The following is a 57,671-nucleotide window of genomic DNA, read 5'->3' as shown; positions in this document are numbered from 1 at the left end:
CTCGTCGACGTGATGCGCGATGTCGTCGATTACGGCACCGGCGCCGACATCCGCTCGCGCTACGGAATCCGCGTCGACGTCGCCGGCAAGACGGGCACGACGCAGGACAACGCGGACGGCTGGTTCATCCTGATGCATCCGCAACTGGTGGCCGGCGCATGGGTCGGCTTCGACGACGGCAGCGTGACGCTGCGCAGCGACTACTGGGGTGCGGGCGCGCACAGCGCGCTGCCGATCGTCGGCGGTTTCTACGATGCGGCGCTGCGTTCGCGGGCGATCGATCCGCGTGCGCAGTTCTCGCCCGACTTCCGGCCGCGCAGCGCGCCGGCGCCCACGCCGAGGCACCGCCCGCATCCCGGCCTGTTCGACTGGCTGAGGTTCTTCCGCTAAGCGTGATGCCGGCGGGCGCGACGGCTGCGCGTGTTACCGAAGTGTCGTCGTCGCCGCTCAACGCGGCGCGACGACGACCCGCCCCGTCACATCGACGAGACCGACCTTCCCGTCACGGCTGAACACGCGCCAGTTCGCATGTTGGCCATCTTCAACGCGTGAAATCGCGAGTGTCCACATCTCGAGCGAAACGTCGCGCGTACTCGTTGGGACTCACGCCCATACGTCTTATGAACGCCTTTCGCAGCACATCGACGCTGCGATAACCGCATTGACGTGCGATCTCCTCGATGGATTTCCCTCCCAACTCAAGTGCCCGGCAGGCAGCTTCAAGCCGCATGTCTTCGACATACTTGGCGGGGGTGACATTCAATTCCCGTTTGAACGTGCGGATCAGTGTCCTGACACTGGTCGATAGTCTGTCTGCCAGCATCTCTACCGTAAGATCCGCATGCAGATGCTCGCCGATCCAAAGACACAACTCGTCCATGCTCGAGCTCGATGACCGCTGCGATCGAAGCGCAACGCTGAACTGCGCCTGCCCGCCTGGCCGCCGAAGGAACAGGACCAAAGTCTTCGCGATCTCCAGCGCAACGTCATCTCCCAAGTCTTCGGCTACAAGCGCGAGCGCAAGATCCATCCCCGCAGATGTACCTGCCGACGTATACACGTTGCCATCTTTCACCCAGATAGGCGTCGGATCGACCGCGACTTCGGGGTAACGCTCAGCCAATTGGGCTGCCATACACCAATGCGTTGTGGCTCTACGACCGTCCAATAGTCCCGCATCCGCCAATGCGAATGCGCCGACACAGATTGAGCATACTCGGCGCACCGAAGGTGACTTGGTTCGGATCCACTCGATCGCTGCCGGATCAATGCGCTCGATCGCCCTGAAGCCCGAAGCGACGATCAAGGTGTCGACTGGTTCGTCGGCGCACCGCTCCTGTTCAAGCGTCCTGTGCCCACGTAGTCCGATGCCGCCCTCGCTGTCCAGATACACATCCGCGCTGCAACATACCAACTCGATCGTGTAGGGAGCGGGCCCATCCACCAGCCGGTTCGCAAAGGAAAACACCTCGGCCGGCCCGATGACATCAATCGCCTCCACCGGCGGCAAGCCCAAAAGCACGATTCGCCGGTGCCGTCCCGCCTTAGGCCGCTCATTTGGCTTCGTCCGCTTCCCCATTTTCGCCTCGTCCATGTGCCAGATCGGATCTTGGCACAAATCGACCGAAAATAGTCATTTGCGCCAAATCGGAGGGTCCTAGACTGAAGTCCTCGTCAACGTCACCTTTGCGGAGGACACGTGCACACACCGGTCACTATCGGGGGCGTTACCCCCCCGGATTCAGCCCTCACCCGGAAAGCGGTATCGCTCGTCGAACGGGTCCATTCAACAGTACTGCTTAATCACTTGCACAGGACATGGTGGTTTGCGGAACTCATCGCCAAACGGCGGGGCCTGTCGTACGACCGCGAGCTTGTCTATCTCGCCGCAATTCTGCACGACCTCAGCCTCTCCGACGAGTTCGCCGCAGATCAGCGCTTCGAGGTTGATAGCGCAGACGCTGCCAACCGGTTCCTGCTCGACAACGACTACCCGAAATCCAAGGCCGAGCTTGTCTGGGATGCAATCGCGCTTCACACGTCCTCAGGAATCGTCGATCGCAAGCAGCCCGAGATCGCACTGATCAACGTCGGCGCCTATGCCGACCTGTTCGGGCTTCGACTGGATGAAATCACGCCATCCCTGATTGATGACGTGCTCGCGCTCTACCCCAGGATCGGACTGAAGGCCGCGTTTACGGAAGCGCTCGCTGAAGTCGTCAGGAAAAAGCCTCATACCGCTATCAACACCGGATTGGTCGATATTGGACATCGCCATGTTCATGGCTTCAACTGCACGAACCTCTGCGACCTCATCGACAACGCTCCATTCGAAAGCTAAGAGACGCTGGCGTCGTTTCATTCGGCACACCAGGAGGCCGTCCGTGCAACAGATATTTGTCGAGCTCTACAACTACGGCCCGGCCTGGGCCCAATGCGCCGCCAATGAGCGGGCGGACTACATTAAAAAAATCATCGACTCGGTGAGCGAAATGAAGGCATCCGGCATCGATGTCATCGCCTATGGCAAGAATGCCCGCGAGACGGATCGTCGTGCGCCGTACGATTTCTTTTGTGTCTATCGCGTGCCGAGTGTCGAGTTTCAACGCGAAGTCGAGCGCCGAATTGCTGCCTCCGGCTGGTACGACTTCTTCGAGCAGGTGAATGTCAGCGGGCCCGCAGAGGATTATTCGGAGGTGCTGCTGGACAACGCCAGGTTGGTTCGTCCGGAATAGCACCTCGACGTCGAGGTGTGGCTGACAGCGCGGTTCAAACGGCATGCAAGCCAAATCGGACCGCATCCACAAGCAAACCAGGCAGCGAGATGACAATGGATATTCAATCAAACGGCATCCGAATTCGCATCAGCGACAAGGGACACGGCGACCTCGCGCTGGTGTTTCTGCATTACTACGGTGGATCGTCGCGTACCTGGCAGTTCGTCACGAACGAACTGTCGGACAGTTTTCGAACGGTGGCGACCGATCACCGCGGCTGGGGGTATTCCGACGCCCCGGAAACGGGCTATACGATTGGCGACCTGGCGGACGATGCGCAAGGCGTGATCGAAGCGCTGGATTTGAAACGCTACGTACTGGTCGGTCATTCGATGGGCGGCAAGACTGCGCAGCTGTTGGCCTCGCGTCAGTTGCCGGGCCTGGAGGGTGTGGTGCTCGTGGCACCGTCGCCGCCATCGCCGATGCCGGTGCCCGATGAGCAACGTGCCGCCATGGTGGGCGCTTATGCGTCGCGTGAATCGATCGGCTGGGTGCTGGATAACGTCCTGACCGCCGTATCACTGCCACCGGAGCGTCGCGAGCAAGTGATTGAAGACAGTCTGCGCGGCGCGCCGCAAGCCAAGGCCGCATGGCCCAATGTGGCCATGCGCGAGGACATTAGCGCTGATGTGGTTGCCATCGACGTACCGGTGCTGGTGGTCTCCGGCGAGCTGGACAAGGTCGATCCAGTGGAAACACTCCGCGCTGAACTGCTTCCGAGAATTGTCGGTGCGCACCTCGAGGTGCTGCCGGGCATCGGCCACTTGTCACCGCTGGAGGCACCGTCTGCCGTTGCAGCGGCCATTCGGCGGTTTGCCGCTGCACTATGACGCGGTGTCCTCGAACCCCATTCGCCCGGGGTCTGCGATGAAACACTCAACGCGCGCTGCGCATCACCACTTGCACGCGGCCAAGCGACAACACATGGCGCGAGGCGGCGACACCACCACACGCCGCCCTAGATTGCCTGGTAGCCGCCTCGAATCCACTCGAGGATCGCCGCTGCGTATTCGTCCGCACGGTCCTCCCAGGTGAAGTGACCGCAGTCGAGCAGCAGCGAGCGCGTTCGGGGCAATGCCCGGTTCAAGACTTCGGCGTTTTCAGGCGGCACCAGTGGATCGTGTGCACCCCAAATGCTTAGAACAGGGGTGCGAATGCCGGGAAGCGCGGATCGCAGGATTGGAAGATCGGCCGGATACGCACGGACATAGGCCATCGCCTCGACGAACCGACGTCCGGCCGACGATGCCTGATAATCCTTCAGTATCTGAGGTTCCGGTTTCACCTTCATCAACTGGTCGATCGCACCGAGCGCAATCACATCACCGCTGCTCGCTTCGAAAGGGGCTGTCGATGGCGCGTCGATCAAATCCTTCAACGTACCCTCTGCGAGTGCGGCGTCGGTAGCACCGCTCCCCACCACCAGGCTCTCGAACAAGTCGGGGTGCGCGTTCGCCGCGAAGAGAAGCGCGGAGGTACCCACATCGGGGCCGATGGCATGAACACGGTCGAGGCCCAGCGCGGACAGAAATTTCGGAATGAACGTCCCCATTGCGCGAGGCGACATCAACTGCGGTCGGCCTTCCGATTGCCCGAAGCCAGGGAGGTCAACGGCAATGAGGGAAGCCTCGGATTCGAGGATCGGCCAAACCCGGTCGAAGGCATGGAGACTTTCCGGCCAGGGGCTCGTAAGCACCAACGGAATTCCGTCGCTGACTCGGTGCCGTCGAAAGCGGATCTTCAGGCCATCGACTTCGATGAACTCCACGCTACCCATAGCAATCGATTTCGTCATGTCAATATCCGGCCGTCGACTTGAAGCCCAATGCTTCCGGGTTGGAAACGGCAGCGCTCACTCGGTCGCCGCAGCCCGATGCAAACTCTCGCGCACACCAAAGTCTTGTCCGTCCGCTCAGAACATCGTGTTCGCGTTGTTCGCGCTCTCCGGTACCGGCTGCAGCACGTCCCAGTGCTCGACAATCTTGCCGTCTGCATTGAAGCGGAAGATGTCGACACCCGCGGTTTCCTTTCCGCCCCAGTCCAGATACCGCACATGAACAAAAGCGAGGTCGCCATCGATCGCGATGCGTTTGACCTCGCACGGCACCTTGCCGACCTGCTTGATGTAGCCGGCAATAAAGTCGGTGCCATCCGGAAACAGGGGGTTGTGCTGGATGTACGGACCGGCGACCAAGCCGGGCAACAGCTCCGACTCGCCTTGATTGAAGATTCGTTCGTAGACGGTGCTGATGGCTGCTGCCATGCGTTCTCGATTCATGATCTCGCCTTTCGGTTTTGGGTGCCTCGTATTGAAGCAGCTGACGGCAAGACCATCCATATCGATACATCACCATTTCATACCATTTCGTCTCACCTGCTATGATGAGTTCATGGAAGCTTTGAATGGTTGGTTGAAGGCGATCCGCGCGGATGGCATGGTGCTGGTGCGTACGCGCGTGGCAGGGCCATGGGGGTTCGCGGTGCCTCGTCGCAACGCCGCGGTGTTTCATTTCGCAGCGGAAGGACATGCGTTCGTGCGTCAACCTGGGGCGGAGACCCTGGAATTGCAAACGGGTGAATTGATGCTATTTCCGCTCGGTGGCGCGCATGAAGTCGTCCATTCGAAGCGAGGCAAGGCCATTCCGCTCGATACATTTCTTGCCAGACGCGACGGTGTCGTTGACCCCGATCCCAAGGCCACCACGCTCATTTGCGGCCAGTTCAATATCGATCAGCACCTTGCGCTCCCTGCGTTGCGGGCACTACCCGACGCCGTGCTCCTGCGCGCCGGGATGGAACCGGGAAGTTCTCCTCTGAGCGATACATTGCGCCTGCTTCGCAACGAAGTCGAGACACCCAACTTTGGCAACCACATCGTGGTGCGGAATCTTCTTTCGTCCTTGTTCGTTTACCTGATGCGCGAATGGGTTGAAACGGCCTCGCCGACAGATAACGCCTGGTTTTCGGCTCTGCGTTCTCCGCAAATGGCCCGGGTCCTTGCACGGATGCATGAAGCACCGGAGCGCGCCTGGACTCTCGCTGAACTGGCCAAAGAAGCCAGCTTGTCGCGAGCGGCGTTCGCCCGCAACTTCTGCGCGTTGGTGGGCGAACCACCCCATCAGTATCTGACGCGTTGGCGCATGGGCATTGCCGCGCAACTGCTGGAGGAAACCGAGATGCGCCTCGGAGAGATTGCGGCGCGGGTCGGCTATGGATCGGAATTTTCATTCAGCCGTGCCTTCAAGTCGGCACGCGGCGTCTCTCCGACTCAGTACCGGCGCTCGCCGCAAGGATAAATGCCCTCTGGGCAGCATGACCCTCGGACACCCGCGTTCCAGGCGCACTGCGTGCTCCCGGACTTCCGGGGAAACGTTCCAGAACATCGACAGGCCGCTGTCGCGCACCGGCCTGTTCGACTGGTTGAGGCTCTTCCGCTAAGCGTGCCGCCGGCGTGCGCGCCGGCCGCCCGTGTTACCGAAACGTTGCCGCCGCTCAACGCGGCGCGACGACGACCCGCCCCGTCACATCGACGAGACCGACCTTCCCGTCACGTTGCGCGAGAAACGCGTCGCGCTCGGGCGACCAGTCGAGCGACGTCCATTCGGGCCACGCGCGCCACTGCCCGTCGCGGCCGAGCAGGCCCCAGTGCTCGCCCTCGCATACGGCCACGGCCTCGCCCCGCACGAACTCCTGCGCGTCGTCGAAGCGCGGCGCGATGATCCACGCGCCGTTCGTGTCGACGAAGCCCCAGCGGCCGCCCACGCTCGCGGACGCCAGCCCGTCGACGAATTCGCCGAAATCGTCGAGCGACGGTTCGAGCACCCACGCGCCGTCCGCGCGCACGAGCCCGAAGCGCTCGCCGACGCGCACGCATGCAATGTCGTCCGTGAAATCCCACACCGCGTCGAACGCCGGTTCGCGCACGATCCGCTCGCCGGCATCGTCGGCGAGCAGCAAGCCGACCCGCCCGTCGCGCGCAACCCAGAACAACCGGTCATCGCGCGCGCCGCTGGCCCACAGGCTCGTCCATTCGGGCGGCACGATCACCTCCCACGCGTCGTCGTTTTCGCGCCGAACGCCCCACAGGCCGTTGCGCCCGCGAAAGCTGAACGTGTCGAAGCCGAGCCAGTTGCCGTGCCGCTCGCCGGCGTCGAACATCGCGGCGAACGTCACGCCGCGCGGCGGGTCCTGGCGAGCGAAGTAGTGATGCGACATGCAGCCGAAACCGAAACCCCACGCCCAGTCGCGCCAGTCGGCCGGCGTGTCGATCTCGAGCGCATCCCGCACGCCGCGCACGTCGCGGAAGTCCATGCAGTTCGCGACACGCCACCACAGGCGCGTGCAGGTCTCACGCTCCTGATCGATGTAGGCGTCCGGATCGCTGTCGTCGAGCCACGACAGCTCGTCGAGATTCGCGGAAAACCGCGGCGCGCCATGCGCATCGCCGAGCGCGTCGATCGACTCGCCGAGATGGCGCACGAGCGCATCGAACTGGCGCGCGAGCGCCGGATCGTCATCGGGCAGCGGATGCGCGACGACGAACGACGCGAGCCGGCCGATGCGCGCCTGCGCCGCGCGCGCGTCGCTGGCGAGATTCGGCGTGCCCGCGTCGCCGAATACACGCTGATCGGCAATCGCGTCGCCCGCGCCGCCGTCGGCGAGCAACACGCGCCACAGCAGCGGGAAGTGGTTCTTGGTCTCCGCGAACTCGATCGTCCACGCGTCGTCTCCGTCGCCGGCCTGGAGATAGAGCCATGCTCGATTGCCCATCGGAAGGATCGCCCTTGTCGTTGTGTTGCCGTGTCGTGTCGATTCGATTTGTCTTCTGGATGTCCGGCGCGACAGCGCACGGCGGGCAGCGACACGACCGGTCGCCACCGGACGCCAATATAGCGAACGCGGGCGGCGCGTGCCAGCGGGCACGGGCGTATGCGACGTGCAGGGAAACGGAAAGATAGTGAAATCGCGGCGTGCCGAACTAGTCCACCCGGACGAAGCCGGCCCGCCACGCGCCGCGCACCATCGTCGTCATCGCCCAACGATGACGGAACCCGCATGACCCACAGCGCAGTCGACATCGCGAACCTGCTGTACCGCTACGCGGAGCGGCTCGACGCCGGCGACCTGCCGGGCGTCGCCGAACTGTTCCGGCACGCGCGCATCAAGACGCAGGAAGACGCGCCGACGATCGGCGCGGATGAACTGCTCGCGCTGTTCGACGCGAGCGTGAAGCGCTACCCGTGCGGCACGCCGCGCACGAAGCATGTCGTCACCAATCCGATCATCGAGATCGATGAAGCCGCGCATCGCGCGACGGCACGTTCGTACTACACGGTGCTGCAAGCCATCGACGGGCTCGCGCTGCAGCCGATCGCCGCGGGCCGCTATCACGACGCGTTCGAACGCGTCGACGGCGTGTGGCGCTTTGCGTTCCGCGACTACACGCTGTTCGATTTCGCGGGCGACCTGAGCCATCACTTGAACATTCCGGCGCCCGGCTGACGACGAAAACGCGTTCAGCCCGCGGCGAGCGTGCCGGCCAGCACGTCGAACTCCGGCGCCCACGCGGCGCGCCACGCGGCCTTCGTCGTGTCGTCCACCCACGCGCCGTCGATCCCGTTCAGCATGAACTGCTTCAGCTCGGCGACCGTGAAGCCGAAATGGCTGAACATCAACTCCCACGCTTCGCTCGGATTGACCTTGTGCAGCGTCGGATCGTCGGTGTTCGGATGAATCTTCAGCCCGAGGCCCGGCATCTTGCGCATCGGGTGCAGCTCGGCCCATTGCTCCGGCGGCAGCGTGCGCAGATAGTACGAATTCGTCGGCACGACGGTGAAGACGATCCCGCGTTCCGCATAGCGTGCACACAGCTCCGGGTTGTCGACGATCGTATAACCGTGATCAATGCGATCGATCTGCAGCAGGTCGACGGCCGTCTCGACGTTGCGCCACGGCATCCCGAACTCGCCCGCATGCGCGGTCGTGCGGAAGCCGGCCGCCCGCGCATCGCGGTAAGCCTTCCAGAACAGTTCCGGCGGCCGGTCGTTCTCGCGATAGTCGATCCCGAGCCCCGCCACTTCGTCCGCGCGATGCGCCTTCATCCATTCGACGATCGCGACCGCCTCGTCGGGATCCTGTTCGCGGTCGATGCTCGGGATCAGGCGAGCGCCGATCCCGAAGTCGCGCGCGGCGTCGCGAATTGCCGTCACGATCGCGGCCTGCGCATCCGCATACGCGATGCCCGATACGCGCACCGTGCCGGTCGGATTCCAGAAGAACTCCGCATGCCGTACGTTGTGCGCGGCCGCGTCCTCCAGATACTCGTATGCGATCCGCCGCAGGTCGTCGGGCTGCGTGAGCAGATACTTGTCGAGCGCGCGCAGCACGTGCAGCACGCCGACCGGCTTCTCGCCGCGCGCATAGAACGCATCGATCTCCGCGCGCTCGATCGGCGCGCCACTGCGTTCCGCAAGCGCGACGAACGTGTCGTGCCGCACCGCGCCGAGCAGGTGGCAATGCAGCTCGACCTTCGGCAGCGCGTGGAAAAATGCCCGGTGGGCCGGCGTGATGTCGATGCCCGTGCGCGCGGCCGGGACGTTACCTGGTGTTCCCTTCATGTCTGTCTCTTTGGGTAGTGCAGTTGCGTCGCGAAAGCCGTCTCTCAGTGCGGCTTCACGACGGTCCAGAAGTAATAGCCGAGCGGAATCGCGAGCACGACGAGCCCCCACGACACGTCGCGCCAGCGGCCGGCCAGCAGCTTGACGAGCACGTAGCACAGCAGCCCGCCCGCAATGCCGGTGCCGAAGCTGTTCGACATCAGCGTGAGCAGCACCATCGACATCACGGGCAGCGCATCGGTGAAGTCGTCGAAATGCGTATGACGGATCGTCGCGAACATCGACAGCCCGATCAGGATCAGTGCCGGCGCGGTGGCCTCCTTCGGGATCGCGAGCGCGACCGGCACGAACAGCAGCATCGCGGCGAACAGCACGGCCGCCGCCAGCGACGACAGCCCGCTGCGGCCGCCGGCCTCGACGCCCGCCGCCGATTCGATCAGCGCGGTCAGCGCGGGGATGCCGAGCACGGGCCCGAGCGTCGCAGCCAGCGAATCGACGAGGAACGGCCGGTTGATGTTCGGCAAGTTCCCCTGTTCGTCGAGCAGGTTCGCCTTCGCGCCGACCGCCAGTGCGGTGCCGAGCGTCGAGAAGAATTCCGCCGCGAAGAATGCGAACAGGTACGGCGCGGCCGCCAGGCTCAACGCGCTGCGCAGGTCGAGCTTGAACGCGATCGGCGCGATGCTGTGCGGCAGCGACACGAACGACGCGGGCAGGTGCGTGACGCCGAGCGGCACGCCGGCCGCGGCCGCGACGAGAATCGCGATCAGGATCGCGCCAGGCACCTTGCGCGCCTGCAGCACGATCGCGACCGCCAGGCCGATCAGCGCGACGAGTGCGCCCGGTCGCGAGAAGTCGCCGAGCGCGAACGCGTTGGTCTTCGCGTTCGCGACGACCATCCCCGCGTTGCGCAGCCCGAGCATCGTCACGAACAGCCCGATCGACGCGCCGAGCCCGAGCTTGATCTGCACCGGAATCAGCCGCACCACGACGCCGCGCGCACCGAGGATCGTCAGCAGGAAGAACAGCACGCCCGACACGCACGCGATGCCGAGGCCCGTCTGCCAGCCGACGTGTTCCGTCGTCGCAAGCGTCACGCCGATGATCACCGAACCGCCGATGCCGGGGCCGACGAGGAACGGCAGGTTCGCATAGAGCCCCATCAGCGTCGTGAACAGCACGAACACGATGATCGTCGCGGTCGTCGCCGCGCCGCGCTCCATGCCGCCCGTCGCGAGCAGCGACGGGATCACGACGAGCAGGTACGCGGCCGCGAGAAACGACGTGACGCCCGCGATCGTCTCGGTGCGCACGCTCGTGCCGCGCGCGGCGAGCGCGAAGCGGCGTTCGAGCCAGTTGGCCGGCGCTCGCGCCGGCATCGTGTCAGTCGCTGACATGGTGGTTCTCCTGTGATTCCGAATATTGTCCTGTGTCGGTTCGCGCAGCGCGGTCTTATACTGCCGCGTACCGCTTCCCGACCGTTATTGCCCGATGTCGTCAGACCGCTCGTCGCTGCTGCCCGCGCTCACGCTGCGGCAGGTCCAGCACTTCGTCGTGCTCGCGCATGCACGCAGCTTCACGCAGGCCGCGCAGGCGCTGTCGCTCACGCAGCCCGCGCTCACCGCGTCGATCCGCCAGATCGAATTCCTGCTCGGCGGGCGCCTGTTCGCGCGTTCCGCGCACCGGCTCACGCTGACGACCGCCGGCGAAGCCGTGCTGCCGCTCGCCGAACGGCTGCTCAACCAGGCGCGCGGCACCTTCGACGACATGACGCGGCTGATCGGCGAACGCATCCAGACCGTGCGGATCGCGTTCATCCCGTCGGTCGCGGGCCGCCTCTTGCCCGCGCTCAACGCGCTGCGCGGCGCACACCCGACGCTGCGCTTCACGCTTACCGACCTGCCGAACAGCGCGCTCGTCGAAGCGGTGCGCGACAGCGTCGCGGATCTCGGCATCGGCGTGCGCGAACCGGACAGCGACGACGGCACGCTGCGCTACCGGCAGCTCTTCGAGGACGAGATCGTGATCGTCGTGCGGCACGACGATCCGCTCGCCCGCGCGAAGAGCGTCACGTGGGCGAAGCTCGTCGATCGCGAACTGGCCGTGTTCGTGCGCGGCAGCGTCAGCGAATCGCTGCATCGCACCGGCGGCGCCGAGAAGCTGCGCCTGAACGTCACGTACCGGATGGAATACACCGAGCCGCTCTACGCGCTCGCACGCAACGGCCTCGCGACCGCCGTGCTGCCGAGCCTCTACACGATGCATCTGCACGATCCCGAACTCGTCGCGCTGCGCGTCGACAAACCGCGCGTCACGCGCGCGATCTCGCTGATCTCGCTCGCCGGCGACGATCGCGGCCCGCACGTGCGCGCGTGCCGCGAGTGGATCGCGAAGCACATCTGATTCCGTTCGCCGCGCGACGTCGCGCTCAGGGCAGCTTCGCGATGCGCTCGACGAGCGTCGCGTAGAAGCGGTCCGCATCAACCTCGTTGATCCACGTGGCATTCGCCGCGCGGCCGCTGCGGCCGTTCCAGTCGACGATCGTCTCGCCGAGCGTCCACTGCCCGCTCGTCTCGACCACCACGTTCACCTTGCGTCCGCCGAACATCGTCGGATCGACGAGATAACCGACCGCGGTCGGGTCGTACATCGGCCCGTCGTCGACGCCGCGCCGCTTCTTGTTGTATGCCAGCTCGGCCGTCATGATGTCCGCGACGATCGCGCCGCAGCGGTTGCCGAGCGCGCGGAACGGCGCGACGCGCGCCGGCGTGATCTGCGCCTTCACCGCGACGTCGCGTGGCAGCACGACGATCGGCACGCCGCTGCCGAACACCACGTCGGCCGCCTGCGGATCGACGTAGATGTTGAACTCGGCGGCCGGCGTGATGTTGCCGCGCTCGAAGAACGCGCCGCCCATCAGCACGATTTCGCGCAGCGCGCCGCGAATCTGCGGCGCTTCGATCAGCGCGGTCGCGATGTTCGTCAGCGGGCCGAGCGCGCACAGCGTCACGCTGTTCGGCGCGGCGCGGCTCAGCGTATCGACGAGGTACGACACCGCGTGACCGGTCGCGAGCGGCGCGCGCGGCTCATGCAGTTCGACGCCTTCGAGCCCGGTCTTGCCGTGCACGTTCGCCGCCGTCACGAGTTCACGCGCGAGCGGGCGCGGGCAGCCCGCATAAACGGGCAGCGTTTTCGTGCGGCCGGCCCAGTCGCGGATGATCCGCGCATTGCGCTCGGTCAGGTCGAGCGGCACGTTGCCCGCGACGGCGGTCAGCGCGCGGACGTCGAGCCGGTCCTGCGCGCCGAGTGCGAACAGGATCGCGATAGCGTCGTCCTGCCCCGGGTCGGTATCGATGATCACCGTGCGGCGCGCGGTGTCGCCGCCGGCCGCGAACGCGCCCGTTTCGGGCAGCAGTGCGGTGCCGGCCAGCGCGGCGGACAGTTTCAGGAAGGTGCGGCGGGATGCGATCGGGTGGGTCATTGTCGGGTTCAGAAAACGTGCCGGACGCCGAGCGTCGCCATCATCTGGCGCGTGCTGGTCGAGCGCGCGTACGCGAAGATCTGCGCATGGTCCGCGTCGCCGGCCGCCTGCTGCGCGATCACCGTCAGCGCGACGTCGGTGCGTTTCGACAGGAAGTAATCGGCCTGCAGGTTCACCTGGTGCCATTTCGGACGCTTGTCGATCACGTCGTACTTGCCGTTCGTGAACGCATACGCGGCGCCGAGAAAGAGCTGCGGCGTCATCGTGTAGACGACGTTCACGCCGAGGTTCTGCAGGTGCAGGTGCGAATTGTCGAGGTAATCGTAGCGTACGTCGGTAAACATCGCCGCGAACTGCGCGCGGCCGATCGTGTAGAAGCCGCCGTTGCCCGCGATCCGCTGCCGGCTCGCGTACGCCGCCGGCGACATCGCGCTCTTGCTGAAGATCAGCAGCGGCGACGCATAGTCGTTCGCGATCGCGCCGTCCTGGTTCGTGCCGCTGTACGGATGGTTGTACTGCGCATAGACCGCGCTCCAGCGCAGCGGGCCCTGCTCGTAGCCGAGCCCGAAGCTGTATGCGCTGTTGTTCGCGAAGCCCGTCGCGTTGCTGAAGCCGTACAGCGCGGTGAACTTCAGGCCGTAATAGACGGGGCTCACGTACTTCACCGAGTTCTGCACGCGGATGTCGTTGTAGCCGTTGTCGTTGTCGCCGATGTTCACGCCGTTGCTCGCGATGATCACGGGCCCGATGTAGTCGTGGATCGCGTCGTACTGGCGGCCGAACGTCAGCGAGCCGTAGGTGCGGTCGGCGAGGCCGACGTAGGCCATGCGCCCGAATTCGCGGCCGTTCTGCGCGGCCGTGCCCGTCATCACGTTGAAGCCGTTCTCGAGCTGGAAGATCGCGGACAGCCCCTGCCCGAGATCCTCCTTGCCCTTCAGCCCCCAGCGCGGGTTCTGGTTCGTGCCGGACAGCGCCTGCCAGGCATTCTTGCCGCCCTGGTTGGTCGCGAACCCGACGCCGGCCGAGATGAGCCCGTACAGCGTGATGCTGCTTTGCGCACAGGCATGGGTCGCGAAGGCGCCGAGCATCGCGAGCGGGGCGAGCTTGTAGAGAGTGTTCATGCGGGTCGTGTGATCGGTGGTGGTCCAGGCGCGGCAGGGTTCCGCGAAACTGGACTCGACTATACGAACCCGGCTCGGATAATAAAAGTTTGCTTTTCTTATGTATCAATAAAACGGATTTATTCTCATCCTTGCACCTCCCGCCCCCGGCGGACCAGCCGTCAGTCCGCCGTATCGCCGCCCCTCGGCAGCTTCGACCACGCCTTGCGTCCCGGCATCGGCGACCAGGCCGGGCGGGTCTTGCGTGCGCTGTCGATCACGACCAGATAGCGACCCGCGATCGGCGTGATGTCGCGATCGCGACGCAGCACCCACAGCGACTTGCCGGCTTCGACGCGCGCCTGGTAGTCGTCGTCGAGCAGCCCGTGCCGGTCGAAGAACGTGTTCAGCGACGCAGGAATCCGCACGCACCCCTTCGAGTGCCGGATGCCGAGCAGCGATTCGAGGCGGTCGGGGTCGGTCGCATGCATCTGGAAGCGCATCGGCGACACGCCGCCCTTGCCCCAGCCACGTTCGCCGTCTTCCCAGCCGAAGTCGTAGATGCGCATGTCGCGGTGGCCGTAGCCGCGAATGCCGTTCTCGTTCGTCGTGCCTTCCGCGCGGAAATCCATGTTGTCGGGCGAGTGATGGAACACCCCGAGCGGCGTCAGGAAATGGTCGTACTTGCCCGGCAGCCCGGTGCCGACCGGCGATGCGCCGATCATCAGCCACGCATTGGCCGGCGTCGCGCGGAAGTAGATGAAAAGCGCCTGCACGTTCGACGAGCGGTCGACCATCGCGACGTATTCGCCGGCCAGGTCGCCGAGATCCGCGTCGGCGAGCGCCTTCTGGAGCCGTGCGCCGTATGCGCGCTGCTCGCTCATGGGCACGTTCAGGCGCCGCGTGACTTCCTGCGTGAAGCGCTTGCGCATGTCGATCGCGCGTGCTGTCGCGTTTTTCGCTTCCTCGGCCGACAGCGGCGGATGCCGGCGTGGCGGGGTTGGCGCGGGTGCCTCGGCCTCGCTGGCCGGTACGGCGGACGCGGCCGACGCAGGCTCTGCGGCGGATGCGGCAGAAGCCGCCGACTCAGGCGCTGCGGTGGACGCGGCAGAAGCCACCGACGCGCCCGATGCCGCGCTGGCGGGCCCCGCATGATGCGCATGCGATGCCGCGGGCGCGGGCTGCGCGGCCGATGCGGCCGACGATGCATGCGCGGGTGACGCCGGATGCACACGGGAAGCTGCAGGCGCGGACGGCGCGACTGCTGAGGATGACGTAGCAGCGGACGACGGTACGTCGGACGCGGCAAGGGCAGGCCGCCCAGCGAGAACGGAGATTGGCAGTGCGACAGCGAGCCAAACATACATGGCGACTGCGCGGGTCAGGCAACGCGGCTTCGCAAATTGCCGCGTCAGATTGGAAAGCATCATACGTTCGAAGCCATCGGCCGATCCGGCCGTCGCATGTTGCTGTTGCGAACGGCGCATCTTCCGCGCGAGCCATCGACACGTCCGGCGCATCGCGTGCGCCCGGCGCCGACGCCTCTTCGCGGCGGAGCCGTTCGCTGATGCAACGCGTGCGGTCCAATGGCGGCTAATGAGTCGTCAGGCCTTTCATTTTACGCGTCCGGGCAATAATCTGCAGCGGTGAAAGCCGTGGCTTTCCGGTGGATTTGCGCTTCGTCACGCTTTGTTTCAACTCGTTGCCGCTCGCTTTGTCGTTGCGTGGCAATCTTGTTTGTTGGGCGCTTCTGGCGTGTGACGGGATGCGAGCCGTGGACTTGTATGTTTCATGACGAAGCGATGTTCTCACCGAATCGATTCGCATCCCAAATCATTTTCGATGCAGCTTTTGCTCCGTGCGATCGCATCGCACGCGTGCCGCACGAACCCTGCGACACGCGTGTACAGCCATCGACTACCTGGAGATGGTTTCGAGCGCGATGCCCTTCGTGCGCGGCCCCATGAGCCCGATCGCGGCCATCACGATCGCCATCGCGCCTGCGATGAACGCGAACACGCCGAAGGTGCCGAAGCCCTTCAGCACGGCCGCGATCGCGAACGACGAGAAGATCGCCGAGAAGCGGCTCCACGAATAGACGAAGCCGACGGCCCGTGCGCGGATCGACGTCGGGAACAGTTCGGCCTGATACGCGTGGAAGCTGTACGACATGATGTTGCTCGCGAGCGTGAGGCCGATGCCGAGCACGATCAGGAATGCGCCCACCGTCGTCTGGCTGAACAGCAGCCCGCAGACGACGATCGCCGCCGCCATCGCGACGATCACCGACTTGCGCTCGAAGCGGTCGGCGATCAAGAGGCCGATCAGCGGGCCGATCGGCGCCGCGAGCGCGATCACGCTCGAATACATCAGGCTCGACGTGATCGTGATGCCTTGCTTGATCAGCAACGTCGGCACCCAGTTCGCGAAGCCGTAGAAGCCGACCGTCTGGAACACGTTGAAGATCGTCATCATGATCGTGCGGCTGCGATACGGCGGCACCCACATGTCGCGGAAGCTGCCGCGCGGCGGCACGGGCTCGGCGGGTGCGGGCGGCGGCAGCGGCCGCCCGTATTCGGCTTCGACCTTCGCCTCGAGCGCGCGCATGATGCGATCGGCTTCGTCGACCCGGCCCTGCTGCGCGAGCCAGCGCGGGCTTTCCGGCAGTTCGCGGCGAATCCACCAGACGAAGAGCGCGCCGTGCGCGCCGATCAGCACGACCCAACGCCAGCCGTCGAGACCGAACGGCGCGTACGGCACGAGCAGGTAAGCCAGGAACGCGACCACCGGCACCGCGACGAACCCGACCGCCTGCTCGCACGCGAATGCGCGGCCGCGGATCTGCTTCGGCACGAGCTCGGAGATGTACGTGCCGATCGTCACCATCTCGACGCCGAGGCCGAGCCCGACGACGAAGCGCCAGAAGTTCAGCCCGGCCGCGGTGTCCTGGAACGCCATCACGACGTTGGCGGCCGTGTACCACAGCAGCGACCACGTGAAGATCGCACGGCGGCCGAAGCGGTCGGCGAGGAAGCCGCATGCAATCGTCCCGATGAACAGCCCGGAGAACAGCGCGGCGATGAAGCTCGCGACGCCGGTGGTGCCGAACAGGCCGTGCGTCGTCGCCGACAGGATGCCGCTTTTCACGAGGCCGGGCGCGACGTAGCCGCTGTAGAGCAGATCGTAGAGTTCGAAGAAGAAGCCGAGGCTCAGCAGGATGACGAGCTTCCAGACGGTGCGGGTGGGTGGCAGACGGTCGAGGCGGGCCGAGATGGAGCCGGGGTCGATCGCCGCAGGGCGGGAGGCGCCCGCTGCGGCGAGCGGGTCGGGCTGGGTGGATGCCATGGCGGCGAGTCTCCGGATTCTTGATTGTCTTGGCGCTACCAGCGGGGAGTTGGCGAGCGGCTTCGCGCATTTTAGCGAGGCGTGGGCCTGAGCACATCAATCGGTTGATGCGCTGTGGTACGGCAGAATGCGTAGCAGCGGCTGCGATCGAGTTGGCTCCGCTACGGCTGGCAAACAGCGCAAAACGTCAAACAGGCTTCGCCGCTGGCCAGTCGACGCTCTCCGCATCCAGAAACTCGACTCCCTTGATGCCACGCCTGAGAGCCTCGTCGCGAAAGTCCTTGGAGCAGATCAGCCGGCAGGCGAGGCGGGCTCTCCTGCCAGCTGATTGGGAACAAGCACACGCGATCACGTCGTAACCCCTTGGGTCGAGGATTAGTGAATGAAAAGCAAAGGTTCGCTATCACCCGCCAAGAACCCCAGTAAATTGTCCGGAGACACGGACGCCCAATCAACCTCTTCGATTCCTCTGAATTCGACACCCGCAACAACCTTTCTCTTTACTGCCTCCCGAACAAACTCTTCGGAACAGAATATTGCACTTTGCGCCAAATCCAAATTCTTTATCTTAAAGAAATCAGATTTGAACCCACCCTTAAAATCAACCGACCCAACTATAAAACGGTCCCCGAATTCATTCAACCCAACTATCGAAGATTTATCCAGCACATCCTCCTTATAGATATCAGATCCGAATGATATTATGTGATATTTTTTTTCTGAAATATCCCTCCCTTTCGAATCGACGATAGCTATGGGCCGACTCTCCTGGATGGGAACAGAGAAATCAATCAAGATCTCCAAAAAACCTTGACTGACAATGTGAAACTTCGAATCGCCCCCACTTGACCTGATATCGTAAGAAATGAGCTTGTCACGAGATATCAGAAACATTTCACCCGAGAACATTTCCCCCGGTAAATCCCGATAGTTGTACCAAGGCTTCTCGCCGTAATTCAGATCAAGCACATTTTCAACGAACTTGTCGTAAACAACTCCCTGCATCGCGCCAACCGGACAACCGCGCTCTTTCTTTTCGAGTAATGCGTAATAGCTTGACATATCAACCTCAAGTTAGGCGAACCGGGGTCGCACCCGGCGACATCAACAAAATCCGGCTTGCATTTTGCAACTGAGAAATTTTATCGCGCGCCTGTGCCGCATCAATAGCACCGCGCTTGAACGCAGATTCGATACGATCAACCTGCAAGTTGACTCCGGCTGAATATATTGTATGAGGACCACAGTGATAAAATTTTCGCTTCATCGATTTGGCTTTTTGTTCACTATCAGGCATGAGCAAACCGTTCTCTTTGGAGTCACGCTTTCCCTTCATCCCAATGTCGTCGAAAAATGCCTGATGCTTCCCCCATATTTCCTCCGGAATCAAATGATGCGCCTGCATGTGATCGCCGGTCACTCCACTCAGATTGCGATTCAAGGTAGAACTACATAGTCCTCGGGGATCGGCCCACTGGATAGGATTGGGTGCGTATTGGAAAGGGTTGATGCCACCTGCAAGGCCAATCGGATCCTCGCTGATGAACCGCCCAGTCTCCTGATCATAGTATCGGTTGCGGTTATACCTCAGCCCCGTCTCGGCATCCTCCTGCTGCCCCTGAAACCGAATCGGGTTCCTCGGCTCCACACCCGCCGACTTCGATACCCGCGCAATCACCTCCCGCGCTTCGCCCCAGGCTCGATACGACGCCTCCCATACCACCTCTCCCACATCGTCCGTCATCAGCAACGGCGTACCGATCTGGTCACAGTGGTAGTAAAACAAATGCGCGTCCGACTGTCTTTCCGGCATACGTTGCAGCGGATCCTTCTCCGGCTCATACGGCTCGCCCTCCTGCCACACCGGCGTCTGAATCCCGGCAACCGGTTGCGCCGTCACATATTGGGCAAGCGGAACGAACGACTTCGGCTCGTACACGTACTGCGTCGCACCGGCTTCGCCGCTTTCGTAGGCAAGCTGGTCACCGTCCCAACCGAACACCGTCCGCACGCCGTCCACGTCCTTGCCGATCCGGCGCCCGAACGGATCGTAAAAATACCGGGCCTCATGCTGCCGCACAGTCTCCTCGACACGCGCCACGCTCAACCGGTTGAATCCGTCCCACTCGTATTCCTGCCGACCTGACGGGGAACGTTTCCCAATCAGATTCCCCCGCGCGTCGTATTCGAAGTGGGTGCCCGCATATTCCTTCAACAGATTCCCGAGCACTCGCGGTACTTCCCGCGGCAGCGTGCTGTCCACGCTGTCCGGCACCACCGGGCTTGCTTTAACCGGTCCCGAAGTACGTGCGTGCCGGGGACTGCCGTGATCAATGATGTTGCTTGCCGGGTCAAAGGCGAAAGTCTCTGTACCAAGCGGCCCGATCGCCGCGATGAGCCGACCAACAGGGTCATAACGATAGTTGACCAGCCCCTTGCGGCTGTCTTCGATATGCTCGAGCTGCCCCACGGCATCGTACCGATACCGACGCTCGGCCAACGCGGCCGGCGCATTCGATCGCCGAACGGCCTGCCGGGTGACTCGACCGGCCGGATCATATTGCGTCTGCTGCGCCACCTTGCTCGACAGTGTCCGCCCAGTTTCGCGGTGCAGATCGTCTCGCTCGAACTGAATTCGCTCCTCGCCATCGAGCATGAGCCCGTGCACGTGACCTGAACCGTAGATCAGCCAGTCCAGCGCGTGACCATCGGGGCGGACGGTCTTGACCTGCGTGCCGATTTCATCGAATTCGTGATGCCATAGGTAGCTGCGCGACTCACCGAACAACCGGTAAGCATGATGTTCGCGCACCAGGTTCCCGACCGGATCGAAGAACATCTGTATCAGGCTGTGACTGTTGCGCGCCTCGATGAGTCGCCCACTGGCGTCGTACGCGAATCTCTCTTTGCTCGCGCCCGATGCCCGGCATACGATGCGGCCGGCCTGATCGAATTCGAGTTCGGTCACCTGCCCGCCCTCGTCGATCTTCACCGGCTGCAGCGTGCCCTCGTTGTATCCGTATGTCGTCCGCTTGCCGTCGAAACCGATCTCTTCCAGCAACCGCCCGGCTGGATCATAGTGAAATTGATAGGTCGCGCGATTCGCATCGGTCAATGCAGTCAAACGACCGAGGCGGTCGTAACGGTAAGCGAGCGTGTATCCGAGCGCGTCGACGCGGCTTGCCACGCGCCCAGCGACGTCGTAAGAAAAACGCGTAACGCGCTCCATCGGATCGGTATGGGACAGCAGACGGCCTTCGGCATCATGCGTGTATCGATAAATGCCTGCTGGAGACGAGATTTCGCTGACCGCCCCATTCTTGCCATATTGGTAAACCGTGGCAATGCCCGCCGCATCGATCGACTGCACGAGTCTCCCGTCGCCGTCATAGCGCCACTTCGTCGCCTTGCCCGAACAGTCGGTGTACTGAAGCAATTGCCCGGCTTCGTCGTAGACGAGCGACTTCGTGCCGCCCTTGGCGTCGACCATCTTGATCGGCATGCCGCTGGCGTTGTACGCGTACTTCGTCTCATGCCCGAGCGGGTCCTTCTGCACCACCAGATTACCTGCGTCGTCGTACGAACGCTCCCAGACGTACCCCTCGGGATCCTTGAGCCGAACGAGTTGATCGCGCTCGTCGTAGCCCATCTCGGCAACCGCCCCACCGACGCGAACATGCTTCGTCATGTTCCCGCGCGCGTCGTACTCCATCTCCTCGATGCCGCCGTCGCGATGAACATGCATCACTAGGTTGTTGTCCTGGTCGCGCCGCATCCACTCCTCGGTTCCATCCGGATATGCAACCCGGTACATGTAGCCGCGGATGTTGTAGTAGTAGCGCGTAACGTTGCCGAGCGCATCCGTCACATAGGTCAACCGGATATTCGGATGCCACATCAGGCGAATGTCGTGACTGCCGTCATCGGCATATTCGCGCACGCACCGCGCATTGGTGTTGTCGTCGCGCTCAGCCCCTTCCCACTCGAGGTTCATGCCGCGGCCGGTGCGATCCGTATAGCGAGTAATCAAATGACGGTCGTACGCATACTGGCGCGCGTTCCCGTAACGATCCGCTGCACGCACGAGATCGCCGTTTTCATCGTACTGGTACTGGGCAAGCGTGATGCGCGTATTCGCGTCGACGATCTGCTCGATCGTTGCGATACGTCCGCGGCTGTCGTGACGAAACGCGAGCGTATGACCAGCCGAGCTGACGAGCCGCGCCAGACGATTCGCATCGTCGTAATCGAGCGCGATCGTATTTCCCGCGCGATCCTTCTGCAATGCGAGGCGGAACGAATCGCCGCACTTCTCGTAGACGTGCAGCAAATTGTGCCCATACGCGACAGTCACCCACGTGTCGTCGAGCCGGCTCAGCGTCAGGCCTTCCACGCGGTCGTCGTGAACAGCACCTGCCGCGAGCGCCGGATAGTCGATATTGCGGCCGGTGGCATCGCTGAAGATCCACTGGCCGCCCCGAACGTCGATACGCGTCATGTACGGCGACAGCCAGCGCGCGCCCAGTTCGCCGGCGTCGAATCCGGCCAGCCGGGACCGGTAGACCCGCATCCAAACGACGGGCATGGCACCCGGCAATTCAAAATCGGTATGGGAAAACGTCTCATCACCGAACGAATAGCTGATCGACCCACCCGATGCCCCAAGTCCGCACTCGTCGCAATGATCGACACCGGCGCCCTTCGCTTTCGCCTCTTTCTTTGTCGCTGCGAGCGGTACCTGCTGCCGCCGGGCCTCGACTTCCGTCGTGCCCTGCGATTTGACCGATCCGGCCCGCATCGCTTCGCGCTTGTGCCGCAGCGCATTGATCAGCTTCAGCAGCAGCCACATCAGCTTGCCTTCGTCGCTGCCCTTCAGTTCATTGATCTTGCCGACCACCACCGGAGCCAGCGTGCGCAACGACGCGGCCAACTGGCGAATCGGTGCGACGTACCGCTCGGGGACGAGCCCCGCCATCGTGCTGCCCGCGGAGTTGACATTGCTCTTGCCGAGCGCCACCCCGGACTCGGACAGATATCCCCAGGCCCCCGTCACCAGATCCGCGCTGAACCATCCGCTTTTCTTCATCTGCTGCCGGTATTCGGCAGCCTTCCGTTTGTTCTCTGCCGGATCGAACAGCTTGCCGGCCACCACTGCATCGATACCGTCAGCCAGACCCGTGAAGATCTCCTGCGCCTTCGCCGCACAGTTGTCGATCAGTTCATCGACCACGCCCTGCAGCTTCGTCAGGAAATCCTCGATCTCGGTCGAGCACGAAGCCTGTATGTGCGTGACGACGATCGACACGATCGCGGCGCCGATGTCGCGCTTGTGAATCAGGAGTTCGTTGCGAATCAGCGCCAGCAGCGGCCGTGCCGTGAGGCGCATCGGCGCCAGGACGGGCGGAAACGGAATCACGCCGATCAGGTTGATCGCCAGTCCGAGATAGTCGAGCAGTTCGCCGCCGCGCTTGCGGATGATCGAGACGATGTCGGTGAGGGCATCGGCCAGCGCCATGAGGTTGTTGAGGATCGGAATCATGCTGGCCACCGTCGCCAGCCGATCGACGTTCACGTAGCCATTCGTCACGCTGATAAGCCATGCGTTGAAGCCTTCGCCGGACGCGACGACGTCGTCCGGATGAACATCGGTCAGCCACGGTGTGGCCTGTTCGTGCTCCGCGCCAGGAGGAAGTTTTTGATCAGCCATGCTCTCAGGATTCTTCTCGTTATACGTTTTTCGGCGCGCGGCGGCCGTTCCCCTCTTCTCGTGTCTCGGACGGCCGGCCAGCGACTCGCGGCATTGTACCGATGATTAGACGACGGGAAAATGAAAGGTCCCCATCCGCCCGCGCATGCAGCAAGGGCTCGGACCCCATTTCAAAATGGCTCGCTCTCGCGCCGACTTTATGTAAATCCCGTAACCATCTGTCCCGCTGCCAGCCGCCGCAGACTGCAAAAAACGCGCCCCTTCCGACGCGACTCGGTCATCACGCCCCCGGTAAAACGGGGCGAACAAGGATTTCCCGCAGTCCGCCACACGTGCCTGATTCCGAACCGCCCGAGATGCATATTCGGAAATCGTTCGCGCCACACCCCGGTAACATGCTACCGGGCCAACTACCGGCTTCCGGGCGCCTTTCGGCAACCGGCACTGTCGGCAAATCGTAAGAATTCCATGTCCATACAACGACTATCCACGTACGCCTGCCGGATCGTGATGATCGCGCTGCTGCAGTTCGCGGCGATCGCGACCGCGTCGGCGTTTCCGGCGGCCGCTTCCGCCCCGGGCGCGAGCGGCACCGACGCGTCCGTGCCGGCCATCTCGCTGAACGACGCCGTCGCGCAGCTCAAGCAGATGCAGGCCGAACAGGACCGCATCAAGCAGCAGACCTCGACCGCGTCCAACAGCAAGGAGCTGGATGCGCTCGGCGATGCGACACAGGAGCTGAGCACCGATGTCGCGAAGCTGCAGAGCGACCTCGCTCCGCAGCGCGCGCAGATCCAGGCGCAACTCGACGTGCTCGGCCCGGCGCCTGCCGAGGGCGCCGCACCGGAAACGCCGGCCGTCGCGAAGCAGCGGGCGACGCTGAACGCACGCAAGACGCAAATCGATGCGGCACTGAAGCAGGCCGCCGACCAGAAGACCAACCTCGCGAACCTGAACGAACAGTTCGCGAAGCTGCATCGCGGCCTGCTGAAGAACCAGCTCGCGTTCCGTTCGGGCGGCATCTTCAGCGCGCAGTTCTGGCTGCCGCTGTTCCAGCGTTCGCCGGATGACATCCAGCGGCTCGAGGATTTCAACGACGAACTGCGCGACATGCTGCGCTCGTCGTGGGTGCCCGGACAACGGGCGATCACCACGCTGCTGCTGATCGCCGCGTTCGCGATGTGGCTCGGCGGCCGCCGGCTCATCGAGCGCGGGCTCGCGTGGATCTGCCTGAACCGCCTGCCGCCCACCCGCTTGCGCCGCAGCGCGCTGGCGTTGTCGACCGCGCTGTCGACATTCCTGGCAACCGCCTTTGCGGTTCAGATCCTCTACCTCGCCGTCGCGCGCCACTACGAGCTCACGCCGCCGCTGACCGATCTGTGGGACCAGTTCGCGAAGCTTGCCGCGACCTGCGCACTGATCGCCGGGCTCGGCCGCGCGCTGCTCTGCACGAAGCATCCGTCGTGGCGCCTGCCGGCGCTCGCCGATCCCGTCGCACTCGCGATGAAGCCGTTTCCCAGCATCCTGGCCGCGCTGCTGCTGATGTCCGGCACGCTCGAATCGATCAACCGGATCGTCGACACCAGCCTGTCGGTCACGCTGTTCGGCCGCGGCATCGTCTCGCTCGTCGTCGCGCTGACGGTCGGCGCGTCGCTGCTGCGCTCGAACCGCGCGCGCAGCGTGCTCGCGGCGGCCGGCGAGGCACCCGAGGAGCGTTCGACGCTTGCCGGGCTGATCCATGCCGGCGTCACGCTGGCGATCGTCGTGTCGCTGATCGCACTCCTGATCGGCTACATCACGGTCGCGCGCTTCATCACCTACGAGCTCGTGTGGTTCGAGATCGTGCTGTGCGCGACCTACATCCTGATCCAGTTGACGCGCGACGCGAGCGAAAGCCTGTTCTCCGCGACCCTGTCGACGGGCCAGCAGATCAAGCACCTGTTCGCACTCGAAGACCGGCACCTCGACCAGGCCCGCACGGTCCTGTCCGGATTCGGCACGAGCCTGCTGATGCTGATCGCGGCCATCGCGCTACTGACGGGCGGCTTCGGCACGACGCCGGGCGACCTGCTCGACAGCGCGGTCGCGATGATCGGCAGCCAGCGGCTGCAGAGCCTGAACATCATGCCCGACCGGATCCTGAACGCCGTGATCGGGTTCGCAATCGGCTTCTACCTGCTGCGCTCGCTGCGCCGCTGGCTCGACGGCGAGTTCATGCCCGCGCTCGGCATGGATACGGGGATGCGCGTGTCGCTGATCACGCTGTTCACCAACGTCGGCTACGTGCTGCTCGTGCTGATGACGCTCGGGCTGCTCGGTGTCAGGTGGAACAACCTCGCGTGGATCGTCAGTGCGTTGTCGGTGGGTATCGGCTTCGGCCTGCAGGAGATCGTGAAGAATTTCGTGTCGGGGCTGATCCTGCTGACCGAGCGTCCGGTGAAGGTGGGCGACATGATCAGCATCGCGGGTGTCGAAGGCGACATCCGCCGCATCAACGTGCGCGCGACCGAGATCCAGCTCAGCGACCGCTCGACCGTGATCGTGCCGAATTCGCAACTGATCTCGCAGAACCTGCGCAACGTGACGATGGGCAACAGCACGCAGGGCGTCGCAACGCTGGTGCTGACGTTCCCGCTGAACACCGATCCCGAGCAGGTGCGTGACCTGCTGCTCGACGCGTATCGCGCGCATCAGGCGATTCTCGAGAAGCCGGCGCCGTCGGTGACGTTCAGCCAGCTCACGCCGGACGGGATCACGCTGAGCGTGACGGGTTACGTGGCGAGCCCGCGGATCGCGAGTTCGACGAAGAGCGACCTGCTGTTCGAGATTCTGAAGCAACTGCGCGCGGCGAAAATCACGCTGTCGAGCCCGCAGATGCTGGTTGTGCAGAATATGCCGGCGGTGGGAGACGCGTAACGCCGCGCCCAATCACAGCCGCGTATACAAACGAAGGGCCGGTTGCCGCGACGCGGTAACCCCCCCTTCTCGCTCTCACGTGGCGCCTGGATCAGGCGCCTCGCATCAGAAGTCGAACTTCACGCCCTGCGCCAGCGGCAGCTGCCGGCTGTAGTTGATCGTATTCGTCGCGCGACGCATATAAGCCTTCCACGCATCCGAACCCGACTCGCGGCCGCCGCCCGTTTCCTTCTCGCCGCCGAACGCGCCGCCGATCTCCGCGCCGCTCGTGCCGATGTTCACGTTGACGATCCCGCAGTCGCTGCCCGCTGCCGACATGAATTGCTCGGCCTCGCGCATGTCGTTCGTGAAGATCGCCGACGACAGGCCTTGCGGCACTGCGTTGTGCACGTCGATCGCGTCTTCAAAGTTGTCGTAGACCATCACGTACAGGATCGGCGCGAATGTTTCGCGCTCGACCACCGCCGATTGCTTCGGCATCCGCACGATGGCCGGACGCACGTAGTACGCATCCGCGTGACCACCGACGTCGACGCGCTCGCCGCCCTTCACTTCGCCGCCCTGCTCGCGCGCATCGGCCAGCGCCTTCTGCATCGCGTCGAACGACGCACGATCGACCAGCGGGCCGACGAGCGTGCCTTCCTCAAGCGGGCTACCGACCTTTACCGACGTGTATGCCTTCTCGATGCGCGGCAGCAGCTGATCGACGATGCTGCGATGGACGATCAGGCGGCGCAGCGTCGTGCAGCGCTGGCCGGCCGTGCCGACCGCCGCGAACGTCACGGCGCGCACGACGAGGTCGAGATCGGCGCTCGGCGCGACGATCATCCCGTTGTTGCCGCCAAGTTCGAGGATGCCGCGCGCGAGACGCTGGCTCAGCACCTTCGCGACTTCCGTGCCCATCCGCACGCTACCCGTCGCGCTGATGACCGGCACCTTCTTCGACGACGTCAGCACCTCGCCGACATCGCGCATGCCGAGCACCAGCTGGCTCAGCCCTTCCGGCGCAACGCCCGGATGCGTCTTGTCGAACTCGCGCAGCGCCTTGCCGAGCAGCACGTGGCATGCAATCGCGGTGAGCGGCGTCTTTTCCGACGGCTTCCACACGACCGGATCGCCGCACACGAACGCGAGCGCCGCATTCCATGCCCACACCGCGACCGGGAAGTTGAACGCCGAAATCACGCCGCACACGCCGATCGGGTGCCACGTTTCCATCATCCGGTGGCCCGGGCGCTCGGACGCGATCGTGAGGCCGTAAAGCTGGCGCGACAGACCGACCGCGAAATCGCAGATGTCGATCATTTCCTGCACTTCGCCGAGGCCTTCGGACGTGATCTTGCCGGCCTCGAGCGTGACGAGGTGGCCGAGCGCGGCCTTGTGCTCGCGCAGCACGTTGCCGAACACGCGCACGAGTTCGCCGCGCACCGGTGCCGGCACCGTGCGCCACTTGAGGAATGCGTCGTGCGCGGCGTCGATCTTGCGCTCGGCGTCGGCGGGCGTGTCGACGGCCAGCGTCGCGAGCGTCGCGCCGTCGAGCGGCGAACGCGCGGTCAGCGCATTGCCTTTCCACTGGGCGAGATCGATATCGAGCGCGGCAAGAATGTCGTTGAATTGCATCACTTCCTCTTCAGGGACAGATTGATCGGTGCGGCGGCAGCGCCGCCCGCGTGATTCGATTGGAGCGCGTTCGCGCGCCCTGTGCAAGCGGATGCGCAGCTCGACGGGCCCGGTGCGCCGCACGGCGCATCGCGCTGCGCCGCCGCCGGAAGCCCGGCCGGACGGCGCGCCCCCGCCTCGCAAGGCACGATCCATGAAACACATTGTCGATGGCCACAAGTCAGGCCGCTATTGATATTAACTCACGACTTCATTCCCAAAACGCAACACCTCGGCAGGACAAATCCATGCGTTCCTGCGCTGATTCAGGACACGTCCAAAGCCGGTAGCCGGGCCGCCCGGCGCGCTGCGTCGCGACGCAAGTTGATGACAAAGTTGCATCACCCTGTTCGGAAATATCGTTTGCGGCCCGTGCATCGGGCACACACAATCGGTGCGACGTCGAGGTGCAGCGCACCCGGCGCGCCGACGGCCGCCATCAGGCAGCCGGACGACAGACGAAGGCGACACGCGTGGCAGCCCGGTTCACCCGGACCGTTCCCGCGAAGCACCACCGCTGCCCCGGCCGGCAGCAGGCACCGCGTCGCGCTTCGTCACCGAAAAACAATTCCGGAGACAGCGCCCAGCGCCCGCCATGCATTCAGATGCCCGCCCCGATTCGTCCCGTCCGTCCGGCTCGCCGCCCGCGAAGCCATCCCTCCACCGTAGCCTGCAGGCCCGCCATCTGCGGATGATCGCGATCGGCGGCTCGATCGGCACGGGCCTGTTCGTCGCGTCCGGCGCATCGATCTCGCAGGCCGGCCCCGGCGGCGCGATGCTCGCGTACATGGTGATCGGCCTGATGGTCTATTTCCTGATGACGAGCCTCGGCGAAATGGCCGCGTTCATGCCCGTGTCGGGCTCGTTCGCGACCTACGGCGCGAAGTTCGTCGACGAAGGCTTCGGTTTCGCGCTCGGCTGGAACTACTGGTATAGCTGGGCCGTGACGCTGGCTGTGGAACTGGTCGCCGGGCAGCTCGTGATGAACTACTGGTTCCCGCATGTGCCTGGCGTCTGGTGGAGCGCGCTGTTCCTCACGCTGATCTTCGCGCTCAACGCACTGTCGGTGCGCGGCTTCGGTGAAGCCGAATACTGGTTCGCGCTGATCAAGGTGCTGACGGTGCTCGCGTTCGTCGGCGTCGGCCTGCTGATGATCTTCGGGATCATGCAGGGCGGCCCGAGCGCGGGCTGGGGCAACTTCACGCTCGGTGACGCGCCGTTCGTCGGCGGCTGGGCGACGATGCTCGGCGTCGCGATGATCGCGGGCTTCTCGTTCCAGGGCACCGAGATGATCGGCGTCGCGGCCGGCGAGTCGGAGAACCCGCGCACGACGATTCCGCGCGCGGTGAGCCAGATCTTCTGGCGCATCCTGCTGTTCTACGTGTTCGCGATCTTCGTGATCGGCGTGCTGATCCCCTACACCGACCCGAGCCTGCTGAAGAGCGACGTGACCGACATCGGCGTGAGCCCGTTCACGCTCGTGTTCCGCCACGCGGGCCTCGCGTTCGCGGCCGGCGTGATGAACGCGGTGATCCTGACCGCCGTGCTGTCGGCCGGCAACTCGGGCATGTACGCGTCGACGCGGATGCTCTTCAACCTCGCGGTCGAAGGCCGTGCGCCGAAGGTGTTCGCGAAGCTGTCGCCCGGCGGCGTGCCGCGCAATGCGCTGTATGCGACGACGGCCGTCGGCGCGCTGTGTTTCCTCACGTCGCTGTACGGCGACAAGACGGTCTACCTGTGGCTGCTGAACACGTCGGGCATGGCCGGCTTCATCACGTGGCTCGGCATCGCGGTCAGCCACTACCGGTTCCGCAAGGGTTTCCTCAAGCAGGGCTACCGGCTCGACCAGTTGCCGTACCGGTCGAAGTGGTTCCCGTTCGGCCCGCTGTTCGCATTCGCGCTGTGCGCGATCGTCGCGCTCGGCCAGGACTACCAGGCGTTCCTCACCGACAAGATCGACTGGGTCGGCGTCGCCGCGACCTACATCGGCCTGCCGTTCTTCCTCGCGATCTGGCTCGGCTACGCGATCGTGCGCAAATGCCGCCTCGTGCGCTACGAGGACATGGAGATCGCGCCGTGGATCGAACGCAACGCGACGCCCGAAGCGGTACCGCAGGCCGAAACCGGCTACGCGGGCTACGTCGCCAGCCCGGCCAACCCGACGCCGGGCACCTGACGGCACGCACCGCGCCGGCCGCCGCCCGAACACGGCAGCCGGCGCCCTGACAACCCCCATTCGACGCGGCGCGCGCGTTCAGGCAAGATCGACGCGCGCCGTCCGTTTTTACGCCGTTACGAATCCTCGAATCGCATGCAGAACTTCTACGAAGCCACCGTTACCCGCCAGCCCTACCCGCAACTGACCGGCACGATCGACACGCAGGTCTGCATCGTCGGCGGCGGCCTCGCCGGCCTGTGCACCGCGCTCGGCCTCGTCGAGCGCGGCGTACACGACGTCGTCGTGCTCGACAGCGAACGGGTCGGCTTCGGTGCATCGGGCCGCAACGGCGGTTTCGTGTTCGGCGGCTACAGCCTCGACAACGCCGACCTGCTGCGCACGCTCGGCCGCGACGAAGGGCGCCGCCTGTACCGGCTCACCGTCGACGCGGTCGAGCTGATCCGCGCACGGATCGCGCGCTACGGAATCGACTGCGACCTCGTCGACCAGGGCGTGATGCTCGCGAACTGGTTCGACGATCCGTCGCGGCTCGACAGCGTGCGCGCGCTGATGAAAAACGAACTCGACGTCGACTGGGAACCCGTATCGACGGACGCGCTGCGCCAACGGCTGAAGACGCAGCGCTATTACGGCGGCCTGTTCGAGCCGAACGCCTTCCACTTCCATCCGCTCAAGTACGTGCTCGGCGTCGCGGCGGCCGCATCGCGCGGCGGTGCGCGCGTGTATGAACGCTCGGCCGCGCTCGGCATCACGCGCGAAGGCGCCGGCTACGTCGTGCGCACGGCGCAGGGCACCGTGCGCGCGAAGGACGTCGTGTTCGCCGGCGGCGGTTACGCACGCGGCGTGTCGCCGCGCATCGAGCGCGCGGTGCTGCCGATCGCGACCTACGTGATCGCGACCGAACCGCTCGGCGCGCGCCTGCCGGACGCGATCGACGCGCCGTACGCGATCTACGACACACGTTTCGCATTCGACTACTACCGCCCGCTGAAGGACACGCGCATCCTGTGGGGCGGCCGGATCTCCGTGCTCGACCGCGGCCCCGACGCGATCGCGCGCCTGCTGCGGCGCGACCTGCTGCGCGTGTATCCGCAACTCGAAGGCGTGAAGGTCGACTACGCGTGGGGCGGGCTGATGAGCTACGCGCGGCACAAGATGCCGCAGATCGGCCGCGACGCGGACGGCGTGTGGCACGCGATCGCGTTCGGTGGCCACGGGATGGCGCCGACCACGGTCGCCGGCGAAGCGCTCGCGGCCGCGCTGGCCGAAGGCCGGCCGGTGCCGGACGGCTTCGCCGCGTTCGGGCTCACGCGCACGTTCGGGCTGGCAGGCCTCGCCGCCGCGCAGCTCACGTACACGGCTTACCAGGCCCGCGACGCACTCGCGTCCTGCCGCCGCTGAGCAGCCGCGGCGGCCGAAACGGCCCCGCCGATTAGAGCGGGAGGTCGGCCGGACGCGGATTTCCCACATGCTAGAATGGCTGGTCCAAGCTGCCGCGAAGCCAGAACAAGATCACATGAAAGCAGGAAGCAAGGCCGCCACGTCCGAAAGCCGCGCGCTTGCGTCCGAAGCGCGCCGCAAATACGATCCCGAGCAAACCAAGCGCAACATCCTCGATGTCGCCACGCAGGAATTTTCCGCGATGGGCCTCGCCGGTGCGCGCGTCGACGCGATCGCCGAGCGCACGAACACGACGAAGCGGATGCTCTATTACTACTTCGAAAGCAAGGAAGGCCTGTACGAGGCCGTGCTGGAGAAGGTGTACGGCGACATCCGCGCGCTCGAGCAGGAACTGCACGTCGGCGACATGGAGCCGCGCGAAGGCATGCGCCGCCTCGTCGAATTCACGTTCGACTATCACGACAAGCATCGCGACTTCGTCCGCCTCGTGTCGATCGAAAACATCCACGGCGCGAAGTATCTCGAACAGCTCAAGTCATTCAAGAACCGCAACGTCAGCATCATCAAGACGCTCGAGGAACTGGTCGAGCGCGGCGCGGCAAGCGGCGCGTTCCGCAAGGACATCGACGCGTTCGACCTGCACCTGCTGATCAGCTCGTTCTGCTTCCACCGCGTGTCGAACCGCTACACGTTCGGCGCCGCGTTCGGCCGCGACCCGTCGGCGCCGCGCCTGCGCGCGCGGCATCGCGACACGATCGCCGACGCCGTGCTGCGTTACGTCGCCGCGTAAGCGGCGGCTGCCCGAGCTCCCGGGCAGCGCCCACCGGGCACGAAACCTTCGTGCCCGTCACGCATCAGCGCTTCAATCCGTCGGCGCGGTCGACGCCAGCGCGATCCGCGCCTTCTCTTCCGGGCTTCCCGCCACGTAATACTTCTTCGCCCAGCTCGAATCGGGCGCAAGCGCGAGCCGCGCATGCGCGCCCGTGCCCGTGCCTGTGCCCGTACCCGTGCCGTGCTGCTTCGCATCGATCGCCAGCGCCCGTGCGCGGTAGTGCTCGTAGAGCCGCAGGAATTCCGCGAGATAGATTCCAGCGATCCGCTGGTCGCGAATCTCGAGCAGGTTCTCGTCGTTGAACTGCTCGGAATTGCGGCTCATGTTCGCCGAGCCCGTATAGACGACCGGATTCGCGCCCTCCGCGTCGATCACGATGAACTTGTGATGGATCACGACGGGCGGATAGGCCGGCGCCGGCTCGCCCGGAAACTGCCGCAATTCCGGCTCGAAGCCCTGCGGCACCGTCGCCGCGGAGAAGTACTCGGCGTCGATCACGTCGTGGTTGTCGCGGCTGCGGTGATACAGCTCGAGGTTCGCGAGCGTCGCCGCATCGAGCGTCTGGCCGGCCTGCTGCGCGGCATCGGCCTTCGTCGCGCTGCCGACGTTGATCTTGTTCACCAGCCCGAACATCATCAGCCCGCGGTCGCCGGCCGCGAAGCACGCGTCGCGCAGCGCCGCGTCGGTCGGCATGAACAGGCAGAACGACACCGAATGCTTCGCGGCCTCGATCGCGGCGACGATCGTGTCGATCTCGGTGCGTTGCCCCGTCGGTTCGGGCGAGAACGCCAGCCGCACCTGCGCGCTGCCGATCGTCATCGGCGCGGACCAGCCCGGCGACAGCCGCGCCGTCTCCGCGATCGGCGGATTCGCGGCCAGCGCATGCGCACGATCGTTGTACAGCGCGGCGAGCGCCGGCGAGTCGAATGCGTGCAGCACGTTCGCCTGTTCGGTGAGCCCTTCGGTCGTGAAGTTCGCGGACCCCGTCAGCACACGCGTGGGCGTCGCGCTTGCCGACGCATCGGTCACGATGAACTTGTCGTGCATGATGTGCGTCTTGTCGCGCGGCGCGAGCGTCGCGAGACCCTGCAGCGCGTCGACGGCCGGCTGGTTCGGCGACGGGAGCGGCGGCTTGCCCTTGCGCGCCGTCGTGTGCGCGTCGTAGACGATCGCAAGCGACGCGTCGCCGTGCTTGCGCCCGAACGCCTCGAACGCGGGCAGCGCCCACAGCGTGTCCGTCAGGTGATAAACGGCCGACGCCGCGCGCGACGCGGGGTCGAGCATCTCCGCGAACACCTGCTCCATGTCGTTCGCGAGCCAGGTGCGCAGCTTCAGTGCCTGCGCGTCGCTCGGCGCCGCATTCGGCGCGAGGCCCAGCGCCGCGACCTGCTTCGCGAACGCCTGCGAGCTGACCACCGCGCGGTTGAACCACGTGCCGATGCCGTCCTCGATGTGCGCGGGCAGCACGACGTCGCACACGCCGGCTTGCGCGTCGAGCACCTGCAGGTCCGCCGGCGTGCCGACGACCGGATACACGTCGTAGCGGAACGATGCATCGCGGTCCTGAGGATCGATGCGCGCGTCCCACCACATGAATTTCTGGATCGGCGCCTGGTCGGTCGGCGCGTCGCCCTGCGTGTCGGCGGCCGGGCCGTCGAACGTCAGGCGGTTCGGCAGCCAGCTGTTCGGCGCACGCGTCTTGCCGTCGGCCGACCAGAATCCCGGCGTGCGCCGGATCGCGAAACCGAGGAAATCGGACCGCGACGCCGCATCGGGCCAGTCGAAGGCCAGCAGGACGAGAGTGGGGGAAAGATAGCTGCGCACGCTGACGGACATTCGTTGCTCCCTGGCCCTGCGGCCGGTCGAGATGAATGGGTCAGTGTTGACGGCGGTTCTTCCCGCGGGATGACGGTTCGATGAACCTTGTATGTCGGACGCGCGTCAGTCGCACACGAGCAGCTCGATCCCGCGCGCGGTCAACGCGCGGCGCAGCGCCTTGTCGGGCGCGCGTTCGGTCACGAGATAACGCGCGGCGGCCGTGCCGTTGATCCGCACCGGCGTCACGCGGCCGAATTTCGAATGGTCGGCGACGATGATCGCCGTGCCGGCCGCCGCGATCATCCGGCTGCGCACCTCGGCCGCGAGCCGCGAGTAGTCGGTGCATTCGCCGTCGGGCGTGATGCCGCCGGCGCCGACGAACGCGAAATCGACGTGGTATTGCGCAAGCTGATGGATCGTGTCGAGCCCGAAGGTTGCGTCCTCATCGTCGGACAGTTCGCCGCCGAGCAGCGTCACGCGGTTGCCGTTGCGCCGCGCGAGCACGAACGCGGTGCGCCAGTCGTTCGTATAGATCGACAGCCGGTGCCGGTCAGCGAGCGCAAGCGCGACCGCATGCGGCGTGCTGCCCGAATCGATCAGCACCGATGCATCGTCGGGCACGAATTCGGCCGCGCGCCGCCCGATCGTGCGCTTCGCGTCCGCGTTCGCGGCTTCGCGCTCGGACAGGCTCGGCTCGCGGCGATCCGCGGCCAGCGCGCCGCCGTGCGTCATCACGAGCAGGCCGCGCGCGGCAAGTGCGTTCAGGTCGCGCCGCACCGTTTCGCGCGACACGTCGAGCGAACGCACGAGTTCCGCGACCGACAACGCGCCCGATCGTCCGAGCTCCGACAGGATGAATTGATGACGTTGTTCCGCCAGCATCGCGTGTGCGCCCGAGGCGACTGGTAATGGGTAAGCCGGCCATTGTATTACGGACGTTTGACCGACATTTGACGGTGGCGCGAAACGGGGCCGGCCGCGCTCCCCGAAAGCGAAATTCTGAATTGCCTGACGCGCGCGAATCGGCGCGGCGCCGGTTGCTACACTTCGAGCTTCGCAGAACGACAGACCAAGCCAAGGGGCTCGCGCAATGTATCGCAAAGGCAGTGTGATCGAAATCCAGTTTCCGCCCGAAAGACTCAACGACGCCGCCGGTGATCCGTACTGGATCGACCTGACGCTCGACGAGGCCCGCCGGCTGTACGAGCAGCTCGCCGCGCGCTTCGCGACCGACGCGCGCGCCAACCAGCCGCTCGATACGTTCTCGATCGACTGATTCGACTGATCTCCGCTTCACCACGCTCGCCCGTCCGCTGCGCACCGCGCAGCACAACGCACGCCGCCGCATCCTCGCGATATGCGGCATGAGACGAGTGCAGGATTCGACAAGACGCCGGCGGAGCTTGCCCCGATACTGGCCGACTTCACGGTTCTGTCCGGCCGCCTCGCGGCCCGCCTCGCATGCTTACCTCGCTCGTCGCCGCCGCTTTCGTCGCGCTCTGGTCCACCGGCTTCATCGTTGCGCGGGCAATCAAGCCCTACGCCGATCCCAACCTGTTCCTCCTCGCGCGTTTCGCGGGCACGGCCGCGCTGTTCGGCATGGTGGCGCTCGTCGCACGCGCGCCGTGGCCGGCCCGCCGCGAATGGCCGCGCCACCTGATCGCGGGCGCGTTGCTGCAGGGCGTCTATCTCGGCGCGAGCTACTGGGCCGTCGCGCAAGGGCTGAACGCGGGCGTCATGGCGCTGCTCGGCGCGCTGCAGCCGCTTGCCACCGCCGTGCTCGCCGTGCCGCTGTTCAACGAGCGCCTGCCCGCGCGCGGCTGGCTCGGGATGGCGCTCGGGCTGGCCGGCGTCGCGCTCGTGCTGGCACCGAAGGTCGCGGGCGGCGTCGCATCGCCGCCGGGCGCGGCGCCCGCGTGGCTCGTGGTCGCCGTGTCGGTGCTGGCGGTCGGGTCGATCACCGCCGGCTCGCTGTACCAGAAGGGCAAGCTCGCGCAGAGCGACCTGCGCACCGCGGTCGCCGTGCAGAACTTCGGCGCGGCGCTCGTCGCGGCGATCTTCGTCGTGCTGCTGCACGAGACGCGCTGGATCGGCGCGCCGGCGCTGTGGGTGTCGCTCGTGTGGGGCGTCGTGTTCCTGTCCGGCGGCGCGGTCACGATGCTGATGTGGATGCTGCGGCGCGGCAACGCCGCGCGCGCGACGTCGCTGCTGTTCCTCGCGCCGCCGCTCGCCGCGCTGCAGGGCTACCTGCTGTTCGGCGAAACGCTCGCGGCAATCCAGCTCGCCGGCTTCGCGCTCGCGCTGGTGGGGGTCGTGCTCGCGCGGCGCTGACGCCAGCCATCGACCAAGCCGGCACCGTCATCGAGGCCGCGCGCACGGATGCCCTTCGCGCGGCATCCTGCACCCGCCCGGCGCACCGTGCACCACGGCGATGCAGCGCGTCTCGCCGAAGCAACGCAAGGCCGCCGGATCGCACGCCCGGCGCGGCGCCCCGCCACGATTGCGCTTATGATGGGCGCCTTGCATTTCGTTCCGGAACTCCCTTCATGACATCCGCCGATTACGCCAGCCGCCAACGCGCGATCATTGCCGAACTGAACGTCGCCCCGCAATTCGACGCCGAGGCCGAGATCGCCCGCCGCGTCGAATTCCTCGCGCAATACCTTCGTTCAACCGGCCTGCGGACCTACGTGCTCGGCATCAGCGGCGGCGTCGATTCGTCGACGGCCGGGCGGCTCGCGCAACTGTCGGTCGAACGCCTGCGCGCCGACGGCTACGATGCGCGCTTCATCGCGATGCGCTTGCCGAACGGCGTGCAGAACGACGAAGCCGACGCGCAGCGCGCACTCGCGTTCGTGCGCGCGGACGAGACCCTGACGGTCGACGTGAAACCGGCCGCCGATGCGATGCTCGCGTCGCTGGTCGCGTCCGGCCATGCGTTCGAAACGCCTGCGCAACAGGATTTCGTGCACGGCAACATCAAGGCGCGCGAGCGCATGATCGCGCAGTACGCGGTGGCCGGCGCGCGGCGCGGCATCGTGATCGGCACCGATCACGCGGCCGAATCGCTGATGGGTTTCTTCACGAAGTTCGGCGACGGCGGCGCGGACGTGCTGCCGCTCGCGGGCCTGAACAAGCGTCGCGTGCGCGCGGTCGCACGCGCGCTCGGCGGCGAGGAATCGATCGTGATGAAAGTGCCGACGGCCGACCTCGAGGAACTGCGCCCGCTGCGCCCCGACGAGCACGCGTACGGCGTCAGCTACGACGAGATCGACGATTTCCTCGAAGGCAAGCCGGTCAGCGACCATGTGTACGAGACCGTGCTGCGCTTCCACGCAGGTTCGCGGCACAAGCGCGCGCTGCCGTACACGCTGTTCGACTGGCCGACCGCGTAAGCCGCGACTGCGGCTGAGCGATCGGCGCGTCACAATCATCCGGTGCTGCCGCCCGGCGACCGGTCGGCAGCATCGGAGCCCAATCGCCGCGCGCAGCCGTGACGGCGACGCGCGGCAACCCGGCGACGGGCAACGCTACGCGTGCCCGCCCGTCTTCGTCGCCTGCAGCGCACGAATCCGCATCCGCGCGCCCGTATCGCTGACCGTCGTATCGTACATCGTCGCGAGATCGCGCTTGAGCGCGGTGCGCGAGCCCCCGTCGAGATACACCATGTGCCCCGACGGATAAAAACGCGCGGACAGGTTCTGCCGCACCTTCTGATCCTCGAGCGGCATCTGCTGCAGGTCGATCACGGTCTGGTAGAACGGCGTGACGAAGTCGTAGAAGCCGTTCGCCGACAGCACCTTCAGGTCGACGTTCAGCGCCATCACCGCGGCGAGATCGCCGGCCGTGTAGAGAATCACGTTCCCCTGCGCGTCGATGCCCTGCTGCGCGCCGGTCGGGTCGATGTGGCTGAAATCCCAGTGCTGGAACGCCTGGTCGTTCAGGTCCGTGAACGCGGAATTCGACGTGAACTTCAACTGCTCGTTCAGGTAGCTGTTCCACATCGCCGTATACACACCCGTCACGGCCGTCATCGTCGGATCGTTGCCGCCCGAGTTCGGGTCGATCTTGCCGGCGATGCCCGACGAAATCCCGGTCACGCGGCCGTCGTACGAGCCGAGCGCGAGCCCCTGCGCCTGCAGCAGCGTCGTCAGGAACAGCGAATTGCCGCGCGCGTCGTAACCGGCGATGTTGAGGCTCCACGACTGCAGCGTCGCCGTATCGATGCCCGTGTATTGCGACAGTTTCTGCACGGCGGCCGGGTCCGCATGCGGGACCGCGCGCAACGCGTTCAGGTAGTCGGTGCGCGAGAACTGCGCGACTTCCTCGACGAACGCGCCGAGATCGGTCGGCGCCGGCGTGACGCCGAGCTTCTTGTGATACCACGCGTCGGCCGCCGCGGTCGGCAACGCGCCGACCGGGTTGCCGGCCTGCCGGTAGTCGAGGATCGACGATTGCAGCGTGACGCCGTTCAGGTCGACACCGTCCTCGTGCAGCTTGTACGCGAGCACGCAGCTGCGCGCGGTGCCGTACGATTCGCCGAACAGGTATTTCGGCGAATTCCAGCGGTTGTTCTTCGTCAGGTAGCGCTTGATGAACTGCTTCAGCGAATCCGCATCCTGGTCGACGCCCCAGAAGTTGCGGTTCTTGTTCGGCGCGACGGCCGCCGAATAACCGGTGCCGACCGGGTTGATGAACACCAGGTCGCTGTGGTCGATCATGCTGTCCGGGTTGTCTTCCATCTGGTACGGCGCGGGCGGCGTGAAACCCGGCATCGACGTCTTGATGCGCTTCGGCGCGAACGAGCCGAGCAGCACGAACACCGACGACGAACCGGGCCCGCCGTTATAGAAGAACGTCACGGGACGCGTTTCTTCCTTCGCGCCATCGGCGGTGAATGCGACGTAGAAGATCTTCGCGGCCGGCTGCGAACTGCTCGGGTCGACCGTCACGAGATGGCCGGCCGTCGCCGTGTACGCGATGCGCTTCCCGTCGATCAGGATCGTGTGATGCGTGATCGCAGCCGCTTCGGTTGTATCGGTCACCGAGTCGTCGGGGCCGTTGCCGTACGCGACCGGATCGAAGAACGGCTGATCGCGGCCATGACTCAACGCCACGGGATTGACGGTCGGCGGCACGCTATGCGAATTGTGGTCGCCGTGATGCAGCGGATAAACGCCGCCGGAAGATGCGGTATCGATGCCCATCGTGCTGCTCCTGGAGGTGAAAAAAGACGCGGGCAGGAAACCCGCGTCGAACGGAAAGATAAGAAGCGGCGCGTCAGCTCGACGGCTTGCGCGCGAGAATCGCGGCGAGTTGTGCACCGTTCGGGCTGCCGAGGCCCGTGCATGCGTCCCAGCCCGACGCGGCCGCATACGTGCCGTTCGATCCCTGGGTGATGTCGCGCAGCGCGCCCGGATTCTTGTACAGCACCGGATTGACCCAGCCGGCCGATGCACCGGCCGCCGCATTGATCCGCGCGATCAGCGCGGCCCACAGCGGGGCGACCGCGCTCGTGCCGCCCATCACCGTCGGCGTGCCGGCAACCGACACCTCGTAACCCGTCTGCGGCGATGCATCGCCGGCCACGTCCGGCACGCCGCGCTTCGCGAGCGGCGTGCTGCTGCCGTCGGCGCGCGTGACGGCGAGCCCCTGCTGCCACGCCGGCAGGTCGAACAGCGTGCTGACGCCGCCACCACCCGCGCCGCCGCCCGACGCCTCGTCGTTCCACGTCACTTCGCTGCGAATGCCCTGCCCGGGCAGTGCATCGAGTTGCGTGCCGCCGCAGCCGAGCACGTACGGGCTCGATGCGGGGAAGTCAACGTGATCGGCACCGTCCTGCAACCCGTCGCCCGAGCCGCTGTCGCCCGACGCCGCGCACACGGTGATGCCCTGCGCGGCGGCCGCCTGCAGCACGCGGTTGAACGCCTGCGCCGACTGCGTCTGCCAGACCGCTTCCGGGCCGCCCCAACTGATCGAGATCACCGACGGCTTGTTGGTCGTGTCGCTGACGGCCGCGTTGACGGCCTGGATGAAACCCGCATCGCTGTTCGATGCGAAGTAGACCGCGATCTTCGCGGCCGGCGCGATCGCACCGGCGATCTCGATGTCGAGCGCGACTTCGCCGTCCGGGCCGTTCGGGTCACCGCTCGGCGCATTGCGTCCGGTGCCGACGTTCACGTCGACGAGCGTCGGCGGCGTCGTGATCCCGAGCCCGCGGAAATACTGCTGGATGTCGGCCGCGCGATAACCGCCGCCCAGTTCGACGATCGCGATGCATTGCCCGGCGCCATCGCCGGCCGGAAAGCCGTATAGCGACGCGAGCTGGACCGGCGTGAACGTGACGCCCGCCGCGCCGCCGCGTGCGGGCCTGAACGGCGGACGCAGCCGGAAGTGCGGCCGCGCCTGGGGGCGGCTGTCGAGGCCGAGCACGGCCGTGACGGCATCGCCGAGATCGTCGGGCAGCGCGATCGGGCCCGAGCGGCCGCGATACTGGCCGATCGAACGATGCTCGAAACGCTCGAGCTTCACGCCGAACGCGGCTTCGAACTGCTGGATCGTGCCGGACAGCACGACGACGCTTTCGACCGGATCGACGCGATCGACCGTCAGTTGATGACGACGCGCGAAGTCCTCGGCCTTGCGAATGTCGTCGGGATGGGCGGAGAAACGCTGCGCGAATGCGGCGCGCGACAGCGGTTTCGCCTGTGCGTCGCCGGTGGCGAGCTGGTGGACCAACGTATCGAGTTGCCCTTCTTCCTGCCGCCGCAACATGATCGTGACGTGGATGCGTTCTGCCGGATCGCACGGGCCGAGGCACTTGGACTCGGCGACGATTCGGGGTTCACGGTCGGCGTGAAGATGCCTTGCCATGTTCTGACCCTCCTTGGTACCGCGTTGCACGGAACAACCAGGAAATCGGACATGGCCGGCGGAAGTCGGTTCCGTTCGGTCAGTCGGTTCGCGATAGCGCGAAGTGAGAGGAATTTTAGATCAGTCAGACGATTTGCGCGCACGCCCTTCTGCACCGGGGCATGCGCGCGAAGGCCGGCATTGCACGCGGCCTGTGTCGATCGGCGCATCGGCGCCGCGCGGCCTGTCGACCGGCGCGGCACCGCTGCGGCGGCGACGCTCAATCCATCGACAGACGCAGCGCGAAACCGATCAGCGCCGCGGAAAACGTCCAGCGCTGCACGGTCTGCGCCAGCGGATGCGCACGCATCCACGCCGCGATGCGCGACGCGCCGAACACGCAAGCGAGGTCGAAGCACACGCCGGCCGCGACCAGCAGCGCGCCGAGCTCGAACATCTGCAACACGACGGGCCCGGCCTCGGGCCGCACGAACTGCGGCAGCAGCACCGAGCAGAACAGCAGCGCCTTCGGGTTCAGCAGGTTCGTCAGCAGGCCCTTCACGAACGACTGCCGCAGCTCGCCCGCCGACACCGTCGTGTCGCCTTCGCCGAGCGCGAACACGGGCGAACGGAATACCTGGATCGCGACATACGCGAGATAAAGCGCGCCGCCGTAGCGAATCACCTCGTACAGCCACGGCGCGCTGCGGATCAGTGCCGCGACGCCGCAGGCGGACAGCGTCACGTGCGCGGTGCGCGCGAGCGACAGGCCACCCGCCGCCGCCAATCCCGGCCGCACGCCACGGCCGATGCTGGTCTGCAGCACGAGCGCCATGTCGGGCCCCGGCACCGCATAAATGGCCGCCAGCGCGGCGAGATAAATCAACAGCAAATGCGTGGAAATCATGGTCTGCCCCCGTCCTCCAATGACGATATGTTGCCGCTGAAGGAGGAGGGATTATTGGCCATCTTTGGCTCAGGATTGGCGATCCATAGGGGAATCCGCCACAATCATGAAACCAGAACAAGGATTCCGCCAATATGATCGAACTCGACAAAACCGATCGCGCGATTCTCGCTGCGGTGCAGCGCGACGGCCGCCTGCCGATCGCGCGTCTCGCCGAATCCGTCGGCCTGTCCGAGACACCGTGCGCGCGTCGCCTGAAACGGCTCGAAAGCGACGGCTACATCGAGCGCTATCGCGCGCAGTTGTCGCGCCAGGCGCTCGGCTTCGGCGTCGTCGCGTTCGTGCTCGTGCGCTTCGCGACGCACGACCGCAAGGTCGCCGACCGGTTCGAACGGGAAGTGCTCGGCATCGAGCGGATCCTGGCGTGCCACAACGTCGCGGGCACGGCCGACTACCTGCTGCAGGTGGTCGCGCGCGACCTCGACGACTACGGCACGTTCCTGCGCGAATCGCTGCGGATGCTGCCGGGCGTGACGTCGATCGAATCGGCGCTGTCGTTGCGCGAAGTGAAACACGACGCGGGCTTGCCGGTGCCGTGATGCGCGCGGCGGAGCGCGCCGGCGCAACGCTTGTTCACATTGTCGGCAGCGCCGGCGTCACGCGACGTCCGGCGGCTGGTGCGCGCGTTCGAGATCCTCGAGAAACGCTTCCACGAGCGGGTTACCGCGTCCGTTGCGCGCGACGACCATGTGGAACGTGACGTCGTAGCGCAGCTGCTCCGGATTGAGCGGCGCGAGCAGCCCCTGCGCGACGTACGGCGCCGCGAAGTGCTGCGGCAGGTAGCCGAGGTGGTGGCCGGACAGGATCAGCAGCGCGACGGCCTCCATGTTGTCGGCGGTCGCGGTCACGCGGTCGGGTGTCGTCGACAGCTGCGCCTCCGGCAGCGGATACGAGCGCCACGCCCATTCGAAGCCCGTGACGTCGGCCGGCGTCAGCGTGCCGGCGCCGTCGAACAGCGGATGGCCGCGGCCGCAGTACGCGACCTGGCGCTCGATGAACAGCGGCGTGTAGTGCAGCGACGGCACGCGGTGCCAGAAGTAGCCGACCGCGATCTGGATCTCGTCGCTCAGCAGCTTCTCCTCGAGATCGCCCGGCGCGCGCACGGAGATCGAGAAGCGCACGGCCTCGTCGCGCGTGCGGAACGCGGCGATCGCCTCGGCGATCCGCGCGTTCTGGCTCACCGGCGTATGGCCGATCAGGCCGATGTTCAGCGTGCCGACCAGCTGGCGGTCCATGTGCCGCGCGGCCATCCCGAACTCGTCGAGCGCCGCGAGCAGCTTGCGGCTCATCGCGTGAAACCGCTCGCCCTTCGGCGTGAGCCGGAAGCCGCTGCGGCCGCGCTCGCAGAGCCGGTAGCCGAGCCGCGTCTCGAGCGACGACAGTTGCGCGCTGATCGTCGACTGCCCGACGTTCAGCACCGCCTGCGCGGCCGACACGCCGCCCGCGTCCGTGACCGCGAGAAACACGCGGATCAACCGCAGATCGAGGGTCGACAGATTCCCCAGCACGCTCATCCCCTTCCATACATCGATGAAAATCGATGTTTACGTCGATATCTTCGCATTCTTCTTTCCCGGCGGAGCGCGTAAAACTGTGCGCCAAGCCGCGTCGAATGATACGGCAACCCCACATCGGAAGAGACAGCCCCATGAACGACCACACCCATTTCCAGCCGCTCGGCGGCAATGAAATGCCGCGCTGCGGCGGCATCGCGACGATGATGCGCCTGCCGCACGTGGCGAGCGCCGAAGGCCTCGACGCGTGTTTCGTCGGCGTGCCGTTCGATCTCGGCACGTCCAACCGCACCGGCGCACGCTTCGGCCCGCGCCAGATCCGCACCGAATCCGTGCTGCTGCGCCCGTACAACATGGCCACGCGCGCCGCGCCGTTCGATTCGCTGCAGATCGCCGACATCGGCGACGTCGCGATCAATCCCTACAACCTGCACGATTCCATCGCGCGCATCGAAGCCGCCTACGACGCGATCCTCGAGCACGACTGCAAGCCGATCACGCTCGGCGGCGACCATACGATCGCGCTGCCGATCCTGCGCGCGATCCACCGCAAGCACGGCAAGGTTGCATTGATCCACGTCGATGCACACGCCGACGTGAACGATACGATGATGGGCGAAAAGATCGCGCACGGCACGCCGTTCCGCCGCGCGGTCGAGGAAGGCCTGCTGCATGGCGACAAGGTCACGCAGATCGGCCTGCGCGGCACCGGTTACGCCGCCGAGGATTTCGACTGGTGCCGCGATCAGGGCTTCCGCGTGGTGCAGGCCGAGGAATGCTGGAACAAGTCGCTCGCGCCGCTGATGGAAGAAGTGCGCGCACGCGTCGGCGATACACCCGTCTACATCAGCTTCGACATCGACGGCATCGATCCGGCCTACGCGCCGGGCACCGGCACGCCGGAAATCGCGGGCCTCACGGTGCCGCAGGCGCTCGAAATCATCCGCGGCGCGAAGGGGCTGAACATCGTCGGCTGCGATCTCGTCGAAGTCGCGCCGCCGTACGACCCGTTCGGCACCACGGCGCTGCTCGGCGCGAACCTCGCGTACGAGCTGCTGTGCGTGCTGCCGGGTGTCGCCTACCGCAGCTGATCCCCGCCAGACACGACCTATTCCAAATCAGAGGATTCCAGAGGAGCACACATAAAGATGGGGACTTCCGTCAAGCAACCGAAGCGGGCGGCGCTCGCGTCGTTCGTCGGCACCACGATCGAGTGGTACGACTTCTATAGCTACGCGACCGCCGCCGCCATCGTGTTCGGACCGCTGTTCTTTCCCGGCGAAAACCGCTTCGTCAGCCTGCTCGCGTCGTTCGGCTCGTTCGCGGTCGGCTTCTTCGCACGGCCGCTCGGCGGCGTGATGTTCGGCTACCTCGGCGACCGCTTCGGCCGCAAGCGTTCGCTGCTCGCGACGCTGATGCTGATGGCCGTGTCGACGGTCGCGATCGGCCTGCTGCCGACCCACGCGCAAGCCGGTGTGATCGCACCGATCCTGCTCGTGCTGATGCGCGTGCTGCAAGGCATCGCGGTCGGCGGCGAATGGGGCGGCGCGGTGCTGCTCGCCGGCGAGCATGCGCCCGAAGGCAAGCGCACGTTCTTCGCGTCGTTCGCGCAGCTCGGCAGTGCGAGCGGCCTGATCCTGTCGATGCTCGCGTTCGGCGCGATCAGCACGCTGTCGAAGGACGACATGATGAGCTGGGGCTGGCGCGTACCGTTCCTCGCGAGTTCCGTGCTGCTGGTGGTCGGTTTCGTGATCCGCGCGAGCGTGTCCGAGTCGCCCGAGTTCGAGGAAGTCAGGAAGAGCGGCAACACCGCGCAGAACCCGCTGCGCGAAGCGCTCAAGTACTGGCCGCTGCTGCTGCTCGCGATCGGCGCGAACGTGTACGGCATCGCCGGCGTGTATTTCAGCAACATCTTCATGATCAGCTATGCGACGCAGTTCCTGTCGCTCGACCGGTCGATGGTGCTGCATTGCATGACGATCGTCGCGGTGCTGCAGTTCGTCGTGCAGCTCGCCGCCGCGTTCCTCGCGCAGCGCTTCGGCACCACGCGCGTGCTGCTGATCACCGGCGCATGGGCGGCGATCGTTCCGTTCGCGATGCTGCCGCTCGTGCACATGGGCACGCCGCTGTCGATCACGGTCGGCGTCGGCCTCGCGACGCTCGCGGAATCGGGCTACTACTCGGTGGTCGCGGGTTTCGTCAGCGGCATCTTCGTCGCGCGGATCCGCTATACGGCGATCTCGATCGCGTACCAGGTGTGCGGCGCGCTCGCCGGCGGCCTCACGCCGCTCGTCGCGACCATCATCGCGCAGAACACCGCGCCGCAATGGTGGCCGCTCGCGATCCAGTACACGAGTGCCGCAATCCTCTCGTCGCTGTGCGTGTGGCTGATCTCGCGCCGCGTCAGCATCGACGATGCGGGCGCGCCCGGCAAGACGCGCGAGTCGCTGCCGCGCGGCGTGCGCACCGCGTAACGTCCCGCAACGGGCAGGCGATTCGCCTGCCCGTTTTTTTTGCGTTGTCCGGCGGTGTACCGCACCGCCCGCGCATCCCCCGATATTGATTGCTTGCCACGACGGTGTCGCGGCAGGCAGGCGCACGCGGTCGCATCGACGAACCGCGCGCGACCCTGGAGACAAGCCGTCATGAACCGCCCCGACACCCTCGACCTTGGCCGCGCCGAATCGGCCGGCCTCGCGATCGAGCACCACTCGATCGACTACATCCCGGAACACGAACGCCACGCAAAGCTGGCGAGCCAGGGGCCGTTCTGGTTTCTCGGCAACTTCCATTTCTTCACGATCTCGATCGGTTTCGTCGGGCCCGGCATGGGCCTGTCCGCCGGCTGGACGACGCTCGCGGGCGCGCTCGGGATCATGTTCGGCACGATCTTCATGGCGTTTCACGGCTCGCAGGGGCCGGAGATGGGCCTGCCGCAGATGATCCAGTCGCGCGCGCAATTCGGCTATCGCGGCGTGATCGTCGCGCTGCTCGCGACGCTGTTCGTCTTCGTCGGCTTCAATGTCGTCAACGTGTCGCTGATGGTCGACGGCGTGCACAACGTATTCGGGATCGACGGCGGCTTCGTCGCCGTCGCGGCCGTGGCAATCGGCGCGTTGCTCGCGATCTACGGCCACGACCTGATGCATCGGACTTTCACGTGGGCGCTAATCGCGACATTGCCGCTCTATGCGCTCGTCACGCTCGCGCTCGCGTTCGGTCATGCGGCGCCGGCACACGCCGCCATTGCGCCGGCGGCCGCGCCGGGCTTCAACTGGATCGCGTTCGCGACGCAGTTCGCGATCGCCGCGAGCTACAACATCTCGTATGCGCCGTATGTGTCCGACTATTCGCGCTATCTGCCGAAAAATACGAGTCGCGCGAAGCTGATCGCGGTGATCTTCGCCGGCGCGTCGCTGTCGGGCACCTGGATGATCGGCCTCGGCGCATGGCTCGCGCAGAAGCTGCACGCGGCCGATGCGCTGGTCGCGATGAACGATGTCGGCACGTCGCTCGTGCCGGGCCTCGGCAAGCTGATCGCGATCGTGTCGCTGGTCGGCTTCCTGCCGATCATCGCGCTCAACGCGTACAGCGCGATGCTGACCGTCCTGACCGCCGTCGATTCGATCGTGCCGATCCGGCCGACCCGCCGCGCGCGCGTCGCATCGATCGTCGCGATCAGCACCTTCGTGCTCGCCTGCGTGTTCGCGATCCGCGGCAACGGCATCGCGCTGCTGCAGACGTTCCTGACGCTGATGCTCTACTTCCTGGTGCCGTGGACCGCGGTGAATCTCGTCGACTATTTCTTCGTGCGGCGCGGCCACTATGCGATCGCGCATTTCTTCACGCCGAACGGTCTCTACGGGGCGTGGCAACCACGCGGCATCGTCGCGTACCTGGCCGGCTTCGCGGCGATGGTGCCGTTCTTCTACATCTTCGATGCCGAAGCGAACCGCGAGGTATTCGTCGGTCCGTTCGCACGGATGCTCGGCGGCGTCGACATCGCGTGGCTCGTCGGGCTGATCGTCGCGGGCGCCGTGTATGCACTCCTGTCGCGCTCGCTCGACCTCGAACACGAACGGCGCGTGATCGCGAAGACGCCTGCGCCCGACGCTCCCGCCAGCACGGATATTCGCGAACGCGCATAACGGAAAACGGCCCGTCACGGCGGGCCGGTACTTCAATAGTCGCAGCGCAAGCTACGGCGCGTCAGTGTGCCTGGTTGCGCAGCGTCTTCGCGGCGGCGACCATGTTCGTCAGCGCCGGAATCACTTCGGCCCACTGGCGCGTCTTCAAGCCGCAGTCCGGGTTCACCCACAGACGCTCCGCCGGAATCCGTTCAGCCGCCTTCTGCATCAGGCCGACGATGTGATCCTGCGTCGGGATGTTCGGCGAGTGGATGTCGTACACGCCCGGCCCGATTTCGTTCGGATACTTGAAGTCGTCGAACGCGTCGAGCAGCTCCATGTCCGAGCGCGACGTCTCGATCGTGATCACGTCCGCATCCATGTCGGCGATCGACGCGATGATGTCGTTGAACTCCGAATAACACATGTGCGTGTGGATCTGCGTATCGTCCTGCACGCCGTTCGCGGTGATGCGGAACGATTCGACCGCCCACTTCAGGTACTCGCTCCATTGCGCGCGGCGCAGCGGCAGCCCTTCGCGCAGTGCCGCCTCGTCGATCTGGATCACGCGCACGCCGGCCTTCTCGAGATCGAGCACTTCGTCGCGGATCGCGAGCGCGAGCTGGTAGCACGACACCGAACGCGGCTGGTCGTCGCGCACGAACGACCAGTTCAGGATCGTCACGGGGCCGGTCAGCATGCCCTTCATCGGCTTGTTCGTCAGCGACTGCGCATACGTGATCCATTCGACCGTCATCGCCTTTGGGCGGCTGATGTCGCCGAACAGGATCGGCGGCTTCACGCAGCGCGAACCGTACGACTGCACCCAGCCGAACTGGCTGAATGCGTAGCCGTCGAGCTGCTCACCGAAGTATTCGACCATGTCGTTACGCTCGGCTTCGCCGTGCACGAGCACGTCGAGTTCGAGCGATTCCTGCTCGCGCACGCTGCGTTCGATCTCCGCGCGCATCGCCGTGCGGTAACCCGCTTCGTCCAGCGCGCCGGCCTTGAACTGGCTGCGCGCCTGGCGGATTTCGACGGTCTGCGGGAACGAGCCGATCGTCGTCGTCGGGAAGGCCGGCAGGCTCAGTCGGGCCGACTGCTTCGGCGCGCGCTGCGCATAGGGGCTCACGCGGTTGCCGAGCTGCGCGTCGATACGCGCGATCGAGGCCTTCACCACCGGGTTGTTCACGCGCGGCGAGCGGCGGCGCGAGTCGATCGCGGCGGCATTCGCGGCAAGCGCATCGGCCACCTGGTCGCGGCCTTCGTTCAGCGCGGTGGCGAGCACCTTCAGTTCGTCGAGCTTCTGCAGCGCGAACGCGAGCCACGAACGGATCTCCGCGTCGAGCTTCTCCTCGCTCGCGAGATCGACCGGCACGTGCAGCAGCGAGCACGACGGCGCGAGCCACAGGCGATCGCCGAGCTGCTTCGCGAGCGGTTCGAGCCAGTCGAGCGTCGCGTTCAGGTCCGTCTTCCAGATGTTGCGGGCGTTGATCGCGCCCACCGACAGCACGCGCCCGGCCGGCAGTTCGCGCACCAGTGCGTCGACTTCGTCGCGTGCATTGATCGCGTCGATATGCAGGCCGTCGACCGGCAGCGAGGCCGCGAGCGTCAGGTTGTCCTGAAGCTGCCCGAAGTAGGTGGCGAGCAGCAGCTTGATGCGGCGCGTTTCCAGCGTCGCATAGGCGGTGCGGAATGCGTGCCGCCATTCGGCGTCGAGCTCGGTGACGAGAATCGGTTCGTCGATCTGCACCCATTCGACGCCCTGCGCGGTCAGCGTGTCGAGCAGCGCGCCGTACACGGGCAGCAGCTTCGGCAGCAGTGCGAGGCGATCGGAATCGTCCTTCGCCTTGCCGAGCCACAGGTACGTGACGGGACCGAGGATCACCGGCTTCACGGCCACACCCTGCGCCTGCGCTTCCGCCAGTTGCTGGAGCAGGCGCGACGGGTCGAGCGAGAAGTTCGTGTCCGCGTGGAATTCCGGCACGATGTAGTGATAGTTCGTGTCGAACCACTTCGTCATTTCACCGGCCGAGACGCCGCCGCAGCACGCGGCATGCTCTTCCGCCGACTGCGCCGACCGGCCGCGCGCGACGCGGAAATAGTTGTCGAGCACGTCGCCGTGGAAGCCCTGCACGCGCTTCGGCAGGTTGCCGAGCGTGAAGCTCATGTCGAGCACCTGGTCGTAGAACGCGAAGTCGCCGAGCGGCGCCAGATCCAGATCGCGCTGGTCGTTCCAGTGGCGCTGGCGCAGCTGCGCGCCGAGCGCCTTCAGCTCGTCGCGCGACGATTCGCCTTTCCAGTAGCGTTCGAGACCGAACTTGAGTTCGCGCTTCGCGCCGATTCGCGGGAAACCAAGGTTGTGTGTGGTGACCATGACGCTGCCGTCCAGATGTAGTGAATGTCCGGCAGCCATGATAGGGATTTCAATACATGAAATAAAATGGCATTATTTCATTCATCCATTAAAATTGTTCATGTATCTGTTGGGTGAGCGATAACCATGCTGGAACGATTCCATCTCGTCGTCATTCGTGAAGTCGAGCGCCAGGGCTCGCTGACCGCGGCCGCCAACGCGCTGCATCTCACGCAATCGGCGCTCAGCCATACCGTCCGGAAAATCGAGCAGCAGCTCGGCACGCCGATCTGGGATCGGGAAGGCCGCGGCCTGCGGCTCACGCAGGGCGGGCAATATCTGCTGAAGCTGGCGAACCGGCTGCTGCCGCAGTTCGAGCTCGCCGAAGAGCGGATGAAGCAGTACGCGAAGGGCGAGCGCGGCACGCTGCGCATCGGGATGGAATGCCACCCGTGTTACCAGTGGCTGCTGAAGGTCGTGTCACCGTATCTGTCGCGCTGGCCCGACGTCGACGTGGACGTGAAGCAGCGCTTCCAGTTCGGCGGCATCGGCGCGCTGTTCGGTTACGACATCGACGTGCTCGTCACGCCCGATCCGCTGAACAAGCCGGGTCTGCACTTCGTTCCGGTATTCGATTACGAGCAGGTGCTGGTGGTCGCTGACTCACACCGGTTCGCGAACGCCGACTACGTGACGCCCGAGCAACTGACCGACGAGATCCTGATCACCTACCCGGTCGAAACCGACCGGCTCGACATCTACAACCAGTTCCTGACGCCGGCCGGCATCGTGCCGAGGCGGCACAAGTCGATCGAAACGACCGACATCATGCTGCAGATGGTGGCGAGCGGGCGCGGCGTGGCCGCGCTGCCGAGATGGCTCGCGGACGAATACGCGGACCGGATGCCGGTCGTGCCGGTCAAGCTCGGCAAGAAGGGCATCGCGAAGCAGATCTTTCTCGGCATCCGCGAGGCGGACGCGGCGATCGACTATCTGGCCGCGTTCGTCGCGCTCGCGCGCGAATCGACGTGGAGCGCGCCGCGCATGCTGCGCTAGGCGCGCCCGGTTGCAGGACGCGTCAGGCGGCGCGCATGCCGATGCGTTCGCCGCGCTCGACCCACGCGCCGAATAGCAGGCCGATCGTCGTCCACATGATCACCTGCATGCCGATCGCCGCGACGCGGAACTTCCACAGCACGGCGGCCGGGAAAGCGGCCGGCACCTCGTTGATCGACGGCAGCCCGAACTGCACCGCCGCGATGATCGCGACGAACACGAGCCCGGCGACGATCGACGCGTTCCATTGGCCGAGCTTCGCCAGCAGATGGCGGCGCACGCTGACCGAGAACACCATCGTCGCGATCGAGATCGCGATCATCAGGAAGAACAGGCCCGTGCGATAGCCGATCGTGTCGGGATCGCCGACCGACGGCGGATTGGCCGGGTACTTGAGGTTCGGCACGATCACGAGCGCGATGAACGCCGCCAGTGCGAGCCACGCGGCCAGCGGCCGTGCCGGGAGGCGGCCGCCGCGCCCGTACGCGAACGCAAAGACCAGCGAGAACAGCCCGCCGAATGCCGCGCCATAGGTCACGACACCGGTCAGCAAGCCAAGGCCGGCCTGCGTGTGACGACTGACCAGCTCGGGCTCCGGCGCGTCGCCTTTGGCGGCGTCGAGTTTTTCTTCAAAGGAAATCGCCTGATCGACTTGCGGTTCGCCGACGATTTTCGCGAAACCGAACGTGAGGAGGCCCGCGGCGATGCCTGCGAGCATCCCGCGCATGAGCAGCTTTCCGACCATCGTGTTCTCCGCGTCAGTGGCAGGGAAAGCCGAGCAGATGGCGGCCGTCGTGGACGAATTCGTGCACATACATGCCCGGCACGAGCGACGTCGCGCCTTGTTCCGCGCCGACGAAATACAGTGCGAGCAGCAGGATCAGGCCGACGAACACGGCCCACGGCAACAGTTCACGGACGGGGATGGGTGCCGGCACGACGACCGGCTTCAGCACTGCTTCGCTCATGGATGCACCTCAGGGGAATCGCGCCCCGACAAATGTTGGATGGGTACGAAGGCAGGTCTGGCTTCCGGGATCGAGATTCCCCGGTTACAGTGGCGCGACCGCGCCGGAATTGCACCGGCTTCCGCGTTTCGTATCGGGCGGATTGTACGCGCGAAAGTCCGCGTGTTGAAGTAACGGCGTGCGAGCGACCGCACGTTCCGCCCGGCCCCTCCGACAACCGACATGACCCTGCATGCCTCGCTGCGCCTGATCGCACACGCATCGACCCGTGCGATGCGCACCGGCACGTTTCCCGACGACGATCCGCTCGACGCGCGCGGGCTCGCCGACGCCGCCGCGCTGCGCGACCGGTGGGCGGGCCTCGCCGGCGCGATCGTGCTGTGCAGCCCCGCCCGCTGCGCGCGACAGACTGCCGATGCGCTCGGGCTACGTGCCGACATCGATCACGCGCTGCGCGACATCGACTACGGCAACTGGCGCGGCCAGCGGCTGCACGATCTCGGCCGCGACTGTCCTGACGAATTGGGTGCATGGATCGGCGATCCGTCCGCATCGCCACACGGCGGCGAATCGTTCGACGCAGCGATGCGGCGTGTCGGCACATGGTTGAACGCGCTGCAGCACGAGCGCGACATCGTCGCGATCACGCATGCGGCGATCATTCGCGCGGCCGTCGCGCAGGCTCTGCGGATGGATTCCAAGGCCGCGACTCGCGTCGACGTCGCGCCGCTGTCATGCACGACATTCGCCGCATCGCCGCATGGATGGATGTTGATCGCGGATGTCGATCGGCGCGACACTGATGCGTAAGCCCATGTCGTGCCGAGTTGCGTGCGCCATGTGGCCGAAGATGCGTGCCGGCGCTCTGCTTACATCGCTGTAAGACATACCGTTCGCCATCCCGACTGTCATCAAACTGACTGCTGGCCGAAGCTAGGATCAGACGCGATTCCCCTACGAGATGCCGTCATGAATCAACCTGCTTCGTCCGCCTCGAACAATTCGGGCTCCGTCGAACGCACCCGGCAAGTCGGTTATGCCGTCTTCCTGCTGGTGCTCGCGATCGGCGCCGTCTATATCGCCATGCACCTGATCGACGATCTGTCGTCGGTCCGCGAAGCATCGCTGTTTCCGTACCTGATGCTCGGCGCCGCGCTGCTGATCGCGCTCGGCTTCGAATTCGTCAACGGTTTCCACGACACCGCGAACGCGGTCGCCACCGTGATCTACACGCACTCGCTGACGCCGAACGTCGCGGTGATCTGGTCCGGCATGTGGAACTTCCTCGGCGTGATGGTCTCGAGCGGCGCGGTCGCGTTCGGCATCCTGCAGTTGCTGCCGGTCGAGCTGATCCTGCAGGTCGGCAGCGGTTCGGGCTTCGCGATGGTGTTCGCGCTGCTGATCGCCGCGATCGTGTGGAACCTCGCGACCTGGTATTTCGGGTTGCCGTCGTCGAGCTCGCATACGCTGATCGGGTCGATCATCGGCGTCGGGCTGATGAACCAGCTGATGCACGGGCCGTCCGGCACGAGCGGCGTCGACTGGGGCCAGGCGCTCGGCGTCGGCAAGTCGCTGCTGTTCTCGCCGATCGTCGGCTTCCTGTGCGCGTCGCTGCTGCTGCTCGTGCTGAAGGCCGTCGTGCGGATTCCGGAGCTGTACAAGGAGCCGCCGAAGGATCAGCCGCCGCCGTTCTGGATTCGCTGCCTGCTGATCCTGACCTGCACGGGCGTGTCGTTCGCACACGGTTCGAACGACGGGCAGAAAGGGATGGGCCTCATCATGCTGATCCTGATCGGCACGGTGCCGACCGCGTATGCGCTGAACAAGGCCGTTACGCCGGCCGAATCGCAGACCTTCGTTGCGGTCGCGAACCAGGCAGCCGCGACGTTCGGGAAATACACGAACGGCGTCGCGCCGTCCGCGAACCCGCGCGCCGACGTCGAACACTACGTGCAGCGCCGTGAACTAACGCCGGCCGTGCTGCCGGCCGTGCAGCAGTTGTCCACGTCGCTCGCGACCGCGGTCGGCGCGTCGGGCTCGATGGCAGCCGTGCCGCAACGCGACGTCGACAACGTGCGAAACACGATGTATCTGGTGTCCGAAGCAATTCGCCTGATCGAGAAATCGGGGCAACCCGCGTTCGCCGCCGACGACAAGCTCGCGATCGACAACTATCGCAAGCAGCTCGACCATGCGACCAAGTTCATCCCGACCTGGGTGAAGGTCGCCGTCGCGATCGCGCTAGGTCTCGGCACGATGGTCGGCTGGAAGCGGATCGTCGTGACCGTCGGCGAGAAAATCGGCAAGCAGCATCTGACGTACGGACAGGGCGCATCGGCCGAAGTCGTCGCGATGCTGACGATCGGCGCCGCCGACATGTACGGGCTGCCGGTGTCGACGACACACGTGCTGTCGTCGGGCGTCGCGGGCACGATGGCGGCGAACGGGTCCGGGTTGCAATGGAGCACGGTGCGCAGCCTCGTGCTCGCATGGGTGCTGACGCTGCCGGCGTCGATCGCGCTCGCGGGCGGGCTCTACTGGCTGTTCCGGTCGGTGGTCTGATCGGGGACGCGGTGGGTGGCCGGTGAGCGCCGGCCGCCTGTAGTGGAAGGTTCGACTCTCGCTTCTCCGCTTCTCCGCTTCTCCGCTTCTCCGCTTCTCCGCTTCTCCGCTTCTCCGCTTCTCCGCTTCTCCGCTTCTCCGCTCCGACACGTCGCCGCATGCGGCGTGTCCGTGCCGCATCGCACGCCGCTCCCCTCTTCCTTTTCCGAATTGAAACGCAAGATCTGGAGCGCGCCGTCTCACGGACGTCGGTAGACTGGGTTCATCAACTTCCATCGTGAATTCAACCGTGCGCGCAACGCTTCCGAAGCATTCCGCGCGACCGCACGGCACCACGTTGCTGACGAACCGAGGTAGCCCGTGAACATTGCCGATCTGCAACCTGCCGTCGAATCGCTGGACATCGCGCAACGTGTCGACGCAATCGACTGGACGACCGTCGATGCCGATCTCGATCGCTACGGATGCGCGCGTGTGCCGGGCCTGATCTCGGCGAGCGAGTGCGATGCGCTCGTATCGCTCTATCCGCGGGACGCGCTCTATCGTTCGCGCGTCGTGATGGCGCGGCACGGATTCGGGCGCGGCGAATACAAGTATTTCGCATACCCGCTGCCCGCGGTGGTCGCCGAGTTGCGCACGACGATCTACCCGCATCTCGCGCCTATCGCGAATCGCTGGAACAAGGCACTCGGGCTCGACGTCCGTTATCCGAACGACCAGGCGACATTCCTCGATCGCTGCCACGCGGCGGGACAAACACGGCCGACGCCGCTGATCCTTCAATACGGTCCCGACGACTACAACTGCCTCCATCAGGACCTGTACGGCGAGCACGTCTTTCCGCTCCAGGTCGCGATCCTGCTGTCGGCGCCGGGCCACGATTTCACCGGAGGAGAGTTCGTGTTGACGGAACAGCGGCCACGCATGCAGTCGCGTGCGGAAGTGGTGCCGCTGACGCAAGGCGACGCGGTGATCTTCGCCGTGCACGGCCGGCCCGTGCAGGGAACGCGCGGCTTCTACCGCGTCAACCTGCGCCACGGCGTAAGCCGGATCCGCAGCGGCCACCGCCACACGGTCGGCATCATCTTCCACGACGCACAGTGACGGCAACCGGAACGAGCGCAACGCTATCGCGCCATTCGTCTCGCGGATGAATTTGCACAGGAAACGCCGCGCGTCCGCCGCACCAATCGCGCGTTATCGTTCGGGGGTCGTTGCGACCGGACATCACCACGCGATCTGTTCATTCGTTCACAGTGGCCGATGACGGATTTCGCTGCCCGTCAGGCCATCTTGGCCATGACGGACCGACGTCTCAAGTGAGCGACAGGAAACGAAAGCATTCACCTGTCGCGACACAAAGGCGATTGGCGGCCCGGCCTATCCTCGCGCCACATTCGCCCGCAGCCGGTCGCCCGCATCGAGGGCCAGCCGCGCGTAGCCCGGCAACGTCAGCAGTGCGAGTACACCCGCGGCGACGAACGCCCAGCGGAAATCGTCGAGCACGTAGTGCATGCCGGCCGCATCGCCACGCACCAACGCCGCGAGCCGCAGCGACAACGCGCCGAACGCGATCCCCATCCCGATCGTCATCTGCTGCGCGGCGCTCCACAACGTGCTGGCCGCGCTCGTCTGGTGAGCCGGGATATCCGCATAGGCCAGCGTCGCGAGCGTCGTGAACTGCATCGACCGCGTCAGCCCGTAGACGAATACGACGAACAGCGTGATCGCCAGCGGCGTCGATGCAGTCAGCCAGCCGCACGCGATCGTGAAGATGCCGACGATCGTCACGTCGACGAGCGCAACGCGCCGGAAACCGAAGCGGTCGAGAATCCACGACGTTCCGGCCTTCATGCCGAGATTGCCGAGCGCGCTCGCGAGCAGCAGCAGGCCGGACTGGAACGGCGACAGCCCGAAACCGATCTGGAACAGCAGCGGCAGCAGGTACGGCACGGCGTTGATCGCCATCCGCGTGATCGAACCGGTGATCACCGTCACCGAGAACGTCGGTACCTTCAGCGTCGTGAAATCAAGCAGCGGATGCGCGCAACGTCGCGCATGCAACCACGCGGCAATGCCGAACAGCACGCTCGCCCCCACCAGGACCACCGCGCGCGTGAAGTGCACGTCCTGCTGGCCGGCCGCCTCGGTTCCGATCAACAGGCAGGTCAGCGCTCCACCGGCCAGCACGAAGCCGACCCAGTCGAGCGGCCTTTGTTCGTCGGCCCGCGTGTTCCGGACGATCAGCCAGGTACAGGCCAGCGCGGCGATGCCGAACGGGACGTTCAACAGGAAGATCCATCTCCACGACGCATAGGTCGTGATGAAGCCGCCGATCGGCGGCCCGACGACCGGCGCGACGATGCCCGGCCACGTGATCGTCGCGATCGCGCGCATCAGCTTCGCCTTCTCGGTACTGCGCACGACGATCATTCGTCCGACCGGCACCATCATCGCCCCGCCGATACCCTGCAGCAGGCGCGCAGCCGTGAACGTCACGACGCCATCGGACAGCCCGCACAGCACCGACGCGCCGGTAAACACGACGATTGCACTGGCGAACACCGTGCGCGATCCATAGCGGTCCGCGATCCAGCCGCTGATCGGGATGAACACGGCGAGCGCAAGCATGTAGGCCGTCATCCCGAGACTCAGCGCATTCGGTCCGACGCCGAACGAGCGCGCCATTTGCGGCAGCGCGGTCGCGATCACGGTCGTGTCGAGGTACTCCATGAAGAACGTTGCGGCGACGAGATACGGCAAGAAGTCGGTCGTCCGACCACCTTGGGCGGGGCTATCAGTCATGAACGGTGCAGGAGACGGAATGCTGAAGACACCGACCGCCAGCGCATGCGGAAAAGCGCCGGGGATCGGGACGAATGGCGATATTACCTCGAAGGGCTTGCTGTCCGCTCTGCCGGGCATGTCGTGCGAATGCACTTTATGCGCATAGATTTCTGTGACGAATTCGCGCTGCGTGCGCCCAGTGGCACCCACGATCGGGTTGGCGCGAGGTGTCGATGGATGGGTAAATGAAGCAGGAGGGTTTTCGCGAGAACGCGGCATTTATCGGCTATTACCGACGAACGTCGCTCATCACCGGTCATCGCTACATCGTCGTTGGATGCACCGACGTCAGCTCGATGCTGACTGGAATCGCATTGATGTAGCGCCAGAGGGAAGCACCTGGGGATTTCAGCGGGCAGAATTGCGGGTCGCTCAAGAACGACGGCTATCTGGATCAACGCCATCGAAGCACCAGCTCTGGCCGCACCGCCCTTCGCCGGCGCGTGAGCATTTCTACCGCCCCAATGCAAAAACCCCCGCCTTTCGGGCGGGGGTTCTTAGCTTAGGGAGCCTGACGATTACCTACTTTCACACGGGAATCCGCACTATCATCGGCGTAGAGTCGTTTCACGGTCCTGTTCGGGATGGGAAGG

General features: G+C 65.5%; 46 protein-coding genes, 1 rRNA gene and 1 riboswitch (1 of these 48 running past the window's edge). Of the genes, 23 read left to right on the top strand and 24 right to left on the bottom strand.

Going from position 1 to position 57,671, the window contains the following annotated elements; all coding sequences use genetic code 11:
* Positions 1–390: the final stretch of a penicillin-binding protein 1A gene (locus ACTRWB_RS35580; protein WP_446904635.1), read on the top strand. Its footprint begins 1,842 nt before the window's first position; only the last 390 of its 2,232 coding nucleotides appear in the window; its start codon lies beyond the left edge, outside the window; its stop codon occupies positions 388–390.
* Between the two features lie 151 nt (positions 391–541).
* Here ACTRWB_RS35580 and ACTRWB_RS35575 read toward each other — a convergent pair whose 3' ends face one another.
* Positions 542–1,594 (bottom strand): GlxA family transcriptional regulator, encoded by a 1,053-nt coding sequence (locus tag ACTRWB_RS35575; protein WP_446904634.1) that lies wholly within the window; start codon positions 1,592–1,594, stop codon positions 542–544.
* A 105-nt stretch (positions 1,595–1,699) separates the two neighbouring features.
* On the opposite strand from ACTRWB_RS35575, the gene ACTRWB_RS35570 reads away from it, so the two are divergent.
* The 3 genes from ACTRWB_RS35570 (at position 1,700) to ACTRWB_RS35560 (ending at position 3,607) form a co-directional block, all read left to right on the top strand.
* A complete protein-coding gene (locus tag ACTRWB_RS35570; protein WP_446904633.1) occupies positions 1,700–2,341 on the top strand; it encodes an HD domain-containing protein in 642 nt (213 codons plus the stop codon).
* A gap of 43 nt (positions 2,342–2,384) precedes the next feature.
* A complete protein-coding gene (locus ACTRWB_RS35565) occupies positions 2,385–2,735 on the top strand; it encodes a DUF6616 family protein (RefSeq protein ID WP_446904632.1) in 351 nt (116 codons plus the stop codon).
* Positions 2,736–2,830: 95 nt separating this feature from the next.
* Positions 2,831–3,607 carry an alpha/beta fold hydrolase gene (locus ACTRWB_RS35560; RefSeq protein WP_446904631.1) on the top strand — a complete coding sequence of 259 codons (777 nt, stop codon included), beginning with the start codon at positions 2,831–2,833 and terminating at the stop codon, positions 3,605–3,607.
* A gap of 128 nt (positions 3,608–3,735) precedes the next feature.
* On the opposite strand, the gene ACTRWB_RS35555 is transcribed toward ACTRWB_RS35560, so the two are convergent.
* Positions 3,736–4,572 carry an alpha/beta fold hydrolase gene (locus tag ACTRWB_RS35555; protein WP_446904630.1) on the bottom strand — a complete coding sequence of 279 codons (837 nt, stop codon included), beginning with the start codon at positions 4,570–4,572 and terminating at the stop codon, positions 3,736–3,738.
* A 117-nt stretch (positions 4,573–4,689) separates the two neighbouring features.
* Positions 4,690–5,040 carry a nuclear transport factor 2 family protein gene (locus ACTRWB_RS35550; RefSeq protein ID WP_446904629.1) on the bottom strand — a complete coding sequence of 117 codons (351 nt, stop codon included), beginning with the start codon at positions 5,038–5,040 and terminating at the stop codon, positions 4,690–4,692.
* Positions 5,041–5,167: 127 nt separating this feature from the next.
* Here ACTRWB_RS35550 and ACTRWB_RS35545 point away from each other — a divergent pair, with 127 nt between their 5' ends.
* The gene (locus tag ACTRWB_RS35545; protein ID WP_446904628.1) at positions 5,168–6,073 is read left to right on the top strand and encodes an AraC family transcriptional regulator; all 906 of its coding nucleotides are present in this window, start codon (positions 5,168–5,170) and stop codon (positions 6,071–6,073) included.
* Positions 6,074–6,269: 196 nt separating this feature from the next.
* Here the strand turns inward: ACTRWB_RS35545 and ACTRWB_RS35540 are convergent, their stop codons facing one another.
* Positions 6,270–7,547: a WG repeat-containing protein gene (locus ACTRWB_RS35540; RefSeq protein WP_446904627.1), complete on the bottom strand. Its 1,278-nt coding sequence runs from the start codon at positions 7,545–7,547 to the stop codon at positions 6,270–6,272.
* 285 nt (positions 7,548–7,832) lie between these two features.
* On the opposite strand from ACTRWB_RS35540, the gene ACTRWB_RS35535 reads away from it, so the two are divergent.
* Positions 7,833–8,279, top strand: a complete 447-nt coding sequence (locus ACTRWB_RS35535) for a nuclear transport factor 2 family protein (RefSeq protein WP_446904626.1) — start codon at positions 7,833–7,835, stop codon at positions 8,277–8,279.
* 14 nt (positions 8,280–8,293) lie between these two features.
* Here the strand turns inward: ACTRWB_RS35535 and add are convergent, their stop codons facing one another.
* Both add and ACTRWB_RS35525 read right to left on the bottom strand, forming a co-directional pair.
* Positions 8,294–9,394 carry an adenosine deaminase gene (gene add, locus ACTRWB_RS35530; RefSeq protein WP_446904625.1) on the bottom strand — a complete coding sequence of 367 codons (1,101 nt, stop codon included), beginning with the start codon at positions 9,392–9,394 and terminating at the stop codon, positions 8,294–8,296.
* 44 nt (positions 9,395–9,438) lie between these two features.
* The gene (locus tag ACTRWB_RS35525) at positions 9,439–10,788 is read right to left on the bottom strand and encodes an NCS2 family permease (protein ID WP_129515782.1); all 1,350 of its coding nucleotides are present in this window, start codon (positions 10,786–10,788) and stop codon (positions 9,439–9,441) included.
* A gap of 94 nt (positions 10,789–10,882) precedes the next feature.
* Here ACTRWB_RS35525 and ACTRWB_RS35520 point away from each other — a divergent pair, with 94 nt between their 5' ends.
* Positions 10,883–11,794 (top strand): LysR family transcriptional regulator, encoded by a 912-nt coding sequence (locus ACTRWB_RS35520; RefSeq protein WP_193099777.1) that lies wholly within the window; start codon positions 10,883–10,885, stop codon positions 11,792–11,794.
* A 25-nt stretch (positions 11,795–11,819) separates the two neighbouring features.
* Here ACTRWB_RS35520 and ACTRWB_RS35515 read toward each other — a convergent pair whose 3' ends face one another.
* The 6 genes from ACTRWB_RS35515 to ACTRWB_RS35490 form a co-directional block, all read right to left on the bottom strand.
* Positions 11,820–12,872 carry a nucleoside hydrolase gene (locus tag ACTRWB_RS35515; protein WP_446904624.1) on the bottom strand — a complete coding sequence of 351 codons (1,053 nt, stop codon included), beginning with the start codon at positions 12,870–12,872 and terminating at the stop codon, positions 11,820–11,822.
* Between the two features lie 8 nt (positions 12,873–12,880).
* Entirely contained in the window at positions 12,881–13,993 is a 1,113-nt protein-coding gene (locus ACTRWB_RS35510; protein WP_446904623.1) for a porin, read from the bottom strand.
* A 161-nt stretch (positions 13,994–14,154) separates the two neighbouring features.
* A complete protein-coding gene (locus ACTRWB_RS35505; RefSeq protein WP_446904622.1) occupies positions 14,155–15,492 on the bottom strand; it encodes a hypothetical protein in 1,338 nt (445 codons plus the stop codon).
* A gap of 397 nt (positions 15,493–15,889) precedes the next feature.
* Positions 15,890–17,317 (bottom strand): MFS transporter, encoded by a 1,428-nt coding sequence (locus ACTRWB_RS35500; RefSeq protein WP_446904621.1) that lies wholly within the window; start codon positions 17,315–17,317, stop codon positions 15,890–15,892.
* Positions 17,318–17,692: 375 nt separating this feature from the next.
* On the bottom strand, positions 17,693–18,379 hold the full coding sequence (locus ACTRWB_RS35495; RefSeq protein WP_446904620.1) for an Imm43 family immunity protein: 687 nt from the start codon (positions 18,377–18,379) through the stop codon (positions 17,693–17,695).
* A 7-nt stretch (positions 18,380–18,386) separates the two neighbouring features.
* Positions 18,387–23,024 (bottom strand): RHS repeat-associated core domain-containing protein, encoded by a 4,638-nt coding sequence (locus ACTRWB_RS35490; protein ID WP_446904619.1) that lies wholly within the window; start codon positions 23,022–23,024, stop codon positions 18,387–18,389.
* Between the two features lie 468 nt (positions 23,025–23,492).
* Here ACTRWB_RS35490 and ACTRWB_RS35485 point away from each other — a divergent pair, with 468 nt between their 5' ends.
* Positions 23,493–25,940 carry a DUF3772 domain-containing protein gene (locus ACTRWB_RS35485; RefSeq protein ID WP_446904618.1) on the top strand — a complete coding sequence of 816 codons (2,448 nt, stop codon included), beginning with the start codon at positions 23,493–23,495 and terminating at the stop codon, positions 25,938–25,940.
* Positions 25,941–26,045: 105 nt separating this feature from the next.
* Here the strand turns inward: ACTRWB_RS35485 and amaB are convergent, their stop codons facing one another.
* Positions 26,046–27,560, bottom strand: coding sequence for an L-piperidine-6-carboxylate dehydrogenase (gene amaB / locus ACTRWB_RS35480; RefSeq protein ID WP_048246683.1), 1,515 nt, complete (start codon positions 27,558–27,560; stop codon positions 26,046–26,048).
* Between the two features lie 634 nt (positions 27,561–28,194).
* Between amaB and ACTRWB_RS35475 the strand changes: the two genes are divergently transcribed.
* The 3 genes from ACTRWB_RS35475 to ACTRWB_RS35465 all read left to right on the top strand — a co-directional run bounded on the left by ACTRWB_RS35475 (position 28,195) and on the right by ACTRWB_RS35465 (position 31,969).
* Positions 28,195–29,775: an amino acid permease gene (locus ACTRWB_RS35475; protein ID WP_446904617.1), complete on the top strand. Its 1,581-nt coding sequence runs from the start codon at positions 28,195–28,197 to the stop codon at positions 29,773–29,775.
* A 135-nt stretch (positions 29,776–29,910) separates the two neighbouring features.
* Entirely contained in the window at positions 29,911–31,179 is a 1,269-nt protein-coding gene (locus ACTRWB_RS35470) for an NAD(P)/FAD-dependent oxidoreductase (RefSeq protein WP_446904616.1), read from the top strand.
* 115 nt (positions 31,180–31,294) lie between these two features.
* Positions 31,295–31,969: a TetR family transcriptional regulator gene (locus ACTRWB_RS35465; RefSeq protein ID WP_129515795.1), complete on the top strand. Its 675-nt coding sequence runs from the start codon at positions 31,295–31,297 to the stop codon at positions 31,967–31,969.
* Positions 31,970–32,041: 72 nt separating this feature from the next.
* On the opposite strand, the gene ACTRWB_RS35460 is transcribed toward ACTRWB_RS35465, so the two are convergent.
* Together ACTRWB_RS35460 and ACTRWB_RS35455 are read right to left on the bottom strand one after the other, a co-directional pair.
* Positions 32,042–33,847, bottom strand: a complete 1,806-nt coding sequence (locus tag ACTRWB_RS35460; protein WP_446904615.1) for a phospholipase D-like domain-containing protein — start codon at positions 33,845–33,847, stop codon at positions 32,042–32,044.
* A gap of 105 nt (positions 33,848–33,952) precedes the next feature.
* Complete coding sequence (locus tag ACTRWB_RS35455; protein ID WP_343494900.1) at positions 33,953–34,711, bottom strand: DeoR/GlpR family DNA-binding transcription regulator; 759 nt, start codon at positions 34,709–34,711, stop codon at positions 33,953–33,955.
* Positions 34,712–34,919: 208 nt separating this feature from the next.
* On the opposite strand from ACTRWB_RS35455, the gene ACTRWB_RS35450 reads away from it, so the two are divergent.
* The 3 genes from ACTRWB_RS35450 to nadE all read left to right on the top strand — a co-directional run bounded on the left by ACTRWB_RS35450 (position 34,920) and on the right by nadE (position 37,224).
* Positions 34,920–35,105 (top strand): hypothetical protein, encoded by a 186-nt coding sequence (locus ACTRWB_RS35450; RefSeq protein ID WP_006480515.1) that lies wholly within the window; start codon positions 34,920–34,922, stop codon positions 35,103–35,105.
* 185 nt (positions 35,106–35,290) lie between these two features.
* Positions 35,291–36,160, top strand: coding sequence for a DMT family transporter (locus ACTRWB_RS35445; RefSeq protein WP_343494901.1), 870 nt, complete (start codon positions 35,291–35,293; stop codon positions 36,158–36,160).
* A gap of 215 nt (positions 36,161–36,375) precedes the next feature.
* Entirely contained in the window at positions 36,376–37,224 is an 849-nt protein-coding gene (gene nadE / locus ACTRWB_RS35440; protein WP_129515798.1) for an ammonia-dependent NAD(+) synthetase, read from the top strand.
* A 135-nt stretch (positions 37,225–37,359) separates the two neighbouring features.
* On the opposite strand, the gene ACTRWB_RS35435 is transcribed toward nadE, so the two are convergent.
* From ACTRWB_RS35435 to ACTRWB_RS35425, 3 genes are all read right to left on the bottom strand, one after another.
* Entirely contained in the window at positions 37,360–39,036 is a 1,677-nt protein-coding gene (locus ACTRWB_RS35435; protein ID WP_446904614.1) for a S10 family peptidase, read from the bottom strand.
* A gap of 73 nt (positions 39,037–39,109) precedes the next feature.
* Positions 39,110–40,702 carry a S53 family peptidase gene (locus ACTRWB_RS35430; RefSeq protein ID WP_129515800.1) on the bottom strand — a complete coding sequence of 531 codons (1,593 nt, stop codon included), beginning with the start codon at positions 40,700–40,702 and terminating at the stop codon, positions 39,110–39,112.
* A gap of 259 nt (positions 40,703–40,961) precedes the next feature.
* Positions 40,962–41,588 carry a LysE family translocator gene (locus ACTRWB_RS35425; protein WP_048246702.1) on the bottom strand — a complete coding sequence of 209 codons (627 nt, stop codon included), beginning with the start codon at positions 41,586–41,588 and terminating at the stop codon, positions 40,962–40,964.
* A gap of 134 nt (positions 41,589–41,722) precedes the next feature.
* Between ACTRWB_RS35425 and ACTRWB_RS35420 the strand changes: the two genes are divergently transcribed.
* Positions 41,723–42,187: an Lrp/AsnC family transcriptional regulator gene (locus tag ACTRWB_RS35420; RefSeq protein WP_129515801.1), complete on the top strand. Its 465-nt coding sequence runs from the start codon at positions 41,723–41,725 to the stop codon at positions 42,185–42,187.
* A 57-nt stretch (positions 42,188–42,244) separates the two neighbouring features.
* Here the strand turns inward: ACTRWB_RS35420 and ACTRWB_RS35415 are convergent, their stop codons facing one another.
* The gene (locus ACTRWB_RS35415) at positions 42,245–43,156 is read right to left on the bottom strand and encodes a LysR family transcriptional regulator (protein WP_446904613.1); all 912 of its coding nucleotides are present in this window, start codon (positions 43,154–43,156) and stop codon (positions 42,245–42,247) included.
* A 140-nt stretch (positions 43,157–43,296) separates the two neighbouring features.
* Between ACTRWB_RS35415 and speB the strand changes: the two genes are divergently transcribed.
* The 3 genes from speB to ACTRWB_RS35400 all read left to right on the top strand — a co-directional run bounded on the left by speB (position 43,297) and on the right by ACTRWB_RS35400 (position 47,310).
* Complete coding sequence (gene speB, locus ACTRWB_RS35410; protein ID WP_343494904.1) at positions 43,297–44,253, top strand: agmatinase; 957 nt, start codon at positions 43,297–43,299, stop codon at positions 44,251–44,253.
* A 57-nt stretch (positions 44,254–44,310) separates the two neighbouring features.
* A complete protein-coding gene (locus ACTRWB_RS35405; RefSeq protein ID WP_412023736.1) occupies positions 44,311–45,636 on the top strand; it encodes an MFS transporter in 1,326 nt (441 codons plus the stop codon).
* Between the two features lie 171 nt (positions 45,637–45,807).
* The gene (locus tag ACTRWB_RS35400; RefSeq protein WP_446904612.1) at positions 45,808–47,310 is read left to right on the top strand and encodes a purine-cytosine permease family protein; all 1,503 of its coding nucleotides are present in this window, start codon (positions 45,808–45,810) and stop codon (positions 47,308–47,310) included.
* 61 nt (positions 47,311–47,371) lie between these two features.
* Here the strand turns inward: ACTRWB_RS35400 and metE are convergent, their stop codons facing one another.
* Complete coding sequence (metE, locus tag ACTRWB_RS35395) at positions 47,372–49,666, bottom strand: 5-methyltetrahydropteroyltriglutamate--homocysteine S-methyltransferase (protein WP_446904611.1); 2,295 nt, start codon at positions 49,664–49,666, stop codon at positions 47,372–47,374.
* Between the two features lie 126 nt (positions 49,667–49,792).
* Here metE and ACTRWB_RS35390 point away from each other — a divergent pair, with 126 nt between their 5' ends.
* Complete coding sequence (locus tag ACTRWB_RS35390) at positions 49,793–50,701, top strand: LysR family transcriptional regulator (RefSeq protein WP_446904610.1); 909 nt, start codon at positions 49,793–49,795, stop codon at positions 50,699–50,701.
* A 22-nt stretch (positions 50,702–50,723) separates the two neighbouring features.
* Here the strand turns inward: ACTRWB_RS35390 and ACTRWB_RS35385 are convergent, their stop codons facing one another.
* Both ACTRWB_RS35385 and ACTRWB_RS35380 read right to left on the bottom strand, forming a co-directional pair.
* Complete coding sequence (locus ACTRWB_RS35385) at positions 50,724–51,446, bottom strand: CbtA family protein (RefSeq protein ID WP_412023732.1); 723 nt, start codon at positions 51,444–51,446, stop codon at positions 50,724–50,726.
* 13 nt (positions 51,447–51,459) lie between these two features.
* Positions 51,460–51,669 carry a CbtB domain-containing protein gene (locus ACTRWB_RS35380; RefSeq protein ID WP_047902386.1) on the bottom strand — a complete coding sequence of 70 codons (210 nt, stop codon included), beginning with the start codon at positions 51,667–51,669 and terminating at the stop codon, positions 51,460–51,462.
* Positions 51,670–51,702: 33 nt separating this feature from the next.
* Positions 51,703–51,840: riboswitch (cobalamin riboswitch) on the bottom strand.
* Positions 51,841–51,891: 51 nt separating this feature from the next.
* On the opposite strand from ACTRWB_RS35380, the gene ACTRWB_RS35375 reads away from it, so the two are divergent.
* From ACTRWB_RS35375 to ACTRWB_RS35365, 3 genes are all read left to right on the top strand, one after another.
* Positions 51,892–52,479, top strand: coding sequence for a histidine phosphatase family protein (locus tag ACTRWB_RS35375; RefSeq protein ID WP_446904609.1), 588 nt, complete (start codon positions 51,892–51,894; stop codon positions 52,477–52,479).
* Positions 52,480–52,638: 159 nt separating this feature from the next.
* Positions 52,639–54,231: an inorganic phosphate transporter gene (locus tag ACTRWB_RS35370; RefSeq protein ID WP_446904608.1), complete on the top strand. Its 1,593-nt coding sequence runs from the start codon at positions 52,639–52,641 to the stop codon at positions 54,229–54,231.
* Positions 54,232–54,591: 360 nt separating this feature from the next.
* Positions 54,592–55,335 (top strand): 2OG-Fe(II) oxygenase, encoded by a 744-nt coding sequence (locus ACTRWB_RS35365; protein WP_446904607.1) that lies wholly within the window; start codon positions 54,592–54,594, stop codon positions 55,333–55,335.
* A gap of 276 nt (positions 55,336–55,611) precedes the next feature.
* Here the strand turns inward: ACTRWB_RS35365 and ACTRWB_RS35360 are convergent, their stop codons facing one another.
* The gene (locus ACTRWB_RS35360; protein ID WP_446904606.1) at positions 55,612–57,036 is read right to left on the bottom strand and encodes a DHA2 family efflux MFS transporter permease subunit; all 1,425 of its coding nucleotides are present in this window, start codon (positions 57,034–57,036) and stop codon (positions 55,612–55,614) included.
* 227 nt (positions 57,037–57,263) lie between these two features.
* Here ACTRWB_RS35360 and ACTRWB_RS35355 point away from each other — a divergent pair, with 227 nt between their 5' ends.
* Positions 57,264–57,401, top strand: coding sequence for a hypothetical protein (locus tag ACTRWB_RS35355; RefSeq protein WP_446904605.1), 138 nt, complete (start codon positions 57,264–57,266; stop codon positions 57,399–57,401).
* Between the two features lie 186 nt (positions 57,402–57,587).
* Here ACTRWB_RS35355 and rrf read toward each other — a convergent pair.
* A 5S ribosomal RNA gene (rrf, locus tag ACTRWB_RS35350) occupies positions 57,588–57,671 on the bottom strand; the annotation flags it as partial.

The sequence above is a fragment of the Burkholderia sp. YIM B11467 genome (assembly GCF_052952715.1).
The sequence above is the reverse complement of the archived record's forward strand: the minus strand, read 5'-3'. Positions and strand labels throughout refer to the sequence as shown.

Excerpts from the sequence above, each read along its gene's own strand:
- ACTRWB_RS35575 (WP_446904634.1), bottom strand. The coding sequence starts at position 1,594 with ATGGACGAGGCGAAAATGGGGAAGCGGACGAAGCCAAATGAGCGGCCT.
- ACTRWB_RS35560 (WP_446904631.1), top strand. The coding sequence starts at position 2,831 with ATGGATATTCAATCAAACGGCATCCGAATTCGCATCAGCGACAAGGGA.
- ACTRWB_RS35555 (WP_446904630.1), bottom strand. The coding sequence starts at position 4,572 with ATGACGAAATCGATTGCTATGGGTAGCGTGGAGTTCATCGAAGTCGAT.
- ACTRWB_RS35550 (WP_446904629.1), bottom strand. The coding sequence starts at position 5,040 with ATGGCAGCAGCCATCAGCACCGTCTACGAACGAATCTTCAATCAAGGC.
- ACTRWB_RS35545 (WP_446904628.1), top strand. The coding sequence starts at position 5,168 with ATGGAAGCTTTGAATGGTTGGTTGAAGGCGATCCGCGCGGATGGCATG.
- ACTRWB_RS35540 (WP_446904627.1), bottom strand. The coding sequence starts at position 7,547 with ATGGGCAATCGAGCATGGCTCTATCTCCAGGCCGGCGACGGAGACGAC.
- ACTRWB_RS35535 (WP_446904626.1), top strand. The coding sequence starts at position 7,833 with ATGACCCACAGCGCAGTCGACATCGCGAACCTGCTGTACCGCTACGCG.
- add (WP_446904625.1), bottom strand. The coding sequence starts at position 9,394 with ATGAAGGGAACACCAGGTAACGTCCCGGCCGCGCGCACGGGCATCGAC.
- ACTRWB_RS35525 (WP_129515782.1), bottom strand. The coding sequence starts at position 10,788 with ATGTCAGCGACTGACACGATGCCGGCGCGAGCGCCGGCCAACTGGCTC.
- ACTRWB_RS35520 (WP_193099777.1), top strand. The coding sequence starts at position 10,883 with ATGTCGTCAGACCGCTCGTCGCTGCTGCCCGCGCTCACGCTGCGGCAG.
- ACTRWB_RS35515 (WP_446904624.1), bottom strand. The coding sequence starts at position 12,872 with ATGACCCACCCGATCGCATCCCGCCGCACCTTCCTGAAACTGTCCGCC.
- ACTRWB_RS35510 (WP_446904623.1), bottom strand. The coding sequence starts at position 13,993 with ATGAACACTCTCTACAAGCTCGCCCCGCTCGCGATGCTCGGCGCCTTC.
- ACTRWB_RS35505 (WP_446904622.1), bottom strand. The coding sequence starts at position 15,492 with ATGCGCCGGACGTGTCGATGGCTCGCGCGGAAGATGCGCCGTTCGCAA.
- ACTRWB_RS35500 (WP_446904621.1), bottom strand. The coding sequence starts at position 17,317 with ATGGCATCCACCCAGCCCGACCCGCTCGCCGCAGCGGGCGCCTCCCGC.
- ACTRWB_RS35495 (WP_446904620.1), bottom strand. The coding sequence starts at position 18,379 with ATGTCAAGCTATTACGCATTACTCGAAAAGAAAGAGCGCGGTTGTCCG.
- ACTRWB_RS35490 (WP_446904619.1), bottom strand. The coding sequence starts at position 23,024 with ATGGCTGATCAAAAACTTCCTCCTGGCGCGGAGCACGAACAGGCCACA.
- ACTRWB_RS35485 (WP_446904618.1), top strand. The coding sequence starts at position 23,493 with ATGTCCATACAACGACTATCCACGTACGCCTGCCGGATCGTGATGATC.
- amaB (WP_048246683.1), bottom strand. The coding sequence starts at position 27,560 with ATGCAATTCAACGACATTCTTGCCGCGCTCGATATCGATCTCGCCCAG.
- ACTRWB_RS35475 (WP_446904617.1), top strand. The coding sequence starts at position 28,195 with ATGCATTCAGATGCCCGCCCCGATTCGTCCCGTCCGTCCGGCTCGCCG.
- ACTRWB_RS35470 (WP_446904616.1), top strand. The coding sequence starts at position 29,911 with ATGCAGAACTTCTACGAAGCCACCGTTACCCGCCAGCCCTACCCGCAA.
- ACTRWB_RS35465 (WP_129515795.1), top strand. The coding sequence starts at position 31,295 with ATGAAAGCAGGAAGCAAGGCCGCCACGTCCGAAAGCCGCGCGCTTGCG.
- ACTRWB_RS35460 (WP_446904615.1), bottom strand. The coding sequence starts at position 33,847 with ATGTCCGTCAGCGTGCGCAGCTATCTTTCCCCCACTCTCGTCCTGCTG.
- ACTRWB_RS35455 (WP_343494900.1), bottom strand. The coding sequence starts at position 34,711 with ATGCTGGCGGAACAACGTCATCAATTCATCCTGTCGGAGCTCGGACGA.
- ACTRWB_RS35450 (WP_006480515.1), top strand. The coding sequence starts at position 34,920 with ATGTATCGCAAAGGCAGTGTGATCGAAATCCAGTTTCCGCCCGAAAGA.
- ACTRWB_RS35445 (WP_343494901.1), top strand. The coding sequence starts at position 35,291 with ATGCTTACCTCGCTCGTCGCCGCCGCTTTCGTCGCGCTCTGGTCCACC.
- nadE (WP_129515798.1), top strand. The coding sequence starts at position 36,376 with ATGACATCCGCCGATTACGCCAGCCGCCAACGCGCGATCATTGCCGAA.
- ACTRWB_RS35435 (WP_446904614.1), bottom strand. The coding sequence starts at position 39,036 with ATGGGCATCGATACCGCATCTTCCGGCGGCGTTTATCCGCTGCATCAC.
- ACTRWB_RS35430 (WP_129515800.1), bottom strand. The coding sequence starts at position 40,702 with ATGGCAAGGCATCTTCACGCCGACCGTGAACCCCGAATCGTCGCCGAG.
- ACTRWB_RS35425 (WP_048246702.1), bottom strand. The coding sequence starts at position 41,588 with ATGATTTCCACGCATTTGCTGTTGATTTATCTCGCCGCGCTGGCGGCC.
- ACTRWB_RS35420 (WP_129515801.1), top strand. The coding sequence starts at position 41,723 with ATGATCGAACTCGACAAAACCGATCGCGCGATTCTCGCTGCGGTGCAG.
- speB (WP_343494904.1), top strand. The coding sequence starts at position 43,297 with ATGAACGACCACACCCATTTCCAGCCGCTCGGCGGCAATGAAATGCCG.
- ACTRWB_RS35405 (WP_412023736.1), top strand. The coding sequence starts at position 44,311 with ATGGGGACTTCCGTCAAGCAACCGAAGCGGGCGGCGCTCGCGTCGTTC.
- ACTRWB_RS35400 (WP_446904612.1), top strand. The coding sequence starts at position 45,808 with ATGAACCGCCCCGACACCCTCGACCTTGGCCGCGCCGAATCGGCCGGC.
- metE (WP_446904611.1), bottom strand. The coding sequence starts at position 49,666 with ATGGTCACCACACACAACCTTGGTTTCCCGCGAATCGGCGCGAAGCGC.
- ACTRWB_RS35390 (WP_446904610.1), top strand. The coding sequence starts at position 49,793 with ATGCTGGAACGATTCCATCTCGTCGTCATTCGTGAAGTCGAGCGCCAG.
- ACTRWB_RS35385 (WP_412023732.1), bottom strand. The coding sequence starts at position 51,446 with ATGGTCGGAAAGCTGCTCATGCGCGGGATGCTCGCAGGCATCGCCGCG.
- ACTRWB_RS35380 (WP_047902386.1), bottom strand. The coding sequence starts at position 51,669 with ATGAGCGAAGCAGTGCTGAAGCCGGTCGTCGTGCCGGCACCCATCCCC.
- ACTRWB_RS35375 (WP_446904609.1), top strand. The coding sequence starts at position 51,892 with ATGACCCTGCATGCCTCGCTGCGCCTGATCGCACACGCATCGACCCGT.
- ACTRWB_RS35370 (WP_446904608.1), top strand. The coding sequence starts at position 52,639 with ATGAATCAACCTGCTTCGTCCGCCTCGAACAATTCGGGCTCCGTCGAA.
- ACTRWB_RS35360 (WP_446904606.1), bottom strand. The coding sequence starts at position 57,036 with ATGACTGATAGCCCCGCCCAAGGTGGTCGGACGACCGACTTCTTGCCG.
- ACTRWB_RS35355 (WP_446904605.1), top strand. The coding sequence starts at position 57,264 with ATGAAGCAGGAGGGTTTTCGCGAGAACGCGGCATTTATCGGCTATTAC.